General features: G+C 35.2%; 36 protein-coding genes. 17 read left to right on the top strand and 19 right to left on the bottom strand.

All coding sequences use genetic code 11. The annotated features are described in order from the left end of the window. Together gyrA and ABIQ27_RS04645 are read left to right on the top strand one after the other, a co-directional pair. Positions 1-2,432 (top strand): DNA gyrase subunit A (gyrA, locus tag ABIQ27_RS04650; protein ID WP_348032485.1); only part of this gene is annotated, 2,432 nt, incomplete at its 5' end. 67 nt (positions 2,433-2,499) lie between these two features. Continuing rightward, positions 2,500-3,810, top strand: a complete 1,311-nt coding sequence (locus ABIQ27_RS04645; RefSeq protein WP_348032483.1) for a tetratricopeptide repeat protein — start codon at positions 2,500-2,502, stop codon at positions 3,808-3,810. Between the two features lie 93 nt (positions 3,811-3,903). On the opposite strand, the gene ABIQ27_RS04640 is transcribed toward ABIQ27_RS04645, so the two are convergent. Then, positions 3,904-4,269 carry a hypothetical protein gene (locus ABIQ27_RS04640; protein ID WP_348032481.1) on the bottom strand — a complete coding sequence of 122 codons (366 nt, stop codon included), beginning with the start codon at positions 4,267-4,269 and terminating at the stop codon, positions 3,904-3,906. Between the two features lie 298 nt (positions 4,270-4,567). Between ABIQ27_RS04640 and ABIQ27_RS04635 the strand changes: the two genes are divergently transcribed. From ABIQ27_RS04635 to ABIQ27_RS04620, 4 genes are all read left to right on the top strand, one after another. After that, positions 4,568-4,900, top strand: coding sequence for a ribonuclease Z (locus ABIQ27_RS04635; RefSeq protein ID WP_348032480.1), 333 nt, complete (start codon positions 4,568-4,570; stop codon positions 4,898-4,900). Positions 4,901-4,908: 8 nt separating this feature from the next. Beyond that, positions 4,909-5,817 (top strand): ribonuclease Z, encoded by a 909-nt coding sequence (locus ABIQ27_RS04630; RefSeq protein ID WP_348032479.1) that lies wholly within the window; start codon positions 4,909-4,911, stop codon positions 5,815-5,817. A gap of 48 nt (positions 5,818-5,865) precedes the next feature. Continuing rightward, positions 5,866-6,510 carry a pyridoxamine 5'-phosphate oxidase gene (gene pdxH, locus ABIQ27_RS04625; protein ID WP_348032477.1) on the top strand — a complete coding sequence of 215 codons (645 nt, stop codon included), beginning with the start codon at positions 5,866-5,868 and terminating at the stop codon, positions 6,508-6,510. 324 nt (positions 6,511-6,834) lie between these two features. After that, positions 6,835-7,335 carry a CAP domain-containing protein gene (locus ABIQ27_RS04620; protein ID WP_348032475.1) on the top strand — a complete coding sequence of 167 codons (501 nt, stop codon included), beginning with the start codon at positions 6,835-6,837 and terminating at the stop codon, positions 7,333-7,335. Between the two features lie 88 nt (positions 7,336-7,423). Here the strand turns inward: ABIQ27_RS04620 and fumC are convergent, their stop codons facing one another. Then, positions 7,424-8,821: a class II fumarate hydratase gene (gene fumC, locus ABIQ27_RS04615; protein ID WP_348032473.1), complete on the bottom strand. Its 1,398-nt coding sequence runs from the start codon at positions 8,819-8,821 to the stop codon at positions 7,424-7,426. Between the two features lie 263 nt (positions 8,822-9,084). Here fumC and ABIQ27_RS04610 point away from each other — a divergent pair, with 263 nt between their 5' ends. Then, complete coding sequence (locus ABIQ27_RS04610) at positions 9,085-9,258, top strand: hypothetical protein (RefSeq protein WP_348032471.1); 174 nt, start codon at positions 9,085-9,087, stop codon at positions 9,256-9,258. 54 nt (positions 9,259-9,312) lie between these two features. On the opposite strand, the gene ABIQ27_RS04605 is transcribed toward ABIQ27_RS04610, so the two are convergent. Next, positions 9,313-11,865: an outer membrane beta-barrel family protein gene (locus tag ABIQ27_RS04605; protein WP_348032469.1), complete on the bottom strand. Its 2,553-nt coding sequence runs from the start codon at positions 11,863-11,865 to the stop codon at positions 9,313-9,315. A gap of 80 nt (positions 11,866-11,945) precedes the next feature. Then, positions 11,946-12,290 carry an ArsC/Spx/MgsR family protein gene (locus ABIQ27_RS04600; RefSeq protein ID WP_348032467.1) on the bottom strand — a complete coding sequence of 115 codons (345 nt, stop codon included), beginning with the start codon at positions 12,288-12,290 and terminating at the stop codon, positions 11,946-11,948. Positions 12,291-12,353: 63 nt separating this feature from the next. On the opposite strand from ABIQ27_RS04600, the gene ABIQ27_RS04595 reads away from it, so the two are divergent. Together ABIQ27_RS04595 and ABIQ27_RS04590 are read left to right on the top strand one after the other, a co-directional pair. Next, positions 12,354-13,304, top strand: coding sequence for a type II CAAX endopeptidase family protein (locus tag ABIQ27_RS04595; protein WP_348032465.1), 951 nt, complete (start codon positions 12,354-12,356; stop codon positions 13,302-13,304). Further along, complete coding sequence (locus ABIQ27_RS04590; protein WP_348032463.1) at positions 13,297-14,337, top strand: AMP-binding protein; 1,041 nt, start codon at positions 13,297-13,299, stop codon at positions 14,335-14,337. The genes ABIQ27_RS04595 and ABIQ27_RS04590 overlap by 8 nt, the downstream gene beginning before the upstream one ends. Positions 14,338-14,388: 51 nt before the next feature. Here the strand turns inward: ABIQ27_RS04590 and ABIQ27_RS04585 are convergent, their stop codons facing one another. The 3 genes from ABIQ27_RS04585 to ABIQ27_RS04575 form a co-directional block, all read right to left on the bottom strand. Beyond that, the gene (locus ABIQ27_RS04585; RefSeq protein ID WP_348032461.1) at positions 14,389-14,814 is read right to left on the bottom strand and encodes a DoxX family protein; all 426 of its coding nucleotides are present in this window, start codon (positions 14,812-14,814) and stop codon (positions 14,389-14,391) included. 81 nt (positions 14,815-14,895) lie between these two features. Then, a complete protein-coding gene (locus ABIQ27_RS04580; protein WP_348032459.1) occupies positions 14,896-16,512 on the bottom strand; it encodes a M1 family metallopeptidase in 1,617 nt (538 codons plus the stop codon). A 56-nt stretch (positions 16,513-16,568) separates the two neighbouring features. Beyond that, positions 16,569-18,197, bottom strand: coding sequence for a carboxyl transferase domain-containing protein (locus ABIQ27_RS04575; RefSeq protein WP_348032457.1), 1,629 nt, complete (start codon positions 18,195-18,197; stop codon positions 16,569-16,571). Positions 18,198-18,379: 182 nt separating this feature from the next. Here ABIQ27_RS04575 and ABIQ27_RS04570 point away from each other — a divergent pair, with 182 nt between their 5' ends. The 5 genes from ABIQ27_RS04570 to ABIQ27_RS04550 all read left to right on the top strand — a co-directional run bounded on the left by ABIQ27_RS04570 (position 18,380) and on the right by ABIQ27_RS04550 (position 23,343). After that, complete coding sequence (locus ABIQ27_RS04570) at positions 18,380-19,021, top strand: DUF47 family protein (RefSeq protein WP_348032456.1); 642 nt, start codon at positions 18,380-18,382, stop codon at positions 19,019-19,021. Between the two features lie 84 nt (positions 19,022-19,105). After that, entirely contained in the window at positions 19,106-20,461 is a 1,356-nt protein-coding gene (locus ABIQ27_RS04565; RefSeq protein WP_348032454.1) for an inorganic phosphate transporter, read from the top strand. A 130-nt stretch (positions 20,462-20,591) separates the two neighbouring features. Next, the gene (locus ABIQ27_RS04560) at positions 20,592-21,815 is read left to right on the top strand and encodes a porin (RefSeq protein ID WP_348032452.1); all 1,224 of its coding nucleotides are present in this window, start codon (positions 20,592-20,594) and stop codon (positions 21,813-21,815) included. 160 nt (positions 21,816-21,975) lie between these two features. Next, entirely contained in the window at positions 21,976-22,467 is a 492-nt protein-coding gene (locus ABIQ27_RS04555) for a hypothetical protein (protein ID WP_348032451.1), read from the top strand. Positions 22,468-22,575: 108 nt separating this feature from the next. Next, entirely contained in the window at positions 22,576-23,343 is a 768-nt protein-coding gene (locus ABIQ27_RS04550) for a dienelactone hydrolase family protein (RefSeq protein ID WP_348032449.1), read from the top strand. Between the two features lie 325 nt (positions 23,344-23,668). Here ABIQ27_RS04550 and lpxD read toward each other — a convergent pair whose 3' ends face one another. Both lpxD and prfB read right to left on the bottom strand, forming a co-directional pair. Then, on the bottom strand, positions 23,669-24,667 hold the full coding sequence (gene lpxD, locus ABIQ27_RS04545; RefSeq protein WP_348032447.1) for a UDP-3-O-(3-hydroxymyristoyl)glucosamine N-acyltransferase: 999 nt from the start codon (positions 24,665-24,667) through the stop codon (positions 23,669-23,671). Positions 24,668-24,760: 93 nt separating this feature from the next. Beyond that, positions 24,761-25,856, bottom strand: a protein-coding gene (prfB, locus tag ABIQ27_RS04540) for a peptide chain release factor 2 (protein WP_348032445.1) whose coding sequence is annotated in 2 segments (ribosomal slippage) — positions 24,761-25,792 and positions 25,794-25,856 — 1,095 coding nt in all. Because the reading frame shifts where the segments join, the coding sequence is not laid out codon by codon here. Positions 25,857-26,020: 164 nt separating this feature from the next. Here prfB and ABIQ27_RS04535 point away from each other — a divergent pair. The 3 genes from ABIQ27_RS04535 to ABIQ27_RS04525 all read left to right on the top strand — a co-directional run bounded on the left by ABIQ27_RS04535 (position 26,021) and on the right by ABIQ27_RS04525 (position 30,326). Then, positions 26,021-27,046: a GntG family PLP-dependent aldolase gene (locus ABIQ27_RS04535; RefSeq protein WP_348032443.1), complete on the top strand. Its 1,026-nt coding sequence runs from the start codon at positions 26,021-26,023 to the stop codon at positions 27,044-27,046. Positions 27,047-27,145: 99 nt separating this feature from the next. Next, entirely contained in the window at positions 27,146-29,206 is a 2,061-nt protein-coding gene (locus ABIQ27_RS04530; RefSeq protein WP_348032441.1) for a S9 family peptidase, read from the top strand. Between the two features lie 79 nt (positions 29,207-29,285). After that, positions 29,286-30,326, top strand: coding sequence for a cysteine synthase family protein (locus ABIQ27_RS04525; protein ID WP_348032439.1), 1,041 nt, complete (start codon positions 29,286-29,288; stop codon positions 30,324-30,326). 74 nt (positions 30,327-30,400) lie between these two features. Here the strand turns inward: ABIQ27_RS04525 and ABIQ27_RS04520 are convergent, their stop codons facing one another. The 10 genes from ABIQ27_RS04520 to fahA form a co-directional block, all read right to left on the bottom strand. Next, complete coding sequence (locus tag ABIQ27_RS04520; protein WP_348032437.1) at positions 30,401-31,516, bottom strand: hypothetical protein; 1,116 nt, start codon at positions 31,514-31,516, stop codon at positions 30,401-30,403. 24 nt (positions 31,517-31,540) lie between these two features. Continuing rightward, positions 31,541-31,960, bottom strand: a complete 420-nt coding sequence (locus ABIQ27_RS04515) for a hypothetical protein (RefSeq protein ID WP_348032435.1) — start codon at positions 31,958-31,960, stop codon at positions 31,541-31,543. A gap of 33 nt (positions 31,961-31,993) precedes the next feature. Further along, positions 31,994-32,359 (bottom strand): VOC family protein, encoded by a 366-nt coding sequence (locus tag ABIQ27_RS04510; protein WP_348032486.1) that lies wholly within the window; start codon positions 32,357-32,359, stop codon positions 31,994-31,996. Positions 32,360-32,435: 76 nt separating this feature from the next. Then, positions 32,436-34,346, bottom strand: a complete 1,911-nt coding sequence (locus ABIQ27_RS04505) for an SPFH domain-containing protein (protein WP_348032432.1) — start codon at positions 34,344-34,346, stop codon at positions 32,436-32,438. Between the two features lie 307 nt (positions 34,347-34,653). After that, positions 34,654-35,364, bottom strand: a complete 711-nt coding sequence (locus ABIQ27_RS04500) for a YebC/PmpR family DNA-binding transcriptional regulator (protein WP_348032431.1) — start codon at positions 35,362-35,364, stop codon at positions 34,654-34,656. A 102-nt stretch (positions 35,365-35,466) separates the two neighbouring features. Further along, complete coding sequence (locus ABIQ27_RS04495; protein ID WP_348032430.1) at positions 35,467-37,494, bottom strand: S41 family peptidase; 2,028 nt, start codon at positions 37,492-37,494, stop codon at positions 35,467-35,469. 91 nt (positions 37,495-37,585) lie between these two features. Beyond that, on the bottom strand, positions 37,586-38,668 hold the full coding sequence (gene gcvT, locus ABIQ27_RS04490; protein ID WP_348032429.1) for a glycine cleavage system aminomethyltransferase GcvT: 1,083 nt from the start codon (positions 38,666-38,668) through the stop codon (positions 37,586-37,588). A gap of 102 nt (positions 38,669-38,770) precedes the next feature. Next, positions 38,771-38,938, bottom strand: coding sequence for a hypothetical protein (locus ABIQ27_RS04485; protein ID WP_348032428.1), 168 nt, complete (start codon positions 38,936-38,938; stop codon positions 38,771-38,773). Positions 38,939-38,961: 23 nt separating this feature from the next. After that, the gene (locus tag ABIQ27_RS04480) at positions 38,962-39,285 is read right to left on the bottom strand and encodes a hypothetical protein (RefSeq protein ID WP_348032427.1); all 324 of its coding nucleotides are present in this window, start codon (positions 39,283-39,285) and stop codon (positions 38,962-38,964) included. Further along, a complete protein-coding gene (gene fahA, locus ABIQ27_RS04475; protein WP_348032426.1) occupies positions 39,282-40,565 on the bottom strand; it encodes a fumarylacetoacetase in 1,284 nt (427 codons plus the stop codon). The genes ABIQ27_RS04480 and fahA overlap by 4 nt, the downstream gene beginning before the upstream one ends. Positions 40,566-40,743: the final 178 nt, after the last annotated feature.

Genomic DNA, 40,743 nt, shown 5'->3' with positions numbered 1-40,743 from the left:
ACAAAAAATCCGCAAGAATTGTTGGAGAAGTTTTAGGAAAGTATCACCCACACGGAGATACTTCGGTTTATGATGCCATGGTTCGTATGGCTCAGGAATGGAGTTTACGATATTTATTGGTTGACGGCCAGGGTAACTTTGGTTCTGTTGATGGGGATAGCCCGGCAGCCATGCGTTATACGGAAGCCAGAATGAAAAAAATGTCAGAAGACATTATGGCAGATATCGACAAAGAAACAGTTGACTTTCAATTGAACTTTGATGATACTTTGTATGAGCCAACGGTTATGCCAACACGTGTTCCAAATTTATTGATAAATGGAGCATCTGGAATTGCAGTTGGTATGGCTACCAATATGGCGCCACACAACTTAACTGAGGTTATTGATGGAACATTAGCTTACATTGATAATAACGATATTGAAATTGACGAATTAATCACACATATCAAAGCACCTGATTTTCCAACCGGAGGAACAATCTACGGAATGGAAGGTGTTCGTGAAGCATTCAAAACAGGTAGAGGAAGAATCGTTATTCGAGCCAAAATAAGTTTTGAAGAATCAAACGGAAGAGAAGCAATCATTGTTTCTGAAATTCCGTATCAGGTTAACAAGGCAGAAATGATTAAGAAAACTGCCGATTTAATTAATGATAAAAAAATCGAAGGTATTTCAAATATCCGTGATGAATCGGATAGAACCGGAATGCGTATCGTATATGAATTGAAACGTGATGCTGTTCCAAACGTAGTTTTGAATACGTTATATAAGTTCACACAATTACAATCTTCTTTCAGCGTAAACAACATTGCGTTGGTAAAAGGAAGACCACAAATGCTGAACGTAAAAGATTTGATTCACTATTTCGTTGAGCATCGCCATGATGTTGTGATTAGAAGAACGCAATTCGAATTGCGTAAAGCAGAAGAAAGAGCACACATTTTAGAAGGTTTAATCATTGCTTCGGATAATATCGACGAAGTAATTGCATTGATCCGTTCTTCAAAAGATGGTGACGAAGCTCGTGCCAAATTAATCGAAAGATTCAGCTTGTCAGATATTCAGGCAAGAGCGATTGTTGAAATGCGTTTGCGTCAGTTAACAGGTCTTGAACAAGATAAGTTAAGAGCTGAATACGAAGAAATCATGAAGTTAATTACCCGTTTGAAAGATTTGTTAGCTAACAAAGACTTGAGAATGGAATTGATTAAAGAAGAGTTAGTTGAAATCAGAGACAAGTATGGCGACGCCCGACGTTCGCTTATTGAATATTCCGGTGGTGATGTAAGTATTGAAGATTTAATTGCCGATGAAAATGTAGTTATTACAATTTCGCACGCAGGTTATATCAAACGTACAAACCTTACCGAATACAAAACGCAGAATAGAGGTGGAGTTGGACAAAAAAGTGCCGGAACAAGAGATCAGGATTTCTTAGAGCATATGTATGTTGCCACAAATCACCAATATATGATGTTCTTTACGCAAAAAGGAAAATGTTTCTGGATGCGTGTGTATGAAATTCCGGAAGGAAGCAAAACAGCCAAAGGAAGAGCATTGCAAAACCTTATCAATATTGAAAGTGATGATAAAGTAAAAGCATTTATCTGTACACAGGATTTAAAAGATAAAGAATATACCAATAGCCATAACTTAATCATGGTTACCAAAAAAGGGCAGGTTAAGAAAACATCTTTAGATAAATATTCTAAACCAAGAGTTAACGGAGTTGCTGCAATCACCATTAAAGAAGATGATGAATTATTAGGAGCTCAATTAACAAATGGTGAAAGTCAAATTATCTTAGCAGTTAAGTCTGGAAAATTAGTTCGTTTCGAAGAGACTAAAACGCGTCCAATGGGAAGAACAGCTTCCGGTGTGCGTGGAATTACACTGAAAGATGCGACTGATGAAGTGATTGGCATGGTTACTGTAAACGACATGGAAAGTGAAATTCTTGTAGTTGCAGAAAACGGTTACGGAAAACGTTCTTCGCTTGATGAATACAGAATTACAAACCGTGGTGGAAAAGGTGTAAAAACTTTGAACATTACAGAGAAAACAGGTAAACTGATTTCGATTAATTCGGTTACAGATGCTGATGATTTGATGATTATCAACAAATCAGGATTGACGATCAGAATGGCAGTCGAAGATTTAAGAGTAATGGGAAGAGCAACGCAAGGTGTGAAACTTATTAATATTAAAGGAAACGATTCCATTGCTGCAGTTACTAAAGTAATGAAAGACGATGTTTCAGAACCTGAAGTAGATGAAGATGGAAATGTAATCGAAGTTGAAACCATTGAAAGAGTCAAACCGGTTTTAGAAGTTCTTGAAGATGACGGTTCAGTTGAAGATGATGACGAGGAAGATGACGAGGTGATTGAAGATGATGAAGCTGAGGACGATTCTGAAGATGACGAGTAAAAACAAAAAATCACCAATTAGAGTATTTAATTGGTGATTTTATTTATAAATTTTAAAATAATACCACATGAAAATAAAACACATTGTACTTGCTTCGGCAGTATTAGTTTCTGTTTCATCTTTTGCCCAAAAAGATGAGTTGAAAAAATTGAAAAGGATTTATGAAAAAGAAACTCCTTCAGCTAATGACCTGGCTGAATATAAAGCCAATTTAGATAAGCTATCGACTTTGGCAACCGAAGAAAGTGATAAGATTTATTACAACTTTTATAAAGCAAATACGCCAGGTATTGAAGTTTCAACTTTAGGAACTGCGCCAACACCAGCTCAATTAGAAAAGATACTCACTCCAAAAACTGTTTCAGATTATGCAGTGGCTGCAAATGCAACTTTAGAGTACGAGAAAAAATCGGGTAAGAAAGTTTTAACCGATGAGATTACCAAAGACATAACGATGCTTAATCCCATGCTTGTAAACGTTGCGGTTGATTTGGGAAGTGTCAAAAAATACAAAGAAGCGGCAGATGTATTTCATTCTGTTTATCTGTTAGATAAAAAAGATCAGGATAAATTATATTATGCGGCTAGCTATGCTTCAAATGGGTTGGACTTCGATAATGCCCTGAATTATTACAATGAATTGAAAGATTTAAATTATTCCGGAGAAGGAACCGTGTTTTGGGCAACCAATAAATCAACAAAACAGGAAGAGAACTTTGCCAGTAAAGTAGAAAGAGAACTTTTTATTAAAAGTGGTTCGCATGAAAAACCAAGAGATGAAAAAATAGAATCTAAAAGAGGAGAAATCTATAAAAATATTGCTTTAATTCTAATTGAAAAAGGAAAAGTTGAAGAGGCAAAAGCTGCTGTTGCTGCTGCTCAAAAAGCAAATCCTAATGATGAATCTCTAATTTTGACTGAAGCTGATTTGTATTTAAAAATCAAGGATTACGATACTTACTCACGATTAGCTGCAGAAGCTTTAGCTAAAAACCCAACTAAGGCTGATTTGGCTTATAACCTTGCTGTTATCAGTAGTAATGCAAACAAAATTGAAGATTCTGAGAAATACTATAAAAAAGCAATAGAAATTGACCCAACTTATTTTGATGCCTATTTGAATTTAGCTGAATTGAAATTAAGATCAGATGTGAAGTTTGTTGAAGAAATGAGCAAATTAGGAACTTCAGAAAAAGATAACAAACGCTATGAAGCTATCAAACTGGAAAGAGAAAAGAATTTTAAAGCAGCACTTCCTTATCTTGAAAAAGCAGTTGAATTAAAAGCTGATGATGAATCGGCAAGAAAAACTCTATTAAGCATTTATAATGCTCTTGAAATGACTGATAAGTATAAAGCGTTAAAAGCTAAAAACTAATTTATCCAATTACGAAAATAGATAATGCAAAAAGTCCCGATATAAATCGGGACTTTTTATTTCCTAAACTAACCAATTATATATTAAAAAAAATTATGCAACACCGTTTTCCTGAGTGTTAACTTTTTTCAGGAAAGATCTAATTAATACACTGTTGGTATTGATACCAGAGTTGATTAATTGTTTTTTGCTGAATGTTCCGTTTGATGTATTGTTTGTAGTTTTTTTAGAACCCATAAACCAAACTGCGAAATCCATAGAAGCAACAGCGTTATCAGTTGTGATGATCATTGTAGCTTCGTTAGAAACAGAAACCTCAGTTGAAGTAGTTGCAACAACACTAGTAATGTTTGTTTGAGCAAATGCTCCAGTAGTAGACAACATTAACAAAACGAATAAAACGAATAATCTAACGTTAGTTACATTTCCTTGAGTCGTTGTGTTGTTAGTTGTTGTCATAATTTTGGTTTGTTTCTTATTTCTTTACCAAAACTACGGCAACACTTCTCTGACTGAAAATATTTTCGATAACTAACCTTAAAAGTCGTTTAATCGACAAATTCAATGAATTCAAGGGTTTTAAGCGTTTTTTTTGTGCAGTTCGTCTATGAAATGTTAAAAAAAGAGGTATTTCACCGATGAAAAACCATTATTTTCTATGAACTGCATCATCCAAATGAATATCATAATGCCAAATCAATGAATAGTGACAAAATCTTAGTAAATTAGCGTCATAATATAATATTCGTCTTCCATAATGAAAGTAGAGCAAAAAGGACATACTACAACTATTAGAAATACTCAGGGCAATACTGCCGAGTTTTATCAAAAGCTATATCAAGAGTACAATAGTTTTAAATCACAGAACTTGATAGTAGATTTATCTCTTGATAAAGGGTTGACAATGGATGATGTAAAGCTTTTTAGTGACTTGATTAAAACGCATGCCAAAGCAAAGAAGTCAATTGTGCTTGTGACCAATAGTGTTAACTTTAATGCTGTTCCAAAAAGCATTACTGTTGTTCCAACAATTTTGGAAGCTCATGACATTATAGAAATGGAAGAAATAGAACGCGATTTAGGATTTTAATATATATAATGAAATTAACCATTCTTGGCTGTTATGCAGCGACTCCACGAACTATAACTAATCCAACATCACAAGTCCTGGAAATTAGAAACCGAATGTTTCTAATTGATTGTGGTGAAGGAACACAGGTGCAACTGCGCAAAAACAAACTCAAGTTTTCCAAAATCAATCATATTTTTATCTCGCATTTGCATGGCGATCATTTTTATGGACTGGTAGGTTTGATTTCAACCTTTATGTTGCTCAACCGCCAAACCGATTTGCATGTGTATGGACCAAAAGGCATAAAGGAAATCATATTGCTTCAGTTGCGGTATTCGAATTCGTTTACAGGCTACGGTTTATATTTTCACGAATTGGATTCAAAAGAAAGCGAGATTATTTATGAAGATGAAAAAGTACTGGTAAAAACAATTCCATTAAAACACAGAATATATACCAATGGTTTTTTGTTTCAGGAAAAAGTTGGAGACAGAAAATTAAATGTCGATGCTGTTCAGGAATATAAAATTGATACTTGTTATTATCAAAAAATTAAAAACGGAAGTGATATCACACTTGATGATGGAACAATTGTTCCCAATGCAGAATTAACCTTTGATCCAATCCTGCCCAAAAGCTATGCGTTTTGCAGCGATACGATGTATGACGAATCGATAATTCCAATAATTGAAAATTGTGACGTATTGTATCATGAAACAACATTTCTAGAATCGGAAGCTGACAAAGCTGAGAAAACAATGCACAGCACAGCAAAAGAAACAGCAACTATTGCGGCAAAAGCAAATGTTAACCAATTAATTTTGGGACATTATAGCACACGTTATGCCAATATTGATTTGTTCCAACAAGAAGCAGAAACAATTTTCCCAAATACACTTCTGGCAGAAGACGGTAAAGTTTTTGAATTTGATTAAGCGTATAGGAAATAAACTCAATAAATTTGCAATCATATAATATAGACAATGGAAGACTTAAGCAATTATAGAAAGTCCTACGAGAAAAGTCAGCTTCTGGAAACTACGATTCCGGAAGATCCAATCAATTTATTTCATAAATGGTTTCATGAAACCAAAGAGTTTGGTGGAGTAGATGAGGTCAATGCTATGACAGTTGCAACCATTGGGTTGGATGGTTTTCCAAAATCGAGAGTGGTTTTGTTAAAAAAATTCAACGAAGAAGGTTTTATCTTTTATACCAATTATGATTCTGAAAAAGGACGCGCTATATTAAACAATCCAAACGTTTGCCTTTCGTTCTTTTGGCATAGTATGGAAAGACAGGTTATCATAAAAGGAATAGCTGAGAAAACTTCAACAGTAATTTCAGATAACTATTTTGAATCACGACCTGATGGAAGTAAGCTTGGCGCGATTGTTTCTCCGCAAAGCGAAGTTATTCCGTCAAGAGATTATTTAGATGATAAACTTAACAAACTAGAAGCTAAATATGAAGGCAAACCAATTCCACGACCGGAAAACTGGGGTGGATTTTTAGTGAGACCAGTTGCAGTTGAGTTTTGGCAGGGAAGACCAAACAGACTTCATGACCGAATCCGATACCAATTAAATGCAGCATTCAATTGGAAAATTGAAAGGCTTTCGCCTTAAATTATTATAAGTAATCTAAAATAATCTAAAACCACTCTCAGGAGTGGTTTTTTAGTTCTATGAATAGATAATACAAATATCGACGAAATGCATTAAAGTAGGAAATATTCCCAATACAAATTAATTATTATGTATTTCATCGATTTTATTTGTACTTTAAACGATAAAATTTGTAGAATTGTCTAAGAAATAAAAACAATACGTTCTTTCAAATTAAAATTTATAAAGTGTTTGCCCCACATCTACTTTATTAAAATCTGTCAATATTAATCGAAATAAAGTGTTTGCCCCACATCTACTTTATTAAAAACTTAACCTACTACTATGAAAGCAAAAATGTTTAGAGCATTGTTGCCGTTAGCAATCGTGTTCACTATGGTATCTTGTTCTTCTGATTCTTCAGAAGGTTCTTCAACAGACAACAAACTTGTAACTACCTACAATTACAACGACTCTGAGTTGAAACTTGTTACACTTATCAATGATTATCGTGCAAGCGTTGGATTGAATACTCTTGAAGTAATCAATCACATCTCTTATAAATCGCAAGAGCACAATATTTACATGATTGATAATAATGTGGTAAACCACGATTATTTCCAACAAAGATCTAACAATCTGATCCAGGTTTTAGGAGCAGAAAGAGTAGGCGAGAACATTGCCTACAACTACCAAACGCCGGAAAGCGCAATGAGTGCATGGTTAAACAGCCCAGCTCACAAAGCCAATTTAGAAGGTGATTACACTCATTTGGGTATATCAATAACAGTTGATGAAAAGACTGGAAAAAAGTATTACACCAATATGTTTATGAAGAAAAAATAGTTTGATTATTGTTTTGTTTGATTTTGACAGATCGAAAAATCCCGATGTAAATCGGGATTTTTTTTATTTATAGTATGCCGAATTTCAATTATTTCAAACTGCCAACCATATCTTCAGGTTTTACCCAGGCATCAAAATCTTCAGCAGAAACATAACCCAATCGGACAGCTTCTTCTTTAAGAGTAGTTCCGTTTTTATGAGCAGTTTGCGCAATTTCAGCCGATTTGTAATACCCGATTTTGGTATTCAAAGCGGTTACAAGCATCAATGAATTATCAACTAATTCCTTGATACGTTTATGATTTGGTTCTATTCCACTAGCACAATGCTCATCAAAAGAAATACAGGCATCACCAAGCAAACGTGCCGATTGTAAAAAGTTAGCTGCCATTACCGGTTTGAAAACATTCAATTCATAATGACCCTGCATACCACCAACAGCGATTGCTACATCATTACCGATAACCTGTGCGCAAACCATAGTCAACGCTTCGCATTGTGTTGGATTTACTTTTCCAGGCATAATTGATGAACCCGGTTCGTTTTCAGGGATTATGATTTCACCAATTCCGGAACGTGGACCAGATGCTAACATTCTGATATCATTTGCAATCTTGTTTAAAGAAACAGCCAATTGTTTCAAAGCACCGTGTGATTCAACAATAGCGTCATGTGATGCCAAAGCTTCAAATTTATTCGGAGCTGTCACAAAAGGATGCCCTGTAAATTTGGCAATGTATTCGGCAACTTTTATGTCATAACCAGCCGGAGTATTCAATCCGGTTCCAACGGCAGTTCCTCCAAGAGCAACTTCTGATAAATGGGAAAGCGTATTTTTTAATGCTTTGATTCCGTAATTCAATTGGGCAACATAACCCGAAATTTCCTGACCAAGCGTTAAAGGTGTTGCATCCATTAAGTGAGTTCTGCCGATTTTTACCACGCTCATAAATTCTTTTGCTTTTGCATCTAAAGTATCACGCAACTTTTCAACTCCGGGAATGGTTACTTCAACGGCTGCTTTATACGCTGCAATGTGCATTCCTGTTGGGAAAGTATCGTTAGATGATTGTGATTTGTTCACATCGTCATTTGCTTTTACCAATTGTTCGCCTTCGCCAATTTTGAATCCGGCTAAAACCTGAGCACGATTGGCAATAACTTCGTTAACATTCATATTGCTTTGGGTTCCTGAACCGGTTTGCCAAATAACTAGTGGAAATTCATCAGTAAGCTTTCCGGCAAGGATTTCGTCGCAAACGGCTGCAATGGCATCACGTTTTTCGGTTGACAAAACTCCAAGATCACAATTGGCATAAGCGGCAGCTTTTTTAAGATAGGCAAAACCTTCTATGATTTCTTTTGGCATCGATGCTGATGGACCAATTTTAAAATTATTTCTGGAACGTTCTGTCTGTGCTCCCCAATATTTATCGGCAGGAACTTTAACTTCTCCCATTGTGTCTTTCTCAATTCTGTATTCCATTGTGTGTTTATATATGTTAATAAGTAGTTCAAATTAGCCCCGATAGTAGTGGAAATCCTTTTTATTGCTTTAAAGAAAAGCCAATAGAATGCTCTCAGGTTCAGAAAGCAATAAAAAGATTGCAACGGATAGCGGGAAACAGCTCCTAAAAATTCCACGCCAAAATTACGGATAAAAAGTAGTTAATAAAAATTGATTTTGTTTTTGCATAGCTTAAATATTCAGCTTACATTTGCGTATAATTCAAAAAAATTCCGGAAAACATGTTTGAATTTCAACAGTATTTAGGTTTCTTAGCTTTCTTAAGCATTCTAACCATTGGTTTTTGGCTAATGATGTTCTTGGTAACTTTCGTAGTTCCTTTTTGGATCTTTGGAGGTGTTAAAGAATTGTTGCAGGAAAGAAAAGCAAAAAGAGACGCAGAACAAACAGCTTAAGTTTAAGTTTTTGTTTATGAAAAAGCCCCGAATTTCGGGGCTTTTTTCTTTTTATTATCCAGGAAAATCATCGTTGTTATCCTGCTGATTTTGTTTTTTGGTTTTATCTTTATCGTTCGTTTTTACTTTGTTGAATCGGTATGTAAACGAAAGATTGATTTGACGTTGTCTCCATTGTTGTTCACTATAAGAATCCAAGGATTCCAAATGCGTTTCGCTAATTCTTTTTCTCGAATTAAAAACATCATTCACGTTTAAAGAAATTGTTGCTTTGTCTTTCAAAATATCTTTACTGAATGCTAAATTTGCACTCAAAACTCCAAGGTTTTTTCCCTGCGCAGTGTTTTGTGGTGCATTATAAGTGGCATTAGTCTGCCAATCTATTTTATAAGGTAATGTTATTTTTGACGAAACCCTGGTAAACCAGCTCACTGCTGAGTTATCGAAGTTTTCGTTGATTACTTCTCCGGTATTTTGTAAAGTATAAGAGTAATCTCCAGTTATTTTACTTTGGTAAAAGTTGAAATTCCCGTTCAGTCTCCACCATTTGTATGGGGAATAGTTAAGGTTAAATTCAAATCCGAAACGGTCTTCTCTTGCCAGGTTGATTGGCGTTGATAAGATTACAGGAGTAGTAAGGTCAGCTCCTCCCACAATTGAAACTACCTGACCATTTTCATCCAGAATATCTGGACCATCAACTACAGTGGTTACTGCATAATTCCCGTTTGGTCTTCTAATGAATTGGAATACATCATTTGTTCTGTTGAAATACATTGAGGTGCTAAACGTTACTTTATTCCATTTGGTCATGTAACCAATATCAAAGGCGTCCGTAAATGATGGATTGATATCAGGATTTCCCTGAAAAAGATTTATGTTACTAGAGTAATTCGAAAACGGGTTGATAAATCTAGAACGCGGTCTGGAAATTCTTCTACTATAATTAAGCGAAATTGTACTTTCTTCTTTTATTTGATAGGTTAAGAAAGCGCTTGGAAAAAAGTTGTGATACTTTTTGTTAGTGAAATCACTTGTAGTCAATAGGTTAATATCGATATCTGAATTTTCAAATCGCAATCCTAATAAATAAGAGAATTTATTGATTTTTGAACCAAATTGTGTGTAGAAAGCATTAATCTTTTCTTTATAAAATAAAGTGTTGGTGTAATTGTAATTCGGAATATAATTCCCGCCATCATCAATACTACCAACTCTAAAGTCGGTTAATAATTGATTAAAATTGCCTTTATAACCCGCTTCAAATTGGCTGTTTTTTCCTAATGGTAAAACATAATCCGATTGAAACAGATTATTCTTTTGTGTTTGATAGTTTATAGTTGCTTCCTTAGTAGCGTTACTTTCCTGCCCGATAATATAATCAGTTATAGTCGAATTATCATTGTCTAAATCATTTGAAAAAGACATATCAATGGTTAGCTTATGTCCATCTTTTTTGAATTTCTTGGTAAAATTGGTAGCGTATTCAATATCCTTGGTTCGGGTAAACTGATCATTATATCTGTTACGGATAAAATTCTCAGTGATATCAGGAAAGTTGTTGTATAGAAAAACATTGTCAGGGTTGGAACCGTCATTTTTTCTGTAATTAAAAGTGTTGGTCCAGGTTAGTGTTTTGTCCAAATACCAATCTGCACCAATATTATAATTAAAACCTTTTCGTCCTCTTTCTCTTGTGCTTCTTTCGTTTATTGAGTTTTGGATTGTGCCATCCGTATTTAAATAATCAGTATCAGTTTTTGATTTCCCAGGTGATTTGCTATCGTTATATCCTAATGTTGAAAAAAGATTGAATTGTTCACTTTTGTAATTTATATTAGAAACTAATCCATAATTTCTTGGATCACCAACTGTACCAATAAGGGTTCCGTTGATTCCCTGGTTTTTTCCTTTTTTCAATATTATATTGATGATTCCACCGCCACCTTCAGCATCATAACGTGCTGATGGATTGGTGATCACTTCTATTTTATCTAAAGCATCGGCCGAAATTGTTCTCAGCGCATCAGCAATATTAATCGCATTTGATGGTCTTCCGTCGATAAGAATTTTTACATTATCGTTTCCACGTAAAGCTACATTGCCATCTGCATCAACAGTAACCGAAGGCACATTGTCTAACACATCACTGGCAGTTCCTCCTTTTACAATCATGTCCTGACCAACATTGTATACTTTTTTATCAAGTTTTATTTCAACTGTAGATTTTTCGGCACGAACAACTACCTCGTTAAGTTGGGTAGCATCTTCTTCCAAGCCAGTTGTTCCCAAATTGGTTGCTTGGGTCAATTGTTTTTGACTGATAATTGTTGGTTTAAACGAAATGAATTCTAGAGTAATATCATAAGTTCCAGGCACAACATCAACACTATAATCTCCTTTGTTATCGGTAATTCCACCAAAGATGAGCTTTGGATTTTTACTGTTTTTTAAAGTTATGGTAGCGTATTCAAGTGGAAGTTTACTTGTTTTTTCAGTGATTTTTCCTGTGACAGCAACTTTAACTCGTTCAGTTTTTTCTTGTCCAAAAATAGTAATTGATGTAAGTAATACAAGTGCGGATAAAAGATAATGCAATTTTTTCATGAAGATATATTTAACTAAGTCTTAAAGACCACAAAAATACATCGTGGTTTAAGCCTCTTTTCACAAATCTTTGTTAAATGTTATTTTAGAAAGGCTTCGAGTTTGTCAATTTCTCTGCCAATTATGGCTTTGTTACCGTCAATGACAATAGGTCTTTGCATCAAAATTGGATATTTGATTAAAGCTTTTATAATCTGAGCATTCGTCAAAGTTTTGCCTTGATATTTATCAATCCAAATCGTTTCTTTTTGCCGAACCAATTCGATTGGCTTGATTTTCAGTTTTTTAATCAGGGCTTTCAATTCGTCAACCGATAAAGGATTTTCCAGATAATTGATGATTTCAAAAGGAGTCTTCAATTCAGTAGTGAAAAGCAGACAGTCTCTCGATTTCCCACATCTTGGATTATGGAGTATTTGCAACATATTTTTTTTACAAAGTAATATATTTTAATAGAAAAAAGGTAATTTAGGCGAAACAAAAAAGCTATGTTTTTAGAAAAAGGATTTTTGCCAACAAATAAATTTTGGAAGTATTTAGTTGGCTCATTTATAATTATTGCTGCTTCAACTATTGGACAAATGCCTTTGGCTATTGCCATTCTGATTAAGTCATTCAAAACAGGTAAGCCGTTTCCAAAGACAGAAACCGGAATGATGACTTTTCTATCATTAAACACAACTCTGTTTTTATTACTGTTTTCTTTTGTCATTGCTTTTATTGCCATTATTTTAGTGGTAAAGTATTTTCATAGGCAAACCTTTTTATCCGTCACCACTTCCAGAAAAAAAGTCGATTGGAAAAGAATATTTTTTTCATTTTCATTGTGGGGAATTTTTACTGCAGGTTCAACATTAATATTGTTTTATGCCAGTCCGGAATCTTTTGTGTTGAATTTTAAACCTATTCCGTTTTTAATTCTAGCAATTATAGGAATCCTTTTAATTCCGGTTCAAACAAGCACTGAAGAGTATGTTTTCAGAGGTTATTTAATGCAGGGATTTGCTGTTTTGGCTAAGAACAGATGGTTTCCTTTGTTGATGACCTCACTTATTTTTGGAACCATGCATATTGCCAATCCCGAAGTGGAAAAAATGGGTTATATTGTTTTGGTATATTATATTGGAACAGGCTTTTTCCTCGGAATTATTACACTAATGGATGAAGGAATGGAGTTGGCGCTTGGTTTCCATGCAGCAAATAATTTAGTCACAGCATTATTAGTAACTTCTGATTGGTCTGCTTTTCAAACGAATTCAGTCTTTAAGGATATTTCTTCACCATCTGCCGGATTAGAAATTTTGGTGCCAATCTGTATTATTTTTCCAATCCTATTATTTATCTTTAGTAAAAAATATAATTGGTCAAACTGGAAAGAAAAATTAACCGGAAATATTGAAATTCCAAAACCAATTGAAAATGTTGAAACTCATGAATAGTCCAACCTATGAAAATGTGCATAATTTATTCAAGTTGAATGGATTTCATCTTGACAGAGAAGATTTATGTCGTGTGGCATATAGTTTTATCAAAGAAGGAGAAGATTTTGAAAAACCGGTTGGCGATTTTCTTCTCGACTGGTTTGATAGTAAAAATTTTATCGAAATGGAAACTTCCGGTACAACCGGAACACCTAAAACTATTTCGGTAAGCAAACAAGCTATGGTTGATTCAGCATTGGCGACAGGCGATTTTTTCGATTTGCAACCGGGTAATAGAGCACTGCAATGTTTACCGGTTAAATATGTAGCTGGTAAAATGATGCTGGTTCGCGCTATGATTTTAGGACTCGATTTAGAGTTTGTGGCTCCAAGTTCTCATCCTTTAGATAATAATGAAATTGATTTTGATTTTGTAGCGATGGTGCCTTTGCAGGCGCAAAATTCGGTGCCCGAATTAAAGAAAGTAAAAAAGATGATTATTGGTGGAGCTGCTGTAAATAAAGCATTGGAAAAACAATTGATAAAATTGCCTACCGAAGTTTATGAAACCTATGGCATGACAGAAACCATTACACATATTGCCGCTAGAAAACTAGGAGAAAAAGCGTTTACGGTGCTGCCTTATGTTACGATTTCATATGATGACAGAAATTGTTTGGTTATCCACGCACCAAGAATTTCAGATGAAGTTATTATCACTAATGATATTGTTGAATTGGTTAATGAAAATCAATTTATTTTCCTTGGCAGAATGGATAATGTTATCAATAGCGGCGGAATTAAATTAATTCCGGAACAAATAGAGGAAAAACTGGCCAGTAAAATTCACCAGCGTTTTTTTATTGCTTCAAAACCTGATAATGAATTAGGAGAAAAAGTAGTGTTGGTTATTGAAGGCGACAAACAAGAGTTTGATGAATCGCTTTATGAATCGTTGGATAAATATGAAAAGCCAAAAGAAGTCATTTTTGTCCCGAAGTTTAAAGAAACAACAACAGGAAAAATCCTGAGGAAAGAAACAATAAAATAAAAAAAACGTCCCAATTATTCATTGGGACGTTTTTTATTTGAGGCAAACAAATTATTTTTCCATTTTGAAATAGTAATCGGCTGAATGTTTTCCACTGCCGTAGACTATATAAAAAATGCTTATGGCCAAAGTTACAAACGAAATGATTAAGTTGGTAATATTCATTTCTCCAATAAAATTTATCAAGACAGCACCAACAAGAATAGGCAATTGAGCGAGTAGTGCCCAACGTGTCAACAATCCGAAAACAATCATGATTCCACCCATAATATGAGCTGCTGCTATGTAATGGAAAGTCAACATTCCGCCCATAAAATTGCTTGCCGGAGCGATCAAATCTTCAAAATCCCGACTGTTACTGACAAAGTAACCGCCTTTGTAAATTAAAAAAAGGCCCAATACAATTCTTCCTGCATCGAACCAAAACGTAGAGTGGGCATTTGCCCATTTGTTCAAACCTTTTACTGAAGTATCCATAAATAACAAAGTTTAAAATTTATCTAAGTTACTAATTTTTAATTATATATAAAAGATTACAACAATAAATTATAAAATGCATCAATCAATATCTATATAAAAATCATTGGTCTGGACTTCTACATCTCCTATTTTATTAATGCTGTATTTTGTTTTATTCCAGGTATTTGTGGGATTGAGACGTATTTTTTTTCCTTTGATTTTAACGTCAACAGGCATGTCGAATCTGGCTTCATCTGTTTTCCAACGAAATTCCAGTTTGCCTTTGGTTTTTCTCAATTCAAGTTTTGGAATTGCAGAATGTCTTAAATACTGATTAAAAACTGGCGTCAGATTCATTTCGGTTTCTGTATTAAAAAAATTGACAACGGTTTTGGTATCAATTATTTTATGACGGTATGTTTCGGAATATTTCAAAAGCATTTTCCACCATTTATCATCATTGTTTACAATATGTCTCAGTGTGTTTAATAACATAGCTCCTTTTTCATACATATCTGTCGAGCCTTCTTTATTTACACCATAAGCACTAATAATTGGAATTAGATTATCGATGTTTTTTTTGCAACCATTGATATATTGTTGTGCTTTTTCAGAACCATATTGACATTCAACATAAACAGATTCAGTGTAACAGGTAAAACCTTCGTGTATCCACATATCAGCAGTATCTTTGGATGTAATGCTATTTCCAAACCATTCATGCCCACTTTCGTGAATAGTAATATAGTCAAAAAGCAACCCAATTCCGGTTCCAGATCTATCAGTTCCTAAATAACCATTTACATATTTATTACCATAAGCAACAGCGCTTTGATGTTCCATACCTAAATAAGGAGTTTCCACCAATTTGTATCCGTCTTCGGGAAATGGATAGGCTCCAAACTTACTCTGAAAACAATCCATCATAGGCTTGACTTCTTCAAAATGCAATTTTGCCGCAGTTTCGTTATAACGCATTACATAGTAATCTAAATCTAAACCTTTATAGTTTTCATGAATGTTTATATAATCGCCAATATTAACTGTTATGGAATAGGTATTTATCGGATTTTTGACTTCCCAATCCCAGCGTGTGTAACCATTTTTTAAATCTTCGCTGCCAATCAATCTTCCGTTCGAAACATCCATCAAACCATTTGGAACTGCTACTTTTATCGTTGCCCCAAAATCAGGTTCATCGCTTTGAGAGTCTTTTACAGGATACCACAAACTGGCACCAATTCCCTCGCAGGTAACCGCAATCCATGGTTTTCCATTTTTGTCTTTTTTGAAAATAAAGCCACCATCCCAAGGCGCGTTTTTGGCAACAATTGGTTTCCCTGAATAATAAAACTTCACGCTCTGATTTGTGTTTGCATTTAAAGCTATCGGAAAATCAATAAAAACTGCATTGTATTCTCTTTTGTAATTTAATTTTTTAGAGTTGAAAACAATACTATCAATTTGCATATTATCAAACAAATCCAATTGGATTTTTGAAGTGTTTTCAACTACTTTAAAAGCTATATCATTAAAACCAACTATTGATTTTTCATCAGGATTGACTTTGATATTCAAATCATAATGCAACACATCAAAGCAACTTCGCTCGGGACGCAATCCTCCTTGAAGCGTGTCTTTGCGAGTTGTTGCTTCTTGTGCAGAAAGAAGTTGAAAACTAGTAATTATAAAACTTAGGGCAAGTATTTTTTTCATTGTATTGAAATGGAAAATCTATGATGTTAGTAGGTTGGTCTTTAGATTTGTTACCATTAAACCTGAATAACTCCCAAATTAAATTTCTTTTCAATAGGCGAGTGGTTCGCTGCTTCGATTCCCATTGAAATCCAGGTGCGGGTTTCTAAAGGATCAATGATAGCATCCGTCCATAATCTGGCGGCTGCATAATATGGAGAAACCTGTGCGTCATAACGCGCTTTGATTTTATCAAACAATTCCTGTTCAACTTTTTCATCTACGGTTTCGCCTTTTGCTTTTAGTGAAGAAGCTTCAATTTGTGCCAATACTTTGGCAGCCTGAGTTCCGCCCATAACGGCAAGTTCGGCACTTGGCCAGGCAAATATTAATCTTGGGTCGTATGCTTTTCCACACATGGCATAATTTCCTGCGCCGTATGAATTTCCGACAACGACAGTAAATTTTGGCACAACCGAATTAGAGACAGCATTTACCATTTTGGCACCATCTTTAATAATTCCGCCATGTTCTGATTTGCTTCCAACCATAAAACCGGTAACATCCTGAATAAATACCAACGGAATTTTCTTTTGGTTGCAATTCGCTATAAAACGCGTTGCTTTGTCCGCAGAATCCGAATAAATCACGCCACCAAACTGGATTTCTCCCTTTTTGGTTTTGGAAACTGTTCTTTGATTAGCAATAATTCCCACGGCCCAACCGTCAATTCTGGCATAACAGGTAATGATTGATTTTCCATAATCAGGTTTATACATATCCATTTCGGAATTATCAACCAAGCGTTTGATGATTTCCATCATATCATATTGATCCGTTCTTGATTTTGGAATAATTCCGTAAATATCTTTTTCTTCCAATGCTGGTTTTTGAGGAGTTTCTCTGTTGAAACCGGCTTTTTCATAATCCCCAATTTTACCCACAATACTTTTAATTCTGTCTAAAGCATCTTTATCATCTTTGGCTTTATAATCGGTCACGCCTGAGATTTCACAGTGTGTAGTTGCTCCGCCAAGTGTTTCGTTATCGATGTTTTCGCCAATAGCAGCTTTCACCAAATAACTTCCGGCAAGGAAAATACTTCCGGTTTTATCTACTATCATCGCTTCGTCACTCATAATCGGAAGATACGCGCCACCGGCAACGCAACTTCCCATAACAGCTGCAATTTGGGTAATTCCCATACTGCTCATGATAGCGTTATTTCTGAATATGCGTCCAAAATGTTCTTTATCGGGGAAAATTTCATCCTGCATTGGTAAATAAACTCCGGCAGAATCAACCAAATAAATTATTGGCAGACGGTTTTCCATCGCAATTTCCTGCGCACGCAGATTCTTTTTAGCCGTAATCGGGAACCATGCACCAGCTTTTACGGTAGCATCATTCGCAACAACAATACATTGCTTTCCTTTGATGTAACCCATTTTTACAACAACGCCACCAGAAGGACAGCCGCCATGTTCGGCATACATTCCGTCTCCAACAAAAGCGCCAATTTCTATGCTTTTAGCTTTGGCGTCAAGCAAATAATCAATACGTTCACGTGCTGTCATTTTACCTTCGGCATGCAATTTTTCGATGCGTTTGGCACCGCCACCAAGTTTTACTTTGGCGAATTGAGTCTTTAAATTGGTTAATAAAAGTTTGTTATGATCTTCGTTTTTATTGAAGTTGATATCCATGGTTGTATATTTGTTCTGCGTTTAATGTGTGCTAAAATACGAAAACGTTTTAAAAGAAAATGCTACTTATTTTGGAAGAATTAATGTTAACAAATTGTAAAGCGCATTTTGACTAAAAACTAAATATGTTAATATTCACTTAACATTAGAAGAATACATTTGCACCATAAAAAAGAAACAAAATGACCTTAAACAGTATTTTCCAATTTTTAGTTCCAAAGGATAAAAAATTCTTTCCTTTATTCGAACAAGCTGCAGCCAACTTAATCACATTGGCAGAAACACTTCACGAAGCTGTTAATGCTCCAAAAATTGAAAGAGAAGAATACTTCAGAAAAATAGAAGAACTTGAAGCTGTCATTGAAGAGATTACTCATAAAACCCACTTAGAATTAAGCAGAAACTTTATCACGCCTTTCGATCGTGAAGACATTCACTCGTTGATAAAAGCTATCGATAATGTTGCCGATAATATGCATGGTGCAGCCAGTAGAATGCGTTTGTATCAGGTAGAAAAAATCACAAAATCGATTCGTAAATTAACAGAAATCAATCTCGAAGCCTGCCAATTAATTGGTGTTGGAATCAAAGAATTGAAAAGCATGAATCACAAAGCAATAAAAGAAACCTGCAAAAAAATCAATAAATTAGAAAGCAAGGCAGATTCAGTATTTGATAAAGCGGTTGCCGATATATTTGAAAATGAAACTGACGCTAAAAACGTTATCAAATATAAAGAAGTGCTTTCTGCATTGGAAATGGCATCGGATAAATGTAAAAGTGTTTCGAACGTAATGGAACAAATTTCAGTAAAACACTCTTAAACTAGTAGTCAGTTTACAGTGATCAGTTAGCAGTCTAAATGCTGACACTGAACACTAAATACTGAACACTGAACACTAATTTATATGACTTTACTAATAGTTATTATCGTTCTTGCCTTAATATTTGATTACATTAATGGTTTTCACGATGCAGCAAATTCAATTGCCACTATTGTTGCCACAAAAGTATTGACGCCATTTCAGGCCGTACTTTGGGCTGCTTTCTTTAACTTCCTGGCGTATTGGGTTTTTGGTTTTGGTGTTGCCGATACGGTGGCCAAAACAGCTAAAACAGATAGCATTAACCTGACGGTTATTTTAGCCGGAATTATAGCTGCAATTATTTGGAATTTGATCACCTGGTGGAAAGGAATTCCTTCTTCATCGTCACATACTTTAATTGGTGGCTTTGCCGGAGCTGCCATTGCACATGCTATTTCTCTTCACGGTTTTTCTGATTATTTTATTGTTGAAGATGGAGCGCAGATAACAAAACATTGGTACAATATTGTGAATTGGTACAAGCCGGGAGAAGATGGAGGCATGCCTTCGGGAGTTTCTGTCATCATTGCATTTATTGTTTTGGCGCCATTATTAGGAATGTTGATTTCCTATTTTATTTCGCTTTGGCTAATGTATTCTTCCAAAAAAAGTATTTATCCAAAACTATTTACATGTTTTTTAATGCTAATGGTTCTTTGGTTTTTATCATCTGTATTAGTTGGTTATGACGATATAAAGAAACCACGTTTTGAAAGTCAGCTGTGGAGCGTAATTTTTGAACCTTCAAATATTAAATGGACATTAGTAGCATTCATCTTTTATAGTGTCGCGATATTCAATTTAGTTTTTAGTAGTTTTTCGACAGCAAAAGCTGAAAAAATTCTTCGAAGAATGCAGTTATTATCATCAGCCTCTTTTAGTTTAGGTCATGGTGGAAACGATTCACAAAAAGTTATGGGTATCATAGCCGCTGCAGTAGCTGTTTATTTGAATACACATCCAAACACTAACATGTCTTTTGGCTGGTTAGATTTGAATGTAGTGCTACCATCTGAAAAAGACGGAGTAAAAATTGAAGGAGTAATGCCAGCATGGATTCCACTAACTTGTTATTCTGTTATTGCATTAGGAACATTGAGTGGTGGATGGAAAATTGTAAAAACAATGGGTTCTAAAATTACCAAAGTAACTGCTTTTGAAGGCGTTGTGGCCGAATCTGCCGGTGCGTTGACTTTGTTTATTACAGAGCATTTTAAAATCCCAGTATCAACAACACATACAATTACAGGTTCAATCATTGGAGTTGGAGTTACAAAAAGAGTTTCTGCTGTCCGATGGGGAGTAACGGTCAAACTATTATGGGCATGGGTTTTAACCATTCCGGTTTCGGCACTCTTAGCAGGAATAACTTATTATATATTAAAGACATTCATTTAGATTTTATAAAATATCAAAAGCTGACCTTTATGGTTGGCTTTTTTTATAAGCCATTGGCACATGTTATCAAATCGTTTTTTAAACATCAATTTATTGCGAAACAACTACTACACATAACAACAAACACAACATGAAAAAAATAATACTGATTATTACTTTGCTTTTATCGATTTCGATGCATTCTCAGGTAACAATTGAACAAACTAAACATGATAATGATATAAAATTATCGACGCTTCCCTATTACAGTTTTGGAAAGGGAATCGGAATTACTTCACCTGATAGTCTGTTCCAATTCAATATTCGCTTCAGAATGCAAAACAGAGTTACTTATATCAAAGAAGATGGAGAGAATGGAGCTTATGATGGACAAATTCGCCGCTTGCGTTTGCGTTTTGATGGTTATGTTGGCAATCCAAAATTTCTCTACGCTATTCAGCTTTCATTTGCTCCGGGTGATGTAGGCGAAGTAAAAGAAGGAGAAAACATAAATATTATTCGCGATGCGGTCATTTTTTACAGACCTAATAAACACTGGAATATAAGTTTCGGACAAACAAAATTACCAGGAAATCGTCAGCGTGTTAATTCTTCGGGTGGACTGCAGTTAACAGACAGAACGATTAACAATGCAAAGTTCACTATCGACAGGGATTTTGGTTTTCAGTTTTATAACATGAATGAATTTAAAGATAAGTTTTCCTATAATTTCAAAACGGCGCTTTCAACAGGTGAAGGACGTAACGTAACCGGTAAATCGGATGACGGAATTGCAGCAACAGCAAAAATTGAAGTATTGCCATTTGGTGCTTTTACCAAAGACGGAACTTATTTTGAAGGCGATATATTGAGAGAGAAAAAACCAAAACTGATGCTTTCAGGAGCGTTTCAACAAAATAATCATGCGCAACGAACACAGGGACAATTAGGGAATGATTTGTTTGAGAAAAGAACCATGAAATCTGTTCTGTTAGATGCTATGTTTAAATATAACGGTTGGGCAGCGATGATGAGTTATATGTCGAGAACAACCAATGAGAATGCTGTGACTTTTAATCCAATTGATTTAACCGAAAGTAATTATGCCTTTGTAGGTAATGGATTCGACTATCAATTGAGTTATGATTTGAAATCAAATTATGAATTTATCGGAAGATATTCCATTCAAAAAGTAGGCAATGATATTCAGACTTTGACACCAAATACCAAAGAATATAGCTTTGGTGTTACCAAATACATTTGGGAGCATGCATTTAAAGCTCAGCTGGAATTGAATTATGACACCTTAGATTATTACGACGGAACTTCAAAAAACAATTGGTATTTACGTTTTCAGGTTGAAATCGGGATTTAGTTTTAAAATCAAATTTTTCAAATAACTGATTATTAGCATTTTAAACACTTCCAATGTTAAGTTTTTACTCCAAAACTAAAACTTAACATTGGCGGATGTGTATATCTTGTATTTTTGTTAATGTTAAATTAACATTGAATTTAAATACCTAAGAATCATTATGATAAAGAGAAGAGTGCCAGCCGCGAAAAAACCAGCAGCAGCTACAGAGAATACTGCAAAACCATCAGAGATAATTGCAGACGATGCTGCAAAAACTACTGAAGCATCAGATAAACCAAAACCAACAGTTGAAAAAGCGCCAGTAGTAAGAAAAGCTCCGGTAACAAGAAGAGCAGCTAGCAAACCTTCGCCAACAGTTGTTAAAACCGAAGAAGTTTCGAAAGAGGCTATTGCTACAACAAACCAAGAAACACCAGAAACTATGAAAGATTCAGACAAAGAAAAAGCTAAAAAAGCTAAATCTAAAGCAAAGGAAAAAGAGAAAAAAGAAAAAGCCAAGAAAAAAGAGAAGGCTAAGAAAGAAAAGAAAAAAGCGAAAGAAAAAGAAAAGAAACAAAAAGCTAAAAAGAAAGAGAAAGAGAAAAAAGCAAAAGCAAAAAAAGCCAAAGCTAAAGACAAAAAGAAATCTAAGTCTAAAAAGAAAAAATAAAATTCCAAATTAAAGCATCCAACAACCGGGTGCTTTTTTATTTAATAAAGTGTTAACGAATGTTTCACAGTTTATTAATTACTTTTATACTTCTAAAATTCAAAAAACATGAAACTCAAACTCCTATTTTTAGCAATTATCGTACAAAGTACTATTTCAAGTTTTTCACAAACAAAAGATATTCAATACAAAGATGGAAATCAGGTATTAAGTGGTATCAGCGTCAAACCTTCAAAACCTTTAAAAAACAATCCTGGAATACTTATTCTTCCAGCTTGGATGGGCATTGATGATCATGCGAAAGACAGCGCTAATCAATTGGCGGCTTTAGGATACACTATTTTCGTCGCCGATATTTATGGTGCTGATAAACGTCCAACAAACTACAATGAAGCTGGAAAATTAGCGGGTTATTTCAAGAAAAATATAAAAGAATACCAAACCAGAATCCAGTTGGCTTTGGACCAATTGGTTAAACAAGGTGCAAACCCAGATGATATTGTGGTTATGGGTTATTGTTTTGGCGGAACCGGATCAGTTGAAGCGGCACGGACAAATATGAAAGTCAAAGGTGTTGTTTCGTTTCATGGTGGCTTAGGTCGTGATGCAGCCAGAACCATCGATGCGATTACTCCAAAAGTCTTAGTGCTTCATGGTGCTGATGATCCGTATGAGTCAAAAGAAGAAATCGAAAATTTCCAAAACGAAATGAGAACTGCAAAAACCGATTGGCAAATGACATATTATGCCAATGCCGTACATTCGTTTACAGATAAAAATGCTGGAAACGACAACTCAAAAGGTGCAGCTTATAACGAAAAAGCAGAAAAACGTTCATGGCAGGCATTGCTCGATTTCTTAAAAGAAGTTTTATAAATGAATTCACAATATTATAAAAATATTGTCTTTAAAAGTGCAATGATACTTTGTGGTCTGGTTATTTTGGCAATAGTATGTTGTGTTATCTATTTCCTTGGCAACCTTGCTTATTTTCTATGGTATAAGGATTAAATGCTTCTGTTTTTATCAAATAGCAAATGCCATAAAAATACAAAAGCCGACCTGGAGCGGTCGACTATTGCGGTGAGGTGTAACTTCCTTTCGGAATCCTCGATGCAAATATACATTGTTATTTTAAATTTTGAATTATAAATTTTAAATGATTTCAGTTAATTCAAAATTTATAATTTAAAATTCAGAATTATTTATTGGAGTCTCTTACCAATCTTTTTAAAATTGCCCATTGTTTTAAAGCATCACGGGCATCAACAGCAGGATAACCAAGTACAACTTTTCCTGCTTCAACATCAGCAGCTACTCCGGAACCGGCACCGACAATAGCGCCGTCGCCAATAGTTAAGTGATCTTTTATAGAAGCGCTTCCGCCAATAATTACTCCGTTTCCTAAAGTTACAGAACCTGCCAAACCTGAATTCCCTGCCATGATGCAGAATTTACCAAGTTTGGAATTATGGCCAATTTGTACCAAATTGTCAATCTTGCAGCCATCACCAAGTACCGTAGAACTGAATTTCCCTCTATCAACGGATGAATTGGCACCAATTTCAACACCGTTTCCGATAATGACATTTCCAATCTGCGGAATTTTAACCAAGCCTTTTTCAGGGCAAGGCCTAAATCCAAAACCATCAGCGCCAATGGTACAATTTGGATGTAAAATGCAATACGCACCAATATGGCAACGTTCCCGAATTACGGCTCCAGGCCAAATAGTTGTATTTTTCCCAATGCTGCATTCATCAAGAATAGTAACATTTGGATATATCGTAACATTTTCTCCAAGTTGCACATGTGGTCCGATATAACATCCGGCACCGATTCGTGTTCCTTTTCCAATTGCAGCAGATTTGTCAATTACAGCAGTTGGATGAATATCAACTTCAAAAACTGGTGGAGCAGGAGCAAAGAGTTCCAACACTTGTGACATCGCCAAATCGGCATTCTTTACTTTTATAAAAGCACGATTTTCGCCCGGTTCAAGAGAACAATCCTGATTGACAACTGCAACGCAGGCTTTTGAAGTTTCCCAAAATTTTTCATATTTTTTGTTTCCAATAAATGAAATTTCGGTATCCGTAGCTACTTCTAATTGTTCCGGAGCAGTTATTTTACAAGATGTTGTACCAACAATTTCGCCTTGCAAAATAGCATTGATTTCCTGAATTGAAAATGAACTCATAATTTATTAATTTTAAAAGGGTATCAAATAAATGAAATCGAATTTAAAAAACCTAATTCTGTTTAAAATTGCAAACTGAACACTGAACACTGCTTACTCTTCTTTTTGTCCCATCATCATCAGATAGGCTTTCAGGAATTTGTCAATATTACCATTCATTACACCATCAACATCGCTGGTTTCATAGCCGGTTCGGACATCTTTTACCAATTTGTAAGGTTGCATCACATAGTTACGGATTTGTGAACCCCATTCTATTTTCATTTTTCCTGCTTCGATATCCGCACGTTGTGCCTGCTGTTTTTTGAGTTCAATTTCATACAATTGCGAACGAAGCATTTGCATCGCACGTTGTCTGTTATCCTGTTGCGAACGCGTTTCCGAACACTGAATCTGGATTCCGGTTGGTTTGTGAACCAATTGAACTTTAGTTTCCACTTTATTTACGTTTTGTCCACCAGCACCGCTCGAGCGCGAAGTTGTAATTTCAATATCCGCAGGATTAATATCAATCTCAATACTATCATCAACCAACGGATACACATAAACCGAAGCAAAAGAAGTATGGCGTTTGGCATTACTATCAAAAGGAGAAATACGAACTAGTCGATGTACACCGTTTTCGCCTTTCAAATACCCAAAAGAATACTCGCCTTCAAATTCTAAAGTCACCGTTTTTATTCCGGCAACCTCGCCTTCCTGAAAGTTAAGCTCTTTGATTTTATAGCCTTCTTTTTCGCCCCACATCATATACATTCGCATCAGCATAGACGCCCAATCGCAACTTTCCGTTCCACCGGCACCAGCCGTAATCTGTACAACGGCGCTCAGGCTATCGCCTTCATCAGAAAGCATATTCCTGAATTCCAGATTTTCGATGTGAGTAGTAGTAAGCTCGAAATAGTCATCAAGTTCTTCTTCGGTAGTATCGCCTTCTTTGAAAAATTCATAAATAATCTGAAGCTCTTCCGCCATCGCATTGCCTTTCTCAAAATCTTCCACCCATTTTTTCTTTGAGCGTAAGTTTTGGACAATGATTTCGGCCTCTTTTGCGTTATTCCAAAAGTCGGGTGCAAAAGTTTTTTCTTCTTCGTTGGTAATTTCTATAAGCTTGGCATCAATGTCAAAGATACCTCCTCAACGCACCAAGGCGCTCCACAATACCTTTAATTTGTTCGGTATTTGTCATAAATAATGTAGTTTTGTATTTTTATTATTTGAAGCTAATCCCGCTATCCGTTTCAATCTTTTTTTAAATTGCCACGGGTTTAAACTCGTGGCAATTTAAAAAAAGGATTTCCACTACTATCGGGGCTAGTGTAACAGTGCAAAAATAGACTATCTAATCTTTATATGGAAATAAATTTAATTAGTGATACAGTAACTAAACCCACGCCCGAAATGCTTCAGGCAATGTTCAATGCCAAAGTAGGCGATGATGTTTTTAAACAAGATCCAACGGTTAATGCTTTTGAAAAAATGGTAGCCGATTTATTCGGAATGGAAGCAGCCTTGTTTTTTCCAACGGGAACGATGGCAAACCAAACCGCAATTAAATTAAATACCAATCCGGGCGACCAGATTATTTGTGATAAATGGTCGCATATTCATTTGTATGAATCGGGTGGAGCTTCTTCCAATAGCGGTGTGAATTTCAATTTGCTTGATGGCAATCGCGGAATGATAACCGCTGAACAAGTAAAAGATGGCATCAATGATCCTGAGTTCTATCACACGCCAATGTCAAAAATGGTTGGCATTGAAAACACTACCAATAAAGGTGGCGGTGCCTGTTATGAGATTTCTGAACTTCAAAAAATAAAACAAGTTTGCAAAGACCACAATCTAAAATACCATTTAGACGGCGCACGTTTATGGAATGCGATGATTGCCAAAAAGCAACAGCCAAAACAATTCGGAGAATTATTCGACACAATCTCGGTTTGTTTTTCAAAAGGTTTGGGCGCGCCAATTGGTTCGGTTTTACTTGGTGACGCAGAAACGATGCACAGAGCTTTACGTATCCGAAAAATATTTGGTGGCAACCTTCGCCAATCGGGTTATTTGGCCGCAGCCGGAATTTATGCGTTGCAAAACAATATCAACAGATTAGAGGAAGACCACCGCAGAGCAAAAGAATTAGGAATTCAATTGCAACAATGTTCCTGGATAAAAGTGGTGGAACCAATTGAAACGAATATTGTTATTTTTTCGTCTACAGAAAATGTTAGCGACCAGCAGGTAATTGACCAACTAAAGCAAAAAGGGATTTCTATCAGTTTATTGTCTAAAGGCAAACTGCGTATCGTAACACATCTTGATTACAGACAGGTAATGCATGAGTATGTTTTAGAAACGTTGACGAAACTAAGCTTTTAGCATAGCAAAACTTGTTAATTTCTAAGTGCATAACTTCTTTTGACATCCAAAACTTATGCAGGCATAATACTTATTTTTGTATTGATAAAAAATCTGTAAATGCCTAAATCGTTACAAATACCTGTAGCCAAAATAATTCCACACACTTTGGAAAAACACGGACACATCCGTACCGATAATTATTATTGGTTAAACCAAAGAGAAAGCCCTGAAGTGATTGATTATCTCAATCAGGAGAATGACTATTACAAGCAATCCACAGCGCATACAGCAGCTTTTCAAAATGATTTATTCGAAGAAATGAAAGCCAGAATCAAGGAAGATGACGAGTCAGTTCCTTATTTCTACAATGGTTATTATTATATCACGCGTTTTGAAAAAGGTAAAGATTATCCAATTCACTCGCGCAAAAAAGGAACTCTGAAGGCCAAAGAAGAAATCATGTTTGATTGCAACGAAATGGCAAAAGGGCATACTTATTTCAATTTGTCGGGTTTGAGCATCAGTGAAGACAATACGATGTGTGCTTTTGGTGTTGATACGGTTTCTAGAAGACAATATACAATTCAGGTTAAGAATTTAGTTTCGGGAGAAATCCTTCCAGTAAAAATTGAAAATACCACCGGTGGAGCAACTTGGGCAAATGATAACAAAACCTTATTTTATTCCCGAAAAGATGAAGTAACGCTTCGTTCCGATAAAATCTACAAACATAAAATTGGAACTGCTGCAGCTAAAGACAGTTTGGTCTATTTTGAAAAAGATGAAACCTTTGATGTTTCTGTTTACAAATCTAAATCGAAAAAATATCTGATTATCAATTCGAGCAGCACTCTGACAACCGAATACCAAACGGTTTTATCAAATATGCCGGATGCTAAATTCAAAATATTCCAAAAAAGAACACGTGGTTTAGAATATTCGATGTCACATTTTGGCGAGCATTTTTATATAGTGACCAATAAAGACAAAGCAACCAATTTCAAACTGATGAAAACGCCGGAAGCTGCGACTTCAAAGGAAAATTGGGTTGATGTAATTGCGCATCGTGATGATGTTTTGTTGGAGGACATTGATATTTTTAAAAATTATCTGGTTGTCTCAGAACGTTTCAACGGATTGAATAGGATTCGCATTATGCCATGGAGTGGGAAAGGGGAATATTATCTGCCTTTTGATAGCGAAACATATATGGCTTACACAACAACCAATCTCGATTTTGATACCGAAATTCTTCGCTATAGCTATCAATCATTAGCAACTCCGGGTTCTGTGATTGATTTCAATATGAAAACTGCAGCCAAAACCGTTCTGAAAGAGCAGGAAGTTTTGGGTGGAAAATTTGATAAAAACAATTACAAGGAAGAACGCATTTGGGCAACCGCAAAAGACGGAACCAAAGTGCCAATTTCAATGGTATACCGAAAAGAGAATACGAAAAACGGAAAAAATCCGTTATTATTATATGCCTATGGCTCGTATGGTGTAACTATGGATTGCCATTTTTCATCAGTTCGTTTGACGCTTTTAGACCGCGGATTTATTTACGCCATTGCACACATACGCGGTGGAGAAGATTTAGGCAGAGAATGGTATGAAGACGGAAAGTTGATGAAAAAGAAAAATACGTTCACCGATTTCATTGATTGTTCTCAATTTGTAATTGATAAAAAGTATACATCAGCCCAACATTTATATGCTGAAGGTGGCTCTGCTGGCGGACTTTTGATGGGCGCAATTATCAACATGGCACCAAATTTGTATAACGGTGTCGTCGCACAAGTCCCGTTTGTGGATGTTGTTACGACCATGCTGGACGAAACAATTCCATTGACAACCGGAGAATATGACGAATGGGGAAACCCAAATGTTAAAAAATATTATAATTATATGCTTTCATATTCGCCTTATGATAATGTTGTGGCACAAGACTATCCAAACTTGTATATTTCAACAGGTTTGCACGATTCGCAGGTACAGTATTGGGAACCAGCTAAATGGGTTGCCAAATTGCGGGTTTTGAGAACAAATAAGAATCAATTATATTTGGATACAAACATGGATGCAGGACATGGTGGTGCATCGGGAAGGTTTGAAGCCATTAAGGAAATTGCCAAAGAATACAGTTTTTTGTTAGATTTAGAAGGAATAAAAAAATAGTTTAAAATATTTTATTAAATTTGCAAAGTTTAGAAGTCCGTAATATTGGCTTCATAATATGCCTTGACTAGTTTATTTTATGAAACAAGATATAAAAGCTCACGATAATGTATTAGGTCTAATAGGAAATACTCCTTTAATTAGACTTAACAAAATCACCGAATCTTTACCAGGAAATTTTTATGCTAAGGTTGAAGCTTTCAACCCTGGTCACTCCACCAAAGACAGAATTGCATTATATATTATAGAAGAAGCAGAAAGACAAGGAATTCTTTCTCCCGGCGATACTATCATTGAAACTACATCTGGCAATACAGGTTTTAGTCTGGCAATGGTAAGTATCATCAAAGGATACAACTGTATTTTGGCGGTAAGTTCAAAATCTTCCAAAGATAAAATTGATATGTTGCGCAGTTTAGGTGCAAAAGTATATGTTTGTCCGGCACACGTTTCTGCTGATGATGAGCGTTCTTACTATAACGTGGCTAAGCGTTTACACGAAGAAACAAAAGGTTCTATCTATATCAACCAGTATTTCAATCAATTGAATATTGATGCGCATTACAAATCAACCGGTCCTGAAATTTGGGAACAAACCAGCGGAAAAATTACACACTTAATTGCGTGTAGCGGAACCGGAGGAACAATTTCTGGCGCAGCCAAATATTTAAAAGAAAAAAATCCAAATATTAGAATTTTAGGAGTTGATGCTTTTGGTTCAGTATTAAAAAAATACCACGAAACCAAAGAGTTTGATGCTGATGAAATCTATCCATACAGAATAGAAGGATTGGGTAAAAACCTTATTCCAACGGCAACCGACTTTGATTTGATTGATCATTTCATGAAAGTAACCGATGAGGAAAGTGCACATACTACAAGAGATATTGCCAAAATGGAAGGATTATTTGTAGGCTACACTTCTGGTGCTGTGATGCAGGCTATCAAGCAATATTCAGCAGAAGGAGAATTTACTGAAGAAAGCAATGTTATTGCGATTTTCCCTGACCATGGTTCTCGTTATATGAGCAAAGTATTCAGTGATGACTGGATGAGCGAACAAGGTTTCTTTGACAGCATCAACGCTGAAGAAGTTCAAAAAATAGAGTTTATTAAATAGATTGTTAGACTACTTAGATATAAAAAAAACCTCCGAAGTTGATTCGGAGGTTTTTTTGTATATAAATCTTTAGTTTATTTAGCTTCAATAATTACAACGGAATTCGGTGTGTTATTTAAAACAACAGATTTTATATTTACTATATATTTATCATTTTCTAATATTTGTTCCCCAATTCCAAACCTATCCTGTGGGTCATCAACACTGGTTTTTTTGAAACCCAATTTTTTGAATTTTTTAGGATATGTATAATTGTATTCCATTTTATTTGAAAAAAAAGTCAGCATATTGTTGTTTTTCATAATCATGTTTTGTCTTTTTTCATTTATCCATGATGATTTTTGGGGATTATAAACCCAACCAAAACTTATCTTGTTAAGAGTTGGAGTTATTTCTTCTTCTTTTGCAGAAATCAAATTCAGTAAATCATTAGGTTCAATTTCTCTTTCCTGTGTGTTTTTTAAATTCCGAATGTTATCTTCATCAATTAATAAATCTATATTAAGCGGATTATCTTTAGAATATACTATATTAATGACTTGTCCTTCGTAAAATTCTTTAAACTTATAAGTTGTGACATCTTCAACAGCTTCAACTTCAACACCTTCTTTTGTTTCATACTTGACTCTTATTTCAGCAAAATTAAATCTTCTTCCTTCCACAGATTTTCCACCGATAACTGTAGCAACGGCATCTTCCTGCGTATCTCTTAATATACTGTCAGCTTTGCTTGAAAAACGCCAGTCAATTATAAAGTACATTACCACTGTTGGGATTGCGGCTAATGCTAAAAAAATAGATAAATTTGGTGTAGGCTTGCCAATTTTCCTAATAAAATCTTCCTTCCAGCTTTTGCAATATACCATAGCATAAAATGAAGTAAAGCATAAACAAACAGCTCCAATTATGGACAATATAATACTTCTTGTAATGTTCAGCGAGGGCAATATGAAAAGGAATAAAACAAATAAAAATATGCTGATAGATGTCCAAACAGCAAATGAAATTTTATTCTTTTTTGGGTATGTAGCAAGTTTTTCAGAAAGTATCTTTTCTTTTGCTATGTCAAAAAGATCAGTAAATTCGGCAGGGTCAACATCCTTTATTTTTAAGTATCTTTCTATTTCGTATTCATCTTCACCATTATTTAGGCAATTTATTATATAATTGATTATGTTTTCTTTTTCCATGTAGTTAATGATAGTTTATTAATACTATCGCATAGTCTGATTAACATTATTATCATCGTATTTCTCCTTAAACCGTTTTAGGTTATCGAGATTAATGTCGCCTTTCAGGTCAATTACTTTTTCTTCAAGCAATAATGATATCAGAAACTCATATTCCCTGCTGCGAAAGTTTTTAGAAGCTATTGTTATTTTTTGTTTGTCAAAAACTATTTTCTTGCCATCATCGACTTTACTTTCGGTGTTATTGTTGTCAACAACCATTTTTACCAATTCTTCTTTGGTATTCAGTTTATAAACATGTAATTCATTACCCATTGCCTTTTTGGCAAAGCTAAATGTAGGTGCATCACTAACAAAAACAACTTCCTTTTTCAATTTAACTTCCTGCGCGCATAGAGTAGTAGTTGCTAAAAGCAGTACTGCGATATAACATAGATATTTCATAGTTTAATTTTTTTAATACTACTAAGGTACGAATTAAAGAGAAAACTCGCCAATATGCCATAAGATTCCGGATGGATCATGTATAAAACATTCTTTTCCCCAATCATAAGTTCGAATAGGAACAAGTTTCGCATCTTTATATTTAGCGGTAAGATTTAATGCTGAAAGTTCATCCCAATAGCGATTTACATCATCAACTTCTAAAAAAACCATAGTATTATCTACCCAATCCTGAAGATAATAATCTTGTAAATAAAAGGCAAATTCCCCAGATTTGAATACCGACATGTTACTGCTCAAAACAACTTCTGTAAAACCTAAGTCACGATAAAAGCTTCGTGACAAGTCATAGTCTTTAGCACCAATAAATGGTCGGATTGATTTAATGTTGTGTTTCATCATAGTGTAAAAATAACGAAATTTATGCAATAAAAAACGCCGGACATTGCCGGCGTTTTTATTATTACTATCCTAATTATTTCTTTTTAGGAGTTTCATTCTCATTTTTGGTATTCATCATCTCCATTAGTTTCATTCCCAATAATCCGCTGATTCCACCTTCTGAACCGTTAGCACCTGTGATTAAAACATCAGGAATCACTTTAATGTTTCCTTTACCAATTTCTTCGGTAACTTTATATTTAGTAAAATTATCGCCACCCATTGCAGAAACCTGTAACTGATACGCTTCAGCAGTAGATTTACCAATGGCTTTGATTTTTTCAGCTTCGGCTAAACCGGTTTTTGAAATTTTTTCAGCTTCGGCACTGGCATTTAATTTTGTAGCTTCTGCTTGTGCACCAGCTCTTGCTTTTGTTGCTTCGGCTTCAGCGTTTGCACGCATTTTTGTAGCTTCTGCTTCGGCGTTTACATTCAGTTTCAAACTTGTTGCATCACCTTCTGCTTTTTTAACGGTAGCATCGGCTGTTCGTTGAGCGATTTCCACACTTTGTGAAGCACGAACAATTTCTTTCTGCATATCGGCAATAGCGGTTTCCTTTTCCATTCCCTGACGTTGTTCCTGCGCCATTCTTTGGGTTTGATACGTTTTTTGCTCTTCTTCGGCAAGCTTTCTGTCGGTCAGTGTTTTCATCAACGAATCCGGTGGTACGATGTCACCAATCAGCGTATCAACAGCGTTCACGTTATATTCATCCAAAACCACTTTTATATGATTTTTAGCTGATTCCTGACGCTCTTTACGAGTACTCAGGAACGAAATCACATCGCTTTCCTGAGCCGAGTTTCTAAAATAGTTACCAATTGTTGGTTCCAAAACCTGAGAAACAAGATTTGTCATGCTTCCGAAACGCGCAATTACTTTTGGAGCTTCATTTGCCGGAACGTGAATAATCTGAGACACATCTAAATTGAATGGGAAACCATCTTTTGAACGCACGGTAATCGTTGATAGATTATGATCCAGATTATGCGCTTCACTTCTTGCATCTGCCCAGTTTAGAACTAAGTTGGTTGTTGGTACAGGTTCTAATTTTGTTGTGTATTTATTCAATGCGTACTTACCCGGTCCAAGTGGTTCCATCCAAACACCACGTTGTCCTTTTGAAACAATATTTCCGTGTTTGAAATGTTCACCGGTAACATCTGTACCATCTTCACCAATATAAGAAATCACAACGCCAACATAACCAATTGGCACATCGGTCATTGGGTTTTGCTCAATCAGAACTGCCCACGTGTTGATATAATAAGAACCAGCCAGCATTACCTGTGGCTGTAATCCACGATTTCCGCCATTGTTTAGGAAAAAGTCAACATCCTGAAAGTTATTGTGTCCTTCAACATTCTTACCGGCAATTTGGCCTTGAGGAATTGGGTCACCATCTAAAGCAGTTACGATTCCAATCATATTTTCATAGATTTTCACCTGTTCAACAATTACAATTTCAAACAAAAATGTATTAATACGATACGAACCTGTGGTAATAAAAGCAGTTTGTCGCCCTTTTTGTCCACCGTTATCCAAGAAAGCTGTTCCGTCCTGAAAGTTATCACTGTCTACTTTTCTGGCTAAGATGCGGCCTGTTGGGATTTCTTTACCGTCTTTACTTAAAACAAGTCCAATTTTTCCTTCCGGAATAATAGTAAATGAACTCATATCAATAGAATACTGCCAAATCCATTTCGCCCAGTATAAACCTGGTGCTAAGGTTTTCGCCTGATATCCGGCTTCACCTTTGGTAGCAATAATTCTACCATCGGGTAATGATTTGTCGGCTCCAAAAAGCACGAATTTTTTGGTAACTAAACCAATTTTGTCTTCGGGAACGATTACCATTCCGAAGAATACACGTAAAACAAATTTGTAAAGAACGATAGATAATACAATTGCGATTATCCACCAATAAGATAAAATTCCATCCATTGTTGTTGAGATTAAATTAAAAAATGTTTAATGATTTTTAGGGTAGACCTAATAGGAAAATAAGTGAGGGTTAAATCGGAATAAGATTCCATGTGATGAGAGAACATCTTTGTTATTTTTTACTGTTTATCTAGGATAAAAATCTGTTATTGTACGTAAGCTTGTTTCGAATGTTACAACTATTTAACACAATTTTTTTTATAAAAAGATAAGTAGTTATCATTCAGCATAATAAAAAAACTTCGAGTTTCCCCGAAGTTATTAATATCTAATAATCTAAAATGTCTAACAATCTAAGAAGTCTTGATTATTCTTCCATCGTATGATAAACATTCATCACGTCATCATCTTCTTCAATTTTATCGATTAATTTTTCAACGTCAGCCATTTCAGCTTCGGTTAGTTTTTTTGTTATCTGTGGAATTCTTTCAAAACCTGAAGATAAGATTTCAATGTTGCGGCCTTCCAATTCTTTTTGAATCGCTCCAAAACTTCCAAAAGGCGCATAGATTAAGATTCCGTCTTCGTCAGCGAAGATTTCTTCGGCACCAAAATCGATAAATTCCAATTCCATTTCTTCAATATCAACATCACTATTCGGAATGCGGAAATTACAGGTATGGTCAAACATAAATTCAACCGAACCCTGCGTTCCCATTGTACCATTACATTTGTTGAAATAGCTTCTGATGTTGGCAACTGTTCTGTTGTTGTTATCGGTAGCAGTTTCGATCAAAAGCGCAATTCCGTGCGGTGCATAACCTTCAAAAAGCTGCTCTTTATAGTTTGCGGTGTCTTTGTCGGTTGCTTTCTTAATCGCACGTTCAACGTTTTCTTTCGGCATGTTTGCCGATTTTGCATTCTGGATAACAGCACGCAAACGTGAGTTGGCTTCCGGATTTGGTCCGCCTTCTTTCACCGCCATTACAATATCTTTTCCTATACGTGTAAACGCTTTGGCCATAGCTGACCAACGTTTCATCTTACGTCCTTTTCTAAATTCGAATGCTCTTCCCATTGCTAAAGAATGTTTTTAATGCTAAAATTGAGTGCAAAAATAAGGTATTATTCGGTTATTGCAAATGATTGAAGAATTCATTTTGTTAACCCAATTAGCGCATTACGGTTTTAAATTATTTACGTCATATAAAATATGAGCAGCTTCCAGAATATGAAAGTTTTGCCTAATAATCTTTATTCTTTCGTTAGTGTTGGTTTTTATAAAATCATCCTTTTTTTGGGTTTTGATATCTGCAGAATTTAATTCAACCGTAATTGGATATACTTTTTCAGTTTCCTTTTTTATGTCTTTCCAAAGCGAATTGATTTGATTTACATTATCAAAAACATAACTGAACTGCAAAACTACCGGAGGTAAATCAGCATCATACAATGGATTAATCTTATTGTTTAAGTCTTCTATTTCATGCGCATCATCACTTTCGGAAATCCTTTTCTTACTGGCTGCGATGGCATTGGTATAAATTGGGTTGTCGATGTAATTGAATTGGGAAACGCCACTTATTTCGTCATTTTTAAGAGCTGTATCACTGCTGCTTTCTCTTGGCATTTGCTTATCAAACAATAACGGAATTTCAACATCCGGCGTAATACCACTGTATTGATTGCTTTTTCCCGTTAAACGATAGAATTTTTCTAAAGTTAATTTCAGAAACTCATCATTGTTTGAATTTAAAGGAAGTATACGCTGCATCGTAGCTTTTCCCAATGATTTATTTCCGACAATAATCGCCCGATTGTAATCCTGCATCGCATTGGTGAAAAATTCACTGGCAGAAGCCGAAAAGCCATTAATCATAACCACCATCGGCCCGTTATAAATTGTACCAAGGATATCGTCTGGAATAATTTGTTTGTTATTTTTGTTATTATTCATGATTGCCAACGGACCATCATTTATAAACAAGCCTGTAAGTTGCACAGCTTCTTCCATCGAACCACCACCATTATTCTCCACATCAATGATTAATCCTTCGATTTGATCTTCTTCCAGTTTGTATATTTCTTTGACAACATCATTCGTGATGCTCGATTTTCCATTTTCAAAAGTGGAATAAAAGCTTGGGATTCTGATATAACCAAAGGTTGACTTATCCGTTTTTAGTTTGAAACTAAAGACATTGTTCTGGTAATCTTTCAGGATTTTTTTTACCAATCGGACACTGTATATTTCACCGCTTTTTTTTCTTAAAGTAAAAATGGCAGTTTTATACTCTTTGGAAGTGATGATTTCATCAATCTTCTTCATCGAAGCGCATGCAATTTCATATTCTTCGTCTTTATATTTGATTTTTAGCAATTGGTCGCCAACACTTATTTTATCGCTAAAATAGGCTGAACTTCCAGGCATAATATCGTCAACAGTAACTTCGTCTTTATCCGACATGGAAACATATAGTCCAAAAGTCAGATTATCTGAACTAACGGTTGAGAAGAATTCCGATTTATCGCTTTCGGAAAAATATTCGGTATGTGGATCAAAATAGGAGCAAAAAACAGAGTAAAATATGGCATTGAATTCATCTTCTGGCATTTGGTAGCTTTCCGTTTTGCATTCGTATCTGTCGAAAACTTTTAGTCTGTTTGCTTTTGCAAGTGCATCAAAATTAGCAGTCAATGAATCTTTATTGGTACTCAATTCGGCAACATCGCGCAAAACATTAAACAGAATTCTCTTTTTGTACATGTGCTTTAATTCGGCTTCATCGGCTGCATAAGGAAATGCTTTTCTGGAGAAAATTACTTTTTCTTCACTTGAAAAAGGAAAATCTTCTTTTTTTAAATCAGCAATTATAGCCGAATAACGTGCAATAGCTTTAGAATAAGTGGTGTAAAAATCATGGAGGAAAGTACAATCATGCGTAGTGATATAATCATCAATTTTTAGCTCATGTTTCTTTAACTCGTTGATTTCAGCCGCAATGAATAGCCTGTTTTCTTCATCTAACCGACTTAAAAAAGTTTTGAAAGCATAAACGGATAAACTATCGTCAATTGGTTTTGGGTGGTAATGATTCTCCTGAACTAATGTATTGATGCTTGTTAAAGTTTCACAAGGATTTTTCTCTTTTTGGCTTAAAGCCAAAAGAGGAATCAACAATACTAATATGAAGGTTTTTTTGAACAATAGATTTTAAATCAATGGCAATATCAAAAATCAAAATTCAATAATATTCATTGTAATTGTTATTTTGATTAATATTGAATTTTGTAATTGTTTATTTTTTATAGAAAGGCAGTTTTACCACTTTGGCAGCGACTTTGTTATTTCGAATTTGAATAAAAATGTCACTATCAACTGCCGAGAATTCGGTTTTTACATAACCCATTCCGATTCCCTTACCCAAAGATGGTGCCATTGTTCCCGAAGTTACAATCCCGATGTTATTTCCGTTAGCATCAACGATTTCATAATCGTGACGTGGAATACCTCTTTCGGTTAATTCAAAGCCAACCAATTTTTTGGTTACACCGGCTTCTTTTTGTTTTTTTAGATTTTCAGAATTGGTAAAGTCTTTAGTGAATTTGGTAATCCAACCCAAACCAGCTTCTAATGGAGAAGTGGTATCATTGATGTCGTTACCATATAAACAGAATCCCATTTCTAAACGCAAAGTATCGCGAGCCGCTAATCCGACTGGTTTGATTCCAAATGCTTTTCCGGCTTCGAATACTTTATTCCATACTTGTTCAACATCTGTATTCTTGCAATAAATTTCAAAACCGCCTGAACCTGTATAACCAGTTGCAGAAATAATAACATCTTTTACTCCGGCAAATTCTGCTACTTCAAAGTGGTAATATTTTATAGCAGATAAATCTACTGAAGTCAATGATTGCATAGCTTCAACTGCTTTTGGCCCCTGAATCGCTAACAAAGAATAGTCTTCTGAAATATTTTGCATAGCAACGCCTAAATCATTGTGAGATGAAATCCAATTCCAGTCTTTGTCAATATTAGAAGCGTTTACCACCAGTAAATACTGATCTTCTTTCATTCTGTAAACGATTAAATCGTCAACAATTCCGCCGTCGTTATTTGGCAGACAAGAATATTGTGCACGGCCAATTTCTAAAACCGAAGCATCATTAGATGTTACTTTTTGGATTAAGGCCAAAGCATTTTCACCGCTAAGTAAAAATTCACCCATGTGCGACACATCAAAAACGCCGACGCCATTTCTAATAATTTCGTGTTCGGCATTTACACCTTCATATTGTACCGGCATATTGTAACCTGCAAACGGTACCATTTTCGCTCCTAAACTTTCGTGGATATGCGTTAACGCTGTATTTTTCATTTTTAATTGTAGTAGTTATGTTGTTTATTTTTTTAGTTGATATAAAAAATCAGTTAATTCCGAATGTCCACTGGACATTCTCCTCTTAATATCAAATGTTTATTATTTTTTTTGTCTGTATTCTAAATCATATTCCGTGGTCCAGGTTTTACCATCATCATTGGAAATCTCTCCAAGCTGGCGGACTTTTCCATCGGCTAATTTGAAAAAAGTAATTGTTCTTATAGATGTTTTTCCATTATTGGCAAATGGCCTGCTTTTAAAATGCATCGCATCTTTCTCAAAATAACCTGTCAGGTATTCATTGCTTCCTCCAGTATTATCAACCCAGTTTTGCTGCCATTGTTTGTAGCACTATTATAAGAATTAAAACTTTTTCCGGTAAATGTTAATCCTTGTTGAGCACCATTTGATGTCCATTCTTCAAGCACAACACAGTTATCAAGTATTTTGGATATTTTGCTGTGACCAGCTACATTTCCTTTTAAGTCGTAAACTTCCCATTCGCCAATCCAATAATCAAATTGGTTGTAAATTGGATCTTTATCGCAGGGTTTTTGTGCAAAAGCTGATTTGCTGCAAAAGAGTATCAATAATATTAAAATTGCTTTTTTCATTTTCTAACAAATGGTGGTAATAATTTACTGCAAACTTCACCAAAACCAATGCGTACCGAACTATTTTGGCAATATCCTTTCATGGTTACGGAGTCATTATCGTTGATGAATTTGCGTTCCGTTCCATCATTCATTTTGATTGGATTTTTTCCGCCCCATGTTAGTTCAAGCATCGAACCAAAACTATCCGGAGTTGGACCAGAAATAGTTCCTGAGCCCATCATGTCACCTGAATTTATACGGCAACCGTTAGAAGTATGGTGTGTCAGCTGTTGCGACATCGACCAATACATATATTTGAAGTTAGATTTTGAAACCAAAGTCGGTTCCACATTTTCAGGTTCAATATAGACTTCTAAGTTGATATCAAAAGCGTTTTTCCCTTTTTGCTGCAGATAGGGTAAAGGTGTTGGTTCTTGTTTTGGTCCTTTAATTCTGAAAGGTTCCAAAGCATCCATAGTTACTATCCATGGAGAAATTGATGAAGCAAAGTTTTTTGCCAAAAATGGTCCAAGCGGAACATATTCCCATTTCTGAATATCTCTTGCACTCCAGTCATTCAATAAAACCATTCCGAAAATATAATCTTCAGCTTCGCTAATTGGGATATTTTCGCCCATAACATTAGCATCAGTAGTGATAAAAGCAGTTTCCAATTCGAAATCTATCGAACGTGAAGGTCCAAAAACAGGAGTATTTTCTCCTATCGGCAAGGTTTGTCCCATTGGTCTGTGAACCGGAATTCCCGATGGAACAATTGTTGAGCTTCTTCCGTGATAACCTACGGGAATGTGAAGCCAGTTTGGCAACAAAGCATTTTCAGGATCGCGGAACATTTTGCCAACATTGGTAGCGTGTTCTTTACTTGAGTAGAAATCGGTATAATCACCAATCAGAACGGGAAGCTGCATTTCGACATCTTCCATTTTGAAAATAACAATATCGCGATGTTCCTGATTGTCTCTAAGTGCTGCATTATTGTGGTCAAAAATATCTCCAATTCGGTTGCGGACTAATCGCCAGGTCTTTTTTCCATCTGATATAAAATCATTCAAAGTATCCTGCATGAACATATCATCAGTCAAATCAATCCCTTCAAAATAATTTAATTGTTGTAAAGCACCTAAATCGATAGCGAAATCTCCAATTCTTGTTCCGATGGTGATGACATCTTCTTTGGTTAAGAAAACGCCAAAAGGAATATTCTGAATAGGGAAGTCGCTGTCATTGGGGACAGTAAGCCATGATTTTCGTTTAGGATTATTAGTAGTAGAAGGCATGTTGTGTTGAATTAGTTGTTGAAAATTTTAAGTAATCAAATATATCATTTCCTATTAATTTACCAAACCATTTTTGTAATTTTGAGCACAATTAATCGAAATAATTTCAAATGCAACGCGACAAACAAATTTTTGACCTTATCCTTGAGGAACAAGACAGACAAATTCACGGAATTGA

The organism is Flavobacterium sp. (assembly GCF_039916025.1).
GTDB lineage: Bacteria > Bacteroidota > Bacteroidia > Flavobacteriales > Flavobacteriaceae > Flavobacterium.
Note: the sequence above shows the minus strand (reverse complement) of the source record. Positions and strands in the feature narration are given on the sequence as shown.

Excerpts from the sequence above, each read along its gene's own strand:
- ABIQ27_RS04645 (WP_348032483.1), top strand. The coding sequence starts at position 2,500 with ATGAAAATAAAACACATTGTACTTGCTTCGGCAGTATTAGTTTCTGTT.
- ABIQ27_RS04640 (WP_348032481.1), bottom strand. The coding sequence starts at position 4,269 with ATGACAACAACTAACAACACAACGACTCAAGGAAATGTAACTAACGTT.
- ABIQ27_RS04635 (WP_348032480.1), top strand. The coding sequence starts at position 4,568 with ATGAAAGTAGAGCAAAAAGGACATACTACAACTATTAGAAATACTCAG.
- ABIQ27_RS04630 (WP_348032479.1), top strand. The coding sequence starts at position 4,909 with ATGAAATTAACCATTCTTGGCTGTTATGCAGCGACTCCACGAACTATA.
- pdxH (WP_348032477.1), top strand. The coding sequence starts at position 5,866 with ATGGAAGACTTAAGCAATTATAGAAAGTCCTACGAGAAAAGTCAGCTT.
- ABIQ27_RS04620 (WP_348032475.1), top strand. The coding sequence starts at position 6,835 with ATGAAAGCAAAAATGTTTAGAGCATTGTTGCCGTTAGCAATCGTGTTC.
- fumC (WP_348032473.1), bottom strand. The coding sequence starts at position 8,821 with ATGGAATACAGAATTGAGAAAGACACAATGGGAGAAGTTAAAGTTCCT.
- ABIQ27_RS04610 (WP_348032471.1), top strand. The coding sequence starts at position 9,085 with ATGTTTGAATTTCAACAGTATTTAGGTTTCTTAGCTTTCTTAAGCATT.
- ABIQ27_RS04605 (WP_348032469.1), bottom strand. The coding sequence starts at position 11,865 with ATGAAAAAATTGCATTATCTTTTATCCGCACTTGTATTACTTACATCA.
- ABIQ27_RS04600 (WP_348032467.1), bottom strand. The coding sequence starts at position 12,290 with ATGTTGCAAATACTCCATAATCCAAGATGTGGGAAATCGAGAGACTGT.
- ABIQ27_RS04595 (WP_348032465.1), top strand. The coding sequence starts at position 12,354 with ATGTTTTTAGAAAAAGGATTTTTGCCAACAAATAAATTTTGGAAGTAT.
- ABIQ27_RS04590 (WP_348032463.1), top strand. The coding sequence starts at position 13,297 with ATGAATAGTCCAACCTATGAAAATGTGCATAATTTATTCAAGTTGAAT.
- ABIQ27_RS04585 (WP_348032461.1), bottom strand. The coding sequence starts at position 14,814 with ATGGATACTTCAGTAAAAGGTTTGAACAAATGGGCAAATGCCCACTCT.
- ABIQ27_RS04580 (WP_348032459.1), bottom strand. The coding sequence starts at position 16,512 with ATGAAAAAAATACTTGCCCTAAGTTTTATAATTACTAGTTTTCAACTT.
- ABIQ27_RS04575 (WP_348032457.1), bottom strand. The coding sequence starts at position 18,197 with ATGGATATCAACTTCAATAAAAACGAAGATCATAACAAACTTTTATTA.
- ABIQ27_RS04570 (WP_348032456.1), top strand. The coding sequence starts at position 18,380 with ATGACCTTAAACAGTATTTTCCAATTTTTAGTTCCAAAGGATAAAAAA.
- ABIQ27_RS04565 (WP_348032454.1), top strand. The coding sequence starts at position 19,106 with ATGACTTTACTAATAGTTATTATCGTTCTTGCCTTAATATTTGATTAC.
- ABIQ27_RS04560 (WP_348032452.1), top strand. The coding sequence starts at position 20,592 with ATGAAAAAAATAATACTGATTATTACTTTGCTTTTATCGATTTCGATG.
- ABIQ27_RS04555 (WP_348032451.1), top strand. The coding sequence starts at position 21,976 with ATGATAAAGAGAAGAGTGCCAGCCGCGAAAAAACCAGCAGCAGCTACA.
- ABIQ27_RS04550 (WP_348032449.1), top strand. The coding sequence starts at position 22,576 with ATGAAACTCAAACTCCTATTTTTAGCAATTATCGTACAAAGTACTATT.
- lpxD (WP_348032447.1), bottom strand. The coding sequence starts at position 24,667 with ATGAGTTCATTTTCAATTCAGGAAATCAATGCTATTTTGCAAGGCGAA.
- ABIQ27_RS04535 (WP_348032443.1), top strand. The coding sequence starts at position 26,021 with ATGGAAATAAATTTAATTAGTGATACAGTAACTAAACCCACGCCCGAA.
- ABIQ27_RS04530 (WP_348032441.1), top strand. The coding sequence starts at position 27,146 with ATGCCTAAATCGTTACAAATACCTGTAGCCAAAATAATTCCACACACT.
- ABIQ27_RS04525 (WP_348032439.1), top strand. The coding sequence starts at position 29,286 with ATGAAACAAGATATAAAAGCTCACGATAATGTATTAGGTCTAATAGGA.
- ABIQ27_RS04520 (WP_348032437.1), bottom strand. The coding sequence starts at position 31,516 with ATGGAAAAAGAAAACATAATCAATTATATAATAAATTGCCTAAATAAT.
- ABIQ27_RS04515 (WP_348032435.1), bottom strand. The coding sequence starts at position 31,960 with ATGAAATATCTATGTTATATCGCAGTACTGCTTTTAGCAACTACTACT.
- ABIQ27_RS04510 (WP_348032486.1), bottom strand. The coding sequence starts at position 32,359 with ATGAAACACAACATTAAATCAATCCGACCATTTATTGGTGCTAAAGAC.
- ABIQ27_RS04505 (WP_348032432.1), bottom strand. The coding sequence starts at position 34,346 with ATGGATGGAATTTTATCTTATTGGTGGATAATCGCAATTGTATTATCT.
- ABIQ27_RS04500 (WP_348032431.1), bottom strand. The coding sequence starts at position 35,364 with ATGGGAAGAGCATTCGAATTTAGAAAAGGACGTAAGATGAAACGTTGG.
- gcvT (WP_348032429.1), bottom strand. The coding sequence starts at position 38,668 with ATGAAAAATACAGCGTTAACGCATATCCACGAAAGTTTAGGAGCGAAA.
- ABIQ27_RS04485 (WP_348032428.1), bottom strand. The coding sequence starts at position 38,938 with ATGCATTTTAAAAGCAGGCCATTTGCCAATAATGGAAAAACATCTATA.
- ABIQ27_RS04480 (WP_348032427.1), bottom strand. The coding sequence starts at position 39,285 with ATGAAAAAAGCAATTTTAATATTATTGATACTCTTTTGCAGCAAATCA.
- fahA (WP_348032426.1), bottom strand. The coding sequence starts at position 40,565 with ATGCCTTCTACTACTAATAATCCTAAACGAAAATCATGGCTTACTGTC.